Here is a 57,671-nt window from a genome sequence, read left to right as displayed (position 1 = left end):
GGTGCGTTCGCTTGGCATTAGGCCACTTAGTGGTGAGGTATTTGTCTTAATTGATGTCGACATCTTAATGTTCCCCTAAGCCTTTCTTACCGAAGAATAAAAATTGAACCAAAGTACAAGACGCGATGAGTGCAAACAGAAGCCATGAAATTGCTGACGCTGTGCCCATTTCTAACCATTCCCAACCCACTTTGTAGAGGTACATAGAGATAGTTAAACCAGATTGACCTGTACCACCTGTGCCACGCGTTAGAACGAACGGTTCTTCAAACATTTGCAGGTTACCGATGATGGTCATGGTGATTGCAAAGAAGATGAATGGACGAATCATTGGTAGTGAGATGTTCCAGAAGCGGCGGAAGGCATTAGCACCGTCCATACGCGCAGCTTCTAAAATGTCTTTAGGAATCGTCATTAAACCTGTGGTGTAAAGGACGATGTTAAAACCGGTGTATTTCCAGAAAACCATGATCGCGATAGACGGCTTCACCATAGTGGCATCGTCTAACCAGCGGATTGGTTGAAAATCGTTAACCCAAGCAAATGCCCAACCAAACAGTGTACTATCGGCCAGTGCCATCAGCGTTTGGTTAATGATTCCTGAGTTAGGAGAGTACATATTGAAGAAAATCAGTGACGCTGCGACCGTTGATGTGATGAACGGTAGAAAGTACGCCGATGTTAGCCAGTGACGCATACGGTCACCCATTGAAACCAACATGTAAGCCACTGGAATAGCAACTAAATGCTGAGCCACACCCGATGTGATTGCTAGCCACAATGTGTTCTTTAATGAACGCCAAAGCCACGGGTCAGTCAAGGCAATGTGATAGTTCTCAAAACCAACGAACTGCATTGCGTCCATGCCCTGTACTGGGTTCCATTCGTGGAACGACAGGTAAACAGAGAACAACAGCGGGAAGATCCCAAATACAGAAAAAATGATCAGAAACGGCAGAAGAAATCCATACGGTGTAAGCGCTTTCAAATTTAGACGAGAAAAAAAGCTTGGCTCCGAAGGTTCTACCGTTGTGCTCGCTGTATGATTCATAGTAACGACCTCTTAAAAAAGGAAGCGCGTTATCCACGCTTCCTCACTTACTCAAAGTAATAACAAATTAAAGATTACGCGTACGACGCTTGATTAGGCGCTCTGCCTCTTTAAGTGCTGTCTCGATGTCCTTGCCTTCATCAAGCACTTCCATCAATGCGTTCTCTAAGATGATAGAACGTGCAACGTGGTCGCCTTGAGCTGGAGATACTGGTTTGATGTTCTGTGCCACTTCAGCAAACAGTAGACGTGCTTTCTGTCCACCTAGGAATTCCATCTCTTCTTGGAACAACTCATCGTCATACGTGGTTACGTTCGCAGGGAAAGCTGCAATCGTTTCGAAGTGCTTAAGTTGAACGTCACGGTCTGTCGTCATGTATTCAATCAGCGCCCAAGCTTCATCTGGGTTGTCTGATTGAGTTGGAATAGATAGGAATGAACCACCCCAGCTGCCGTAGATACCATCAGGTAGGTTTTCTACTGCCCACTTACCTTTGGTTTCAGGAGCGATCCAGTTGTTTAGGTGACCAAGTAGCCAAGCGCCAGAAAGTTGAGTTGCAAATGTGCCGTTGCGGAAGCCTTCGTACCATTCGTTAGACCAAGCCAAAATGCGGCCGTCTAAGCCTTTGTCGCGAATCTCTTTTGCTACTTCAAAAGCGTGAACAAAACGCTCAGATGTCACAACAGGGTTGCCATCTTTATCAAAGTAAAGACCTTCACCTTCAGGAACCGTGGTGAAGATGATCGCTTGTGCCACGTCGGCTGCTGAAGCGATCAGCTGTACGTTTTGCTCTTTCAGTTTTTCACCCGCAGCGATGTATGAATCCCAATCTTTAATTGCGTCTTCTACATTGATGCCGGCTTTTTCAAACACGTCGGTGCGGTAGTACATAACACCTGGACCAAGGTCGACAGGGATGCCGTACATGTCGCCGTCAGCGCCTTTGCCTTGTGCCCATGCGTAAGGTGCGAATCGTTCTTCGTATTTATCTGCACCGTAGTTTTCAGACAAGTTAACTAGGCCGCCAGAGCCAACGAATGGACCGATTTTCTCTACGTCCACAACAATCACATCACCTGCACCTGAGCCAGTTGCTAGGTTAGTCGTTAGTTTTGTGTGATGGTCACCGTGGTTGTTCATAAGGTAATCAACTTTGATCCCTGTTTCCTTTTCGAAATCAGGCAGTAATACCTTCAGGCTGCTATCGAAATCAGGGAAACCGTCGAAACGAATCTCTTTGTCAGCCGCGTTCACCGCTGTTGTACCTAATCCTAAAGCAACCGCGCATGAAAGCGCCAAGGTCTTAAATTTCATGTTCTATCCTTAATATTTTTATAGGGTAACGAGTAAATCCGATACCGAGTTTCTAGTGACCAACGTCGGCAGCAATTTAAAGTTCACGTCATGTTTGATTTTTTTTAGCTTTTGTAGAGTGAGCTGCACTGCTTCGATGCTCATCTCTTCAATGGGGAAATTAATGGTGGTCAAACTAGGGGTCAGATAACGCGCGAAGATGGTGTTATCGAAGCCGACAAGAGAAACGTCTCTCGGAACAGACAGTCCCTCTTTATGCAAAACTTCGAATGCGCCAAATGCCATGTGATCGTTTGAAGCAAATACCGCCGTAAAGTGGCATTTTCTGTTGATCAACTTCTTCATGGCGCTGATGCCAGTCTCTTCAGTAAATCCCGCCTCAGAGACTAAGGCTTCATCGTATGGCACACCGGCTTCTTCCAGTGCCTTGCGATAACCCTGCAAACGCCCCCTAGCGTCCGCTTTATCTAAAGGCCCAGTAATACACGCGATATCTGTATGTCCCTTTTGCAAAAGATATTGAGTAGCGAGTAGCCCCCCGACTTCGTTATCAATATCAATGCAACTCATCGCCATTTCTGGGATGAAGCGGTTAATCAAAACCACAGGGGTCCCCTGTTCTTCCAATTCAATTAAATAGTCATCACTGAGCAGTTGAGTATGAAGAATCAAAGCATCGACACGACGCCCCAACAGAAACTCCACAGACTCGCGCTGCCCTTGTTCGGTGTTCGAACCCGCTGTAACCACAGCGTGGTAACCGAAGCGGCGTAGGTGTTCCTCTATGCAATGCAAGATGCCTGAATAGAAAGACCCGCCCAGTTCTGGAACAACAACACCCACACTTCCGGTACGACTTGAAGCCAAAGCCTGAGCGATAGAGTTCGGGCGATAACCCAATTCTTTGATCGCTTTTTCAACCTTTAACTTCTTGTCATGACTCACTCTACTGGTGCCATTGATAACCCTAGACACTGTCGCTTGAGACACACCTGCATGTTCTGATACGTGTTTAATTGTTGCCACTCGAACCTCGATACTTCATTAGCTTGTAACCGCTTACAAAACGATTATTAAGAAATTACGTTTTAGTTGAAGTGAGTGTCATCACACTAAACTTGGAGGTAAAAAGGCTGGATTTGGAAATCTTGAAAGCGCTTACAGATTCACTTCACGCCATGAAACTGTTTCATGAGATTCTTGCTCACCTTATCAAAACGGCGCTCGGTTACTTTCTCCCAGAGTGCTAATAAGCGTGCTCAAGTTCCGTTTATCAGAAAGCACAATTCGGAGATGAACCCGCAGCAGACGGTAATATACGGGGATAAATTGACCCTATTATTTCAGTGGCTATGCGAAATTGTATGGGAACATTTCATAGGTACTTCGAATTCGCTTTGTAGAACCCGAAACTTGAAACAACAACGCCCAGCAAAGGCTGGGCGTGGAAGAGCTTAGAGTCGCCTCTAAACCTTGTTTTCTGATTGCTCGGCGAGCTTAAACTCTTGAGTTAGTGAGAATTGCTGCTGCGACATAATTTCAAGCTGCTGCCCGTGGGAGAACAGAACTTGAGATCGTTGAGAGTTATCCTCTGCCAAGGTGTGTATCTGACTAATGTTTTGTGTAACTTGAGAGGCCACCACTTGGTGTTCCGTAGTTGCGGTCGCTATTTGATGGCTTCTTTGCTCGACCTCATTGAGCAGATCGGACACGCTTGAAATTGAGTGATTCACTTCGCCCGTTTGCTCAACACATTGAACCATCCCCACCACACATTGATTGATTTGCTCCACCGCCAGTTTAGAACTGGTTTGCAGCTGCTCAATCTTGTTGTGTATCTCTTGTGTCGAAGCATTGGTTTTCGCCGCTAACACGCGAACCTCATCGGCCACAACAGAGAAGCCACGCCCTTGTTTGCCCGCTCGCGCCGCTTCAATGGCTGCATTCAATGCCAACAAATTGGTTTGTTCAGAGATCCCAGATATCACATCCAAAATCGAGCCAATGCTGGCGCTTTCGCTTTCAAGCTGACCAATGGTCGCTGTTGATTCTGCCAACTTACGTTCTAAACTGCCCATCAACTCGACGCTTTTATCCATCGTCTTCTGGCCATCACTGGAACTCGATACCGCTTCGGTCACCAGCGTTAGCGTTTGATTAGCCGCTTGAGTTATTTCTGTCACCGAGCACTCGATCTGTTCCATGGCCGTGGCCACCATCACCGTCTGATTGGTTTGGTCTTGCATCGCCTCACTCAATGAACGGCTCGTGCTTTGGTTCTCTAGAGATGCTTCTTTTAGGCGTGTCGATGATTGACGCATGTTCTCAATCATTTGAGTCAGGTGGCTGATCACTAAGTTGACCTTGTCGCTCACTGAACCGAACTCATTATTGGCTTGATATTGCACCATCGCGCTCAAGTCTTTGTTCGCAACTTGGTCGAGTGCACTTTGCAGCAGCTTGCTTGGTTTACGGATCCCTTTGGCAATATTCAACCCGATCAACAGAGCAATAAGTACGGAAGTAAGTGCAATAACACCCTGCATCAAAAGGGCTTGCTGTGAAGAGTCCATCGACTCGTAATACAGGCGTGTGGCAGTATCTTCAGCGTACATTGAAAGCTCATCAAAGTGACTTAACTGAACATCAATCAACTGTTCAATTTCCTGCTTTTGGAGGGAGATAGACTCATCGAGTTTAACGGTTTCTTTATGGGTAGCGACTGAACCATTAGCCGAAAACGCATGTGAAGCGAGCAGCGATAAAGACTGTTTATTGCGGCGCAGCAAAGACGAATCTAAGTTATCTAAATCTGCTACCGCTTGTTCGAATCGCTCTTTACGACTTTGCAGGCGACGCTCTACCCCGCGAACCTCTGAAGATGTTTGCAGTGAAAACGCTTCGTTGGCTTCCGCCGCAATCAAACTCAATTGCACCAACAGAGCTTCGACTGCCTTTTGTGTCTGTTCTGAATCTGCACTCGCGAGTTGATTCACCAAGGTATTATTAAGCTGCCCTACCACAGATTGAAATTGCGCTTGTCCCATCGAACCGAGATCTTTGCTATCCAAATACTCAACGTAAAGTTCCAATACCCGCTCTATTTGATCGATAGTCGACACGCCAGTTTGAGTGATGTTGTTAAGCATGGCTTCCATTTGTGAACCAGTTGCGCCCTTGCCTTCGAACCAGCTCAATTGCTGCTGATATTGTTCAATGTTGTTTAATACGGTTTGTTTCAGTGGCTCAAGCTCATCAATGTAATTGGCGGATAAATAGGGAGTGGTACTGCGATTAATGTCGAGGAATCGAATAGTCAGCGCAGAGGATTGAAGCATTAATGGGGTGGCTTGCTGGGTGATGTTCTCAATTCGAGTGGTGATGTCTTTATTGCTACTGATACTTAACCATGCAGAACCCAGCATGATCACGATCAGTACGAAGAAACCTAAATATACTCGAGACACGATGGAAGAAAGTCTCATAGTGAATCCTTGATCTAGTGGCGAAAAAAAGGGCACAAAGAATGTGCCCAAGAATGGAGTTATATAACATGCCCTAATCAATCTGCCTTTAGGGCTAAAATGGACAGTATTACGTGCTCTTAACAAGCATGAATATTCGAAAGCATGGCTCCTTGAAAATATGCCGAATTCAAAGAACTGCACTTTCTATAGCTGTGATTACCACCAAGCTTCAAACATTGCGCCGAACGACAATGTATCAACATTCGTTGTCTTCACTGTGTTGCCTTTTGTTTCTACATCACCCACTGTTGTGTAGAAACGAAGCATTGGACGGCTCCAAGGTAAACCACCTAGAGAAACGTTTTGAGACAGCGTTACTTTCCACGCGTTCTCTTCACCGTCGTCATCGTAATCAACCATGCCGTAGCCAGCTTCTAACCATGTAGAGTGAACATCATTCCATTGGTACTGTGGACGAACGATACCAGCGTATTCCGTGTTCTCGCGGTCTAGATCTGAGCCAGAGTTGTCTTTGTACGACACTAAGTAATCGATGATGAATTGCTCAGATGCTGCGTAGCTACCTTCCAAACTTGCGTAGAAGGTTTGGTAATCACCTTTCAGCTCAAATACAGATGAGTCTGCACCGTCACCATACTTCATAACTAACTTGTTAGACTCGCCTAGACCTAAAGTTGCACCGATTAAGTATGCTGTTTCATCACTGACTTTTTGACCCGGTGTTACCACTGGTTCCATTTTGTCTGTAAGAGGGTTATATACATACTCAGTCGTAGTAGAAGTATCAGCTTCATCAGAAGCAAAACCGTAGTTTGCGTAAAGATCTAGGTTACCGATACCAGCGTTGATACTGTGCAGTTTTGCAGTCACGGCATATCGACCGTTGTCGTTCACTAGGCCGCCTTTCACTTGGCCAACAAAGCCCATGTCTAGCTTGGCACCACCGAAATCTAGGTTGTTAAAACCAGCGCCTTGACCATCATGCGTCATCCAGAAGTAATCGTTCAAACCTTGTTGCGGACGTTGATGGAAATCACGACCAGCCCACATGTACAGCTCAGGCTGGCTTTCAAATACATTGGTTACACCAGCGTACATTTTCTTCATGCTTAGGCCGCCGTCGTCAGCCCATGCGTCTGCTTCCCAGTGGTCAGCCATGAATACGATGTCCCAGATAGCGCCGTTGTCAGCTTGGAAAAGCTTAGCTAACTGAACTTCGCCACCATTGGCTTCGTTACCCAAACGACCAACAGAACGGCCTGTTGTACCGATGTCTACATAACGCTCATCACCACTTTTGTAGTGAGCGCCGTAACGAGCGTAACCAGAGAAGACGATACCGTCTGGTACATTCGTTTCTGCCGTTAGAACCGCTTGTTGTTGGTCATCAACATACTTGATGTCACCAACTTGAGATTCTAACTCTAGGATTCGTTGTTCTAGAGCAGCAAGATCCGTTTCTGCAGCAAAAGAAGATAGTGAAGCAAGCGAAGCCGCCACTGCGACCGTTATTGGCAAAAGCTTAAATTTTTGCATTGTAATTCCCTATTATTTTTTTGAGTTTTCATCGAACAGGGAAATATTAAGCAATGAAAGCGTTGAAAAGTTAGCCGCTGTTCACACTGATAAATTAGCTCGAGAGCCATGAAACTTTTAGAAAATTCACGACCAAAACTATTAATTTAAGATCAATTAGTTAGAGAGAGTGCTGCGTAAAATATCAGCTTGAAATCGCTTTCATTTCATCAATAATGGCGGGGTCTATCACGGAAAAGTGTGTGTGAAAATGAAGGAAATATGGTGCAGTTTTGATTAGTTTTCACATATATGAAAAGCCTCAAAATCTAAGGTCGATTTTGAGGCTTTTGGGTCTGAGTCAAACACCCAATTATCCAGAATCAAGCATTATCTAAAACGAATCTAGAGATTCAACGCCCATATTAAACAGCGTAAATGCATAGATATCTGCAGTAAGATCGATCGCTTTACTCAGCGGCATTCCCGCACCGTGACCCGCATTAACATCAATACGAATCATCACAGGCGCACCACCTTCATGCTTATCTTGCAGCTCTGCAATGAACTTATAAGAATGGGCAGGTACCACACGGTCGTCATGATCGGCGGTCGTGACAAAAGTTGCTGGGTAGTCGACACCGCGCACCACATTGTGAACCGGAGAATAACCAAGCAGGTATTCAAACATCTCTTTGTTTTGTGCGGATGTACCGTAGTCGTATGCCCAGCCTTCGCCAGACGTGAACGTGTGGTAACGCAGCATATCTAGTACCCCAACAGCAGGCAGAGCCACTTGGAAAAGCTCCGGCCTCTGTGTCATACAAGCGCCCACCAGCAAACCACCGTTAGAACCGCCGCGAATCGCTAGCTTGTCACTGCTGGTGTAGTTTTCTGCGATTAAGAACTCCGCTGCGGCAATGAAGTCATCAAACACATTCTGCTTTTGCTGCTGAGTACCCGCTTTGTGCCACGCCTTGCCATATTCGCCACCACCACGCAGGTTCGGCACCGCATACACACCACCGAGTTCCAACCAACTGCCCACCGTACCCGAGAAAGAAGGCGTTAGGCTAACGTTGAAGCCGCCGTAGGCGTACAACATGGTTGGGTTATTACTGTCCAGTTTTAGTCCCTTCTTATAAGAGATAAGCATCGGAACCTGAGTGCCATCTTTCGAGGTATAGAAAACTTGTTTAGATTCGAACTTGTCCGATTCAAACGGAGACTCTGAGCGCTGATAAACTTCTGAGCGGCCAGATTCAACATCAAAAGAAAAAATAGTGGGCGGCGTAACATAGTTGGTGAAGGTGTAATAAAGCTGAGTTTGCTCTTTCTTACCACCTAAACCACTGGCCGTTCCCAGACCGGGTAAATGGATCTCACGAACTCGGTTACCTTGGTAATCCAGCTGCTCAATTTTCGACACCACATCCACCATGTAGTGAGCAAACAAGTAACCACCACCGGTGCTGATGTCTAACGGCTGTGGCTTTTCAGGAATGATATCTCGCCACTGGTGAGTGCCAGTATCAAAGCTCACCACCTTACCGTTCGGCGCATCGAGATTGGTGTATAGAATGAAAGTTTCATCTTGGTTATCGATGAGATAAGTGTCGCTATCCACATGATCAATCAACGTATTCAGCGATTGTTCTGATGAGTTTAAATCTATATAAAACAGCCTGTTACCCGACGTTGATTCTTTGCCAAGAATAATTAGGTAACGATCGTCTTCGGTGCTGTAGCCGGACACATAGCGGTGCTGCTCGGCGTTGATCGCACCGAAGATCACCTTGTCGCTAGCTTGTTCTGTACCTAACTCATGGAAGTACAGCTTGTGTTGTTCAGTACGAGCCGAGAGTTCACTGCCGTCAGGTTTGTCGTAGCTAGAATAATAAAAGCCGCGATTGCCTAACCAAGAGATACCGGTAAATTTGGCGTCGGTGATTTCCGTTTCGAGCTGCTGTTTAGTCTCGGTATCAATCACGAAAATCTTGCGCCAGTCACTACCGCCCTCAGAAATACTATACGCCACCAAGCGGTAGTCTTTTGAGAACGAAACAGAGCCCAGTGATGTGGTGCCATCTTCCGAGAAGGTATTCGGATCCAGGAATACTTCAACCTGCTGACCCTCTTTTTGACGATAGAGAATGCTGTGATTTTGCAAACCATCATTCTTATAGAAATAGGTATAGTCACCCCGCACAAACGGCTGCGAGCTCTTTTTGTAGTCTTGCGCTTTTGCTAAACGCTCTCGCAGTTCCGCGCGATACGGGATTTGAGCAAGGTAATCGAACGTGACTTCATTTTGACTTGCCACCCACTGCGCGGTTTCGTCACTTCTGTCATCTTCTAACCAGCGATATGGGTCTTCGACTATTTGACCAAAATAGTCATCGCTGACGATCTGTTTGTTGGTGGTTGGATATTGATACTCTTTTAAATAGCTCATCGTGATCCTTATTAAAAATAATGTGAAATCGTCAGGTAACGCGTTCTAATGTGTTCAATCAATAACTTAATCTTGTTGGGCGGCTGGCGCGTAAAAGGGTACACCGCATAAATACCGAGCTTCTTGCCCACTAAGTCAGGGAAGATGTCCACCAGCTGACCGTTGCGAATATCGTGATAAACCAGACAGCGCGGTACATAAGCCACACCATGCCCACCTAATGCCGCTTTTCTTAGCGCGGTCGCGTTGTCGGTCGAGAAAGAACCCGAGACACGCACGATGTATTTGTCGTTGTCGGTACAGCCATCTTTACTGTGCAGAAACTGCCATTCGCTGGCACCCGTTGTTTGATAGGCGTATTGCAAGCAGTTGTGCTGCACCAAGTCTTTAGGCAGCATCGGCTTGCCGTTTTTAGCGATATAAGATGGCGATGCACACACCACCCATTGTGAATCCAATATATGACGAGCGATCAAGCTGGAATCTTCCAGATAACCGGTACGAATCACCAAATCCAAGCCATCTTCAACCAGATCGACAAAGCGATTGTTCAGAGACATATCGACCGTTAAACCTGGGTGCATATTACAAAACTCGGCAACAGCGTCTGCGAGTATCAAATCTCCGGAGATAGTAGGCACTGACATTTTGATATGACCGCTGACATTTTCACCAAAGCCTGAAACTGCGTCCATAGCCTCTTGAGTTGCCTGCTTCACATTTTTGGCTCCATGCAAAATTGCCTTCCCCGCCTCAGTCAGGGTCAATTTACGCGTTGTTCGATATAATAATTGCACGCCAATTTCTTCTTCCAATCGCGCAATTCTCTTACTAACTACCGAATTTGTAAGGTTATTTTGCTCGGCCACCTTACTAAAACTACCCAGTTCAACTACCTGTGAAAACAGGATCAAATCGTCTGCTCGCATCTGATTATGCCAATTTTGGAATTAATTATTTTCATTATTTCCCTATATCAATAAAAAATAAAGGGGTAAATTCACGCCAAATTAACAAAACAATTACAAAAACAGTCATTCCAATTACAAGAGTCGCCCAAATAAGGTGCCCGTTTAGAGGCCAAAGCGACTCAAATGACGACAAACCATAACGTGATCTTTACTTCAAACATGAACGTTTGAAAACAGTACGAGGAAGTACCCATGAGTGAAACTCTACTAGCTTTATTGGCCTTTTCGCCAATAGTTGTTGCAGCGATTCTACTGGTTGGCCTGAACTGGCCAGCGAAAAAAGCGATGCCAGTGGCATTCGCACTAACCGTTGCTATTGCCCTATTTGCTTGGGATATGTCTAGCACTCGCGTGTTGGCTTCTGTATTCCAAGGTTTCGGCATAACCGTGTCGGTTCTCTGGATTGTGTTCGGCGCCATCTTCTTATTAAACACTTTGAAGCACACCGGAGCTATCACCACTATTCGTAACGGCTTCACGGATATATCCGCTGACCGTCGCGTTCAGGCGATCATCATCGCTTGGTGTTTTGGTTCTTTCATTGAGGGCGCATCTGGTTTCGGTACACCGGCTGCTATTGCCGCTCCGCTACTGGTTGCTATCGGTTTCCCAGCGCTTGCTGCGGTACTGATGGGCATGATGATCCAATCTACGCCAGTATCATTCGGCGCGGTAGGTACACCTATCATCGTTGGTGTGAACAAAGGTTTGGACACGCACAACATCGGTGAAAGCCTGATTGCTCACGGTTCTACTTGGGACGCTTACCTGCAACAAATCACCTCAAGTGTGGCCCTGATTCACGCCTCTGTGGGTGTGATGATGCCAGTACTAATGGCGATGATGCTAACTCGTTTCTTCGGTAAGAACAAAAGCTGGACGGAAGGTTTAGATATCCTACCATTTGCATTATTCGCTGGTGCAGCTTTCACAATTCCTTACGCACTGACTGGTGTTTTCCTAGGTGCTGAGTTTCCATCACTGATTGGTGGTCTGGTTGGCCTAGCGATTGTGGTTACTGCAGCAAAACGTGGCTTCCTAGTACCTAAATCAAAATGGGATTTCGAAAGCGAAGACAAGTGGCCAGCTGAATGGCTAGGTTCTTTGAAAATTGACCTTGATGACAACAATCAAGGCCATAAGAAGATGAGCATGGCGATGGCATGGGCACCTTACGTTCTGCTCGCTGTCACTCTGGTTGCTAGCCGCGTGAGCCCTGAGTTCAAAGGTCTCTTGAAGAGCGTTAGCCTTTCATTCAGCAACATCCTTGGTGAGACTGGCGTAAGCACAGCGATTCAACCTCTGTATCTACCAGGCGGCATCTTAGTCTTCGTCGCGTTGGTTGCGGTTCTCATGCAATCTCGTAGTGCTACGCCACTGGCTAAAGCCTTTGGTGAATCAAGTAAAACGCTGATTGGTGCCGGCTTTGTGTTGGTGTTCACCATCCCGATGGTACGTATCTTCATTAATTCTGGCGTGAACGGTGCAGATTTAGCAAGTATGCCAGTAACTACTGCAAACTTCGCAGCTGACCTAGTTGGCAGCGCATTCCCAGCCTTAAGTGCAACAGTAGGTGCGTTAGGTGCCTTCATTGCAGGTTCGAACACAGTATCAAACATGATGTTCAGCCAATTCCAGTTCGAAGTAGCGCAGACTCTGACTATCTCTAGTGCGGTGGTTGTCGCTCTACAAGCTGTTGGTGCAGCAGCAGGTAACATGATTGCGATTCACAACGTGGTAGCCGCATCAGCAACCGTTGGCTTGCTAGGACGCGAAGGTGCAACCCTACGTAAGACAATCATTCCGACGTTCTATTACTTGGTAATGACAGGCATCATCGGCCTAGTGGTTATCTACGGATTCAAAATGACAGACGCACTTATGTAAGCCATAAGTCGTTCCAAAAGCACTTGGCGTTAATACTCAATTCCCCGACAGCGACACCGTCTAATAAGACAGTTGATGAGTTCCGGGATGGATACTAGAGCACATCAACACCCTCGGGTATTAACGCCATTTTCCCGCTTTGCAGTTACACAGCTTATTTGCTTCATAGATTCGTTGCTTCAAAGCTTAGTTGTTTCAAAGCTCAAGAAAAACAAAACACTGACTCTCAGAATTAAAGCAGCCCAAACCAAGCTCTCATAGAAGGGCAACATCCCAAGAATTTAGGACTGAAATTATGATCATATCCGCATCGACTGATTACCGCGCCGCAGCAAAAGCGAAATTACCACCGTTCCTTTTCCACTACATTGATGGCGGTTCTTACGGAGAACATACCCTACGCCGTAACACGGCTGATCTTGCTGAGATTGCGCTAAAGCAGCGTGTACTCAACGACATGTCGGATCTCAATTTGGAAACCGAACTGTTCGGCGAGAAGCTAGCGATGCCAATCGCACTGGCTCCTGTAGGTTTAACAGGCATGTACGCGCGACGTGGTGAAGTGCAAGCAGCCAAAGCCGCAGACAACAAAGGCATCCCTTTTACCATGTCGACGGTGTCAGTGTGCCCGATTGAAGAAGTCGCGCCTAAGATTGAGCGCCCAATGTGGTTCCAACTTTACGTGCTAAAAGATCGCGGCTTCATGAAGAACGTGCTTGAACGCGCAAAAGCAGCGGGCGTGACCACGTTGCTCTTCACCGTTGATATGCCCGTACCCGGCGCTCGCTACCGTGACATGCATTCCGGAATGAGTGGTCCAAACGCCGCTGTTCGTCGTGTATTCCAATCTATGCGTCACCCTAGTTGGGCGGTGGATGTTGGCTTGTTGGGTAAACCACATGACCTAGGCAACATCTCAACTTATCGTGGTTCTCCCACCAAACTGGAAGACTACATCGGTTGGCTGGGCGATAACTTCGACCCGTCAATTTCATGGAAAGACCTAGAGTGGATCCGTGATTTCTGGGATGGCCCAATGGTCATCAAAGGCATTCTTGATGAAGAAGATGCAAAAGATGCTGTGAGGTTTGGTGCAGACGGCATTGTGGTATCAAACCACGGCGGCCGCCAACTTGATGGTGTTCTATCAAGTGCTAAAGCATTACCTGCAATTGCAGACGCGGTAAAAGGCGACACCAAGATTCTTGTCGACTCTGGTATTCGTACTGGCTTGGATGTGGTTCGAATGATGGCATTGGGCGCAGATTGCACCTTACTCGGCCGCTCTTTCGTTTACGCATTAGCAGCGCAAGGACAAGCAGGCGTTGAGAATCTACTCGACCTTTACGACAAAGAGATGCGCGTTGCGATGACATTAACAGGCGCAAAGACAATCAAAGACTTAACTCGTGAATCTTTGGTGGGGCTAGATTAAATCTCCATGACTCAGATTCAGACTCATGCTTTGGTCTACTTAGACTGAAGTTCAATCGGTGTCACAGCAATTCCACTGCCGTTGTGACACCGTTTAAGCACTGGAAAATAAAATAAAAAGCAAAACAGTGCCAAATAGAAGCACAAGGAAGCAAAGATGGAGACAAACACATCCCATGAGCGAGTAGTAGATGCCAAAGCTTATCAGCAGCTTGAAACGATACTGGCTCAAAAAATAGAAACGGAACGTATTGTCACGCAAGAGGCAAAGCGATTGGCTTACGGCACCGATGCGAGTTTTTATCGCTTGGTGCCGAAAATGGTTCTAAGGCTTAAAGACTTAGACGAAGTGATATTCACGATTCAAAGCTGTCGCGAACTGGGCATTCATTTTACCTTTCGCGCAGCAGGTACCAGCCTTTCAGGGCAAGCAGTTTCCGACTCGGTACTCATCACTCTGACCGACGACTGGCGAGGCCATGAGATCGTCGATAACGGCAATCAAATCATCCTTCAACCCGGTGTGATTGGCGCGGATGCCAACAAATACCTTGCCCCTTTCCAACGTAAAATCGGCCCAGATCCAGCTTCAATCAACACCTGTAAAATCGGTGGTATTGCCGCGAACAACGCCAGTGGTATGTGTTGTGGTACTGCGCAGAACTCCTATCGCACTGTAGAAAGCATGAAAGTCGTGTTGAGCGATGGCACCCTACTCGATACCGCAGACAGTGCTAGCGTTGAGGCATTCAAACAATCACACAAAACACTGTTTGATGGCATTGTTGAACTGCACCGTCAAACCAGCTCGAATCAAGAACTCGCCGACAGAATCCGTCACAAGTACCGTCTTAAAAACACCACCGGCTACGCGCTCAATGCATTGGTCGATTACCACGATCCAATCGAAATCATCAAACACCTGATGATTGGCTCCGAAGGCACACTAGGCTTCATCGCTGAGATCACCTACAACACGGTAATTGAACACCCGAACAAAGCCTCAGCTCTGTTGGTGTTTGCTGACATCGAGCAAGCAAGTAAAGCCGTAACTACATTATCCAAAACTCCGGTTGCTGCTGTTGAGTTAATGGACGGCAGAGCGCTACGTTCTGTCGCGGATAAACCGGGTATGCCCGCATTTATGCCGAGCTTAGATCTAGAAGCGGCAGCTATTCTGGTGGAATCACACGCCAGCTCCCAGCAGGACTTAGATTTACAATGTAAATCAATTCTGGACGCATTAACTGAATACACGATTGTTGAATCTGTCCCTTTCACATCCGATCCCAAGACTGTCGCAACGCTTTGGGGCATCCGTAAAGGCATGTTCCCTGCGGTTGGTGCAGTGCGTGAAGTGGGTACGACTGTCATCATTGAAGATGTTGCCTTCCCAGTCGAGAACCTTGCGAACGGTATTCGAGAACTGCAAGAGCTGTTCGACAAATACGACTACAGCGAGGCGATCATTTTCGGCCACGCTTTAGAAGGCAACCTGCACTTTGTGTTTACTCAAGGCTTTGACAGCCAAGAAGAAATCGACCGTTACGGTGGTTTCATGGATGATGTTGCCGAGCTCGTCGCCGTGAAATATCAAGGTTCTCTAAAAGCGGAACACGGCACGGGCCGTAACATGGCACCTTACGTAGAGTTGGAATGGGGCAAAGATGGTTACGCCTTGATGCAACAAATCAAAGCGTTGTTCGATCCAGAAAGACTGCTCAACCCCGGCGTTATTATCAACGACAATCCAAACTCCCACATCACAGACTTAAAGCCAATGCCTGCTGCCGACGACCTTGTTGACCGCTGTATTGAGTGTGGATTCTGTGAGCCTGTTTGTCCGTCTCGCACACTGACCTTATCACCACGGCAACGTATTGTGCTGTACCGAGAACTACAACGCCGCCGAGAAGCAGGGGAAGAGATAGAAGCTAGCGAACTAGAGAAAACCTTCGAATACCAAGGCATCGATACCTGCGCGGCAACTGGCCTGTGTGCCGAGCGTTGTCCGGTAGGCATTAACACCGGCGACTTAGTGAAGAAGCTTCGTGTTGCCAAATATGAGAAGTTCACACCAATCGCCAAATGGACAGCGGATCATTTCTCGACCACCACCAAGCTGACCAAAGCCGGTCTCAAAACCAATCAAATAGCGAGTAAAGTTCTAGGCGCTAATACAGTCGGAAAACTCACCAATGGCTTGCGCTCTATGACCAAAGGCGCAACACCAGTTTGGATGCCTGAGATGCCGCAATCCAACAGCCACTCACTCACAGCTTCACCAATGACAGCCGAAACATCGAATAACACTAAGAAGGTGGTTTACCTCCCTTCGTGTGCCAGTCGAACCATGGGGCAACAAAGCGATGCGGGAGATCAACGCCCTCTCACTGAAGTGACCATGTCTCTGCTTAACAAGGCGGGCTTCGAGGTAATTCTGCCGAAGAAATTAGATGACCAATGTTGTGGTATGCCTTACGACAGCAAAGGCATGACCGACCTAGCCCAATCTAAAGCGCAACAGCTCGAAGAAGTCTTATGGCAAGCCAGTCGTCAGGGTGAATACCCAGTATTAATGGACACCAGCCCATGTGCAAAACGCAGTATTGAGCAGTTCACCAAGCCATTAGAAGTGCTAGAACCGACAGGGTTTGTGAATCAATACTTGCTAGAGCACCTGACGCTTGCACCACTTAAAGAGACCGTAATGCTGCATGTGACTTGTAGCTCTCGCCGAATGGGCTTAGAAGGTGCGATGTTAAACCTTGCTAAAGCCTGTACCGAAGAAGTGATTGTTCCTGAACATATTCAATGTTGTGGCTGGGCAGGTGACAAGGGCTTTACTACGCCAGAGTTGAATGAGGCAGCTGTGCATCCACTCAAGGAACAAGTACCGAGCAACTGTACTCGTGGTTTCAGTAACAGCCGTACCTGTGAGATCGGTTTGTCGCATCACAGTGGCATTCCGTATCAATCAATCTTGTACTTGGTGGACGAAGTGGCTCAGTAGCTCCATTCATACTGTGAGCAACGTGCTCTAGCTCAAAACGAAAAATGGCAGCCCAATTAGGCTGCCATTTGTTTGTTCGATTTGAAACATGTTATTGAGCTGACAGTTAGAGAGCTAAGCGCATCAACTCTTCTGGCGAGTAGTGTTCTGCCTCTGCGCCTTTGGCGATTAGGTCAAGCACTTGGAATTCGCTCATATCACCAAACTCTTTGGTCAAGTAATCACGAAACGCTTTTTCGTTCGGCCATTTTCCTCGCACGATATAACCCTCTTCTTTGTCAAAATCTTCCGTCTCAAAGAAAGAAAAGTCGGTCATACCAATATTGTGGCAATACAAAACGAGATACATGTTGAATCCTTTACACTTAACTAGGGTCTATTGAACTTTCGATCAGTTCTAAAAGCAGGCTTAAGGTTACATCATATTAAGCCAATCGAAAACTTAAGCCCCTTCCTGATTCTTTAGTCATCAAACATCATGTTGATGGCAGCACCCAATAGAATCAGCCCAATAATAGACCCCATCACAGCCAATGGCGCGCGCTCAATGTATGGCAAGTTCTCTGCAATCATCAAACCCCATTCCGGTGTTGGTGGTTTTGCACCTAAGCCGATGAAGCTCAGTGAGGTCAGGCTTAGCGTGATTACAGGCAACCTCAGCAATGCGTGTCTTAGCAACGGCGGTAACACATACGGAAGCAAGTAGAAGCGGAAGATTCTCAACTTACTGGTACCCCACAATGGCGCGAGGTGCGTATAAGGTTGAGCCTTGGCTTCCACAATTAAACTAGAGCAGTGCGCCGCTAATGGCGCCCAAGATACAAATACAATCGCAATTAATGCGCTGTTCGGATTCATCCCTGTTAAACCCGCAACCAAAAGGCCAGCAATGATGTAAGGGATACCCTTAGTAATCTCGATAAGGCCTTGGCTGAAGCGGGTATTGAAACCCATGATAATGCCCATCACCAAGCTCAAGAAGGTTGCCAGAATACCCGCTTGGAAGGTCGCGACCATACCAGAACCGATTCTCGCTAACAGGTCTCGCCCAATACCATCCGCACCCAAAGGCGCTTGCCAACTCGGTGATGCCAAACGTGCAAATTGGCTGGTGTATGGGTCTCGGAATGCTGCCCAAACCACAATAGCAATTAGGAATGAGAAGATCGCAAAAGCAGTGACACGCTTGGCGCGGCTCTGCGTAAAACGAAACGAAGAGTGGCTACTGATGAGCTTGCCGCTTTTCAGGCTGTGACCCAGAATCAACTGCTGAACAAACAGGCTGATGCTGCTTACTACAATCGAAAACAACAGTAACACCAGTAGGCCGCCTTGTAACATCGGCAGATCTTGCGCCTTCGCAGCACCAAGAATCATACGCCCGATACCCGGGATCGAGAAGATAAGCTCAACCGCGACTGCGCCACCAGTTAAACCAATCACGATCATCGCAATTTGTGGGATCAGGCTGCTCAACGCTCTTTTCAGCGCAAAGCGAATAATTTGATTGGAGTGAACGTTGGCACTGAGCCACGTGATCACCCAAGGTTCATTAAGAACTCGTTGTAAACTGTCTCTGAGCAGGCGACTAAACAGGCCGCTAGCGGGCAGTGCGAGTGCTAAACTCGGTAGCCAAATATCTTGCCAGCCTTGCCAACCATACGGTGGTAGCCAACCTAACCAAATTGAGAACATCAGTATTAATACCGAAGCCACCACGTACTCTGGCAAGGATATTAATACGGTACTTAAACTGCTGTAACTCTGCCCTAATTTACCCTTCTTCCAACTGCGCAAGGTAGCAAGCAAACCTGCACCGCACAGTACGAAAGTCATCACTAGTGCGCTAGACATCAAAAACAGAGATGTAGACGCTGTTTTTTGAATACCTAATGCAACCGAAGAACCGTCAATCCAGGATTTACCTAGATCACCGGAAAAGGCACTTCCTATCCAATCGATCAGGCGCTCACTCGCCGAACGGTCAAGCTGAAGATCAGCACGTACCGCCGCTAAAGCTTCAGGCGTAAGCAGGTGTTGTTGCCCCGCTCTCGCACGCAGAATGGATTGGCTTGGGTCGATGCCTGCAATGTCAGGCATCAAGCCAACAAGAATCACCACCACGATCAGTGAGGCGATTCTTGATAGCCAAGGCGTCAAGATAAATAAGGTTCGACGCAGAGTCTCAGCAGATAGCATTTATTTAGTTAACCTGTGTTGCCGCGTTAACTTGGGTCGTTTGATCAACCAAGCGACGTTCACTTGGGTCACGAACTACATTGCTTACACGCTCGCTTTCACCTTGAATCACACGTTCGTGAAGCAATGGAATAGCAGCGAAGTCGTTGAGGATTTTTTGCTCAGCTTCGATGATCGCTTGCTGACGCAGCGCACCTAATGGTTGCAGGTCAGCGTGAGTCAGTGCTTGGTCGACTTCTTGAGAACAGAATTGACCAAGGTTGAATGAGCCCTTACAGCCAAAATCACTCATCATGTATGCCACTGGGTCACCAGAATCTAGAACGGTTGCACGAGAAAGGATGAACGCGTCAAACTTACCTGACAGTGCATCGTTTTCAATCTGAGCGTATTCACGGATATCCAACTCAACTTTGAAACCAGCCGCTTCAAGTTGTTGTTTAAGTAGTGCTGCCACTTCTGGAAGCTCAGCACGGTCGGTAAAGGTACCGATAACAATGCTTTCACCATTTGCTTTTAGCGTTTTATCTACTGCTTGACCTTCAGGTCGAATCGGCTCAGCCCAAGCAAGTGCAGGACCTAGTAGGCCTTGCGCGATATCCGCGTGGTTTTCATAAACAGTATTCACGATTTGCTCACGGTCTACTGCAGCAGCCGCGACTTTACGTAGTTCAATATCGCTAAATACGCCTGACTTATTGTTCAGGTAAAGCGTGTTGGTACGAGGCATTGCTACTTCGTAAAGCAGGTTCGAATCAATGGTCGCGATCTGTGAAACTGGCACAGCTTCAACAATGTCAGCCGTACCGGTTCTTAAAGCTGCAGCACGAGCAAAACCGTTAGGAACGTATTCTGCGATTACAGATTCAACTTGCGCTTTTTCACCCCAGTAACCATCGAAACGTTTTAGTTTCGCGCTGGTTGTGCCGTTAATTTCAGTCAATTCAAACGGACCAGTACCTGCACCAATTGGGCTAACACGACCATCTTCTTGGTACGCACTTGCTGCTAGGATCGCTAATTGAGGGCTAGATAAACGGCTTGGTAGAAGAGGGTCATCAAAGCTGGTTTTGATCTCTACGCGGTAGTTGTCCATCGCTTTCACTTCTAGCTCTACACCATCTAGAATGCGTGGCTTAGGTGCCGCTTCTAGTGCTTTCTGTAGTGAGTTAACGACAGACTCTGCTGTTAATGTAGAACCATCGTGAAATTTAACACCTTGGCGAACCGTGAATTGCCAAGTCAGTGGATCAACGTGTTTCCAATCCGTTGCCAGCATTGGCTCAGCTTCTGAAGTCGGGCTCAGGTTAACTAGCGTTTCAGCCGTGCTCCAACGCGATAGTTTGAACGCGTCATCAGAAAGTGGCGATAGACCCGTTCTTGGTGGCTGCATCATCGCAACACGAATTTCAGATTTGACCGCAGCTTCGCTCGACTCTGGTTGAGAGTCAAAACAGCCCGTCAAAGGCAGAGCCAGCGCTAGAGCGCAAGCCAATTTGATTGAATTAAAACGCATAGTTATTTTTCTCTATAGCTGTATTTTATTAAATTAGTAAGGTCTTGTTTAACAAGTAGATTTCGAAAGAGGCTGAGATTCGATCAGCATCTGAGTCGCTGAATGAGCAGGTTCACTCATCACTTGAGGTGTCGGTCCATGCTCCACCATCTCGCCATGGTCAAGAACCAGAATTTCTTCGCAAAGCGCTTGTGCTGCGCCTAGGTCGTGTGTCACCAAAATAAGGCGCATATCGCGCTTCTTTTTCAATGAATTCAATAAGTCGAGTAGCCTCTGACGATTCACCGGGTCTAGGCTACTGGTTGGCTCATCGGCCACTAATACTGCGGGTCTAACGACAAGCGCCCGAGCAATTGCCACACGTTGAGCTTGGCCTGTAGAAAGCTGATTGGGTTTCAGTGATAGCAAAGTGGCAGGTAAGCCAACGTCCAACAACGTCTCTTCAATGATGCTTTCATGATTACCAGAAACATCTAGATTGCTTAGCGGTTCGGCTAAGATCTGTCGAACGGTGTAGTAAGGGTTGAGGCTAGTATGTGGTTCTTGTGGCACCAATTGGATCAAGCGACACACATCTGCTTGCGCTTTGCTATTGCGAATAGGCAGCGAATGACCAAACAAGCTGATGCTACCGAGAGTTGGCGCTTTCAAACCAAACAGCAGTTCAATCAGCGTAGATTTACCGGCACCAGAACGCCCAACAATAGCCAGGCTTTTTTCTTCAACATTGAAGTCGATGTTCTGTAGCGCTTTAAACGCCTTACCACCCAACCAACTTGGCACTGAGTAATAATGAACCCCGACATTCTCGAACTTAATCTCATTCGGTGTTGGTGTTTCTGAATCAATCACAGGCATTGACGGTGAGACTTCTGAATTTAGTGATAAGGTCGAGCTCATTCGATTAGGTCTCTCAATGAACAGCAGAATGCGTGAGAGCTCGATTCAAGCGCGTGTTTCGGTGCACCATAAGCCACCACACCGCCATCATCGATCACCAATAACTTGTCACAGGCTAAGGCGCTGTGCAGGTCATGGGTAATAAGCAAACCACCAATTTGGCGTTGCTTTACATTGTCTCGAATCAGCTTAAGTATTTCTTGCTCTGTCACCGGATCTAACGCGCTAGTCGGTTCATCTGCAATGATGATATCGGCGTTACTCAACAAGCCAATCGCAATACACACTCGTTGACGTTGTCCTCCTGAGATTTGGCTCGGATACAACGGCAAGATGTTTTCTGGATTTGGAAATCCTAACTGCACCAACAGTTCAGTGAGCTTGGTTTTGTCTTGTGATTTAAGCTTAGTGCGAGTCCCCGTCAATGCCAAACTGAGTTGGCCTTCAATAGAAACAAGAGGGTTTAACGCTTGAAGTGCATCTTGGAAGATAACCGCTGGCCTTTGTGCTGCCGTTCGTTGCAACATCGGCAAACCACACACAGCTTCACCAGACAGAGAGATATGACCTTCAGCCTCAATCGTTTCTGGCATAAAGCCCGCGATCGCACGTGAAAGCATCGACTTACCAATGCCTGAAGGACCCATGATCGCCAACAGTTCTCCTCGATACACATCGAAGTGGATATCTTGGAAAAGTGTTCTTGAAGAGGTTTTGATCGTTAGTCGGTCAACAGACAATAGTGGGGCGTTCACGCAGATACTCATAGATAGATGTTATAACATAACAACTTTATCATTTAGCTGGAGTGATGAAAAGAGAACATTGAACCGTATCGCATTTTATTTGTCGTTTAATTAACCTTTTTGAATAATTCATTAAGAACAAAAAAGCGCCCACTAAATTTATTGTTCATAAATAGTAAAGCGCTTTCGTAAAGTCTTAGAAATGGCGGTGGGCGTTCTAAATTAATGACACGCCGCTGAGGTATCTTCTGCTGGGAAACACTTTTGTTTAACCTGAGAGATAAACGGGTACAGGAATGCGATACGCCCAAGATAGAACAGAGTAAACGCTAGCCACAAACCATGATTGCCCCACGCTCCAACCGCAAACGCTTGAACAGCCAAGAACACCAACAAAGTAGCAATACTAGAATCTCGAACCGGACGTGTGGTTCCTGTTCCGGTAAAGATGCCGTAAACCGTCAAGCCAAAGCCTGCCACCAGCGGGAACACAATCAACCACGGAGCCATCTCTTGATACAAGGCAACCAGCGCTGGAATATCGGTAAACAAGAAAACAATCATGTCCTTAAACATCAAGGTTAAAAGCGTCAGCGCAGCAATGAAACCAGCTGTCCATTGGAAGTTAAGCCTTAACACACGATCCAACATCGACGCATTTTTCTGCCCCACTGCTTTACCCGCAAATACACTCGATGCGTTGGCAATACCATCAAACATGTAACTGACGATAAAGGTCACCTGCATCAGAATCGCGTTAGCGGCCAGAACATCGGTACCCAATTTAGAACCAGTACGCGCCATCATGTTGAAGAACACCAAGATGCAAATTGTACGTAACAGTAAGTCAGTATTCGAAGAGATGATTGTCGACAGGTCTTTCTTGGTCATCTTCGAGCCTTGCAGGAACTCAGAGACCGAGATGTTGCTCGTTTTCATAACCAGCGTCATACCAATCGCAAAGGTGGTGATTTGTGCAATCAAACTTGCGTATGCCACTCCCGCAACACCTAAGTCGAAATAGAGTACGAACACCGCATCCAAGACAATGTTCAACACATTGCCAAACACTTGTGTGTAAAGGACTTCTTTGGCCTTCGCCTGCCCCATCAACCAACCGATAATGGTGTAGTTGAGCAGTACAAAAGGCGCGCCATAAATCAAAATACTGAAGTAGATATGTGCTTGCTCAGCCACGTTCGCTTCAGGCTCTATCACCCACATCGCACCTTGCCAGATGAGGGGTTGTATCAAGATAAAGATCAAACCCACCAAACCAGACAGCACAAATGGGCGCATCAAGCTGCCCGCTAGCTCAGAGCGATTCCCTTTCCCCAATGCCATCGCACTTTGCCCTGTCGTGCTGACACGGAAAAAGCCAAACAACCAGTACATGGTGTTCATGATGATGGTGCCGATCGCCACACCACCGATCAGTTCAGCGATGCCAAGCTGACCAATCACGGCGGTATCCACCGCACCAAGCAGAGGCTGAGTCACCGTTGAGATGATGAAAGGGAAAGCGATTTTTAAATAATCTTTGTGGGTAATGGTCATATTCTAACGAGTGATATTAAGAACTATTTGCAATTAGAAATGGATGCTATCGCTTAATCCGTACGTTGTCATCATTTACTGGGGTAAATTATCAACAAAACACCTTTATCTTAGTCCACCTGCATAAAATCGTTGGCTGCTATTAGTCGTGCTAATTTGTCTCAACAAAAGATCAAAATCTGGTTCAACAAAACAGCACAACCATCGATTAATAAAAACTCACGGGAAGGTAGAAATCGAGCTCGAACACCTCATCGGTGTTAAGAAAGTGATTCTGATGATAATGCACATAAGCCGGAGTGGAACGCTGCTTAAAGCCAGACGTAGGTAGCCACTTTTCTAATACCATGCTGATCTGTGGGAGCAGTTCTCCATAACGACCATTCAGCCTAAACACCGCATGTAAGCCGCCCGGAATCACCATCTGATTAACCACACTACGATACTTAATCGGTTCATTAATCGCGATACACGCCACGTAGCGACACTGATCCATCTCAACCCAAGCAGGGTTCGAATGGTGCAAACCAAATTGGCTCGAGAAATCGCGTTGTTCGGAGTTCGCCCATGCTTTCAATATCAACCACGCATTACGAATGGAACGGTTATAACCCGTATGTCGAACATAGGCTGCCATGCGCTCAGGTACTTCAATGATCTTAGGTTCAGGCAATACTCGCTGCGCGACATTCAAATAGCCCGCTGCTACTTCTGGATCTTTCAAGTAGGGCTTTTCGGCGATCTGTAAATCGTGTTTACGCCACTCACCTGGCGACATGTTAAAGGTTGCTTTAAACGCGCGGCTAAACGAAGACACCGAACTAAATCCACACTTACTGGCGATTTCCACCACCGAGGACGTGGTATCGAACATCAATTGATTGGCAGCGTACTCCATTCGGGTGCGTCGAATGTATTGATGTAACGACTCTCCAACCACGCTTTTGAAGGTGCGATGAAAGTGCTGCTCGGAATAAGCTGCAATCTCAGAAAGCGCTTTTGCCGACAAAGGCTGGCTAATGTCTTGGTGAATATGGAACAGAACATCATTGATTCGAGATATGTGTTGACGCGACATCGTTTAAATAGCATAAATGGACATGTTTAAGAGCATAAACGGACACGCTTATTTTTACAATTGCCGTGTAATATCAAGCGATAGAATAAAAACGAAAAACGACGAGACACAACACATGGAAATCGCACAGTCATTACAACAGATTCAATCTTCATACATTCGAGAGATCCTCGCAGCCGCAAGCGATCCAAATGTCATTTCATTGGCCGGTGGCTTACCGGATGAGAAAACATTCCCTATCGATTTGATGAAACCAACGCTAGAAAACCTAGCGAACATGCCTGAAGTTTTCCAATACGGCTCGACTGCGGGTTACGGCCCGTTGCTTGAACACCTAACGCAAAGCTACCAACTGCCAGAGACTCATACAGCGATGATCTGTACTGGCTCACAGCAAGGTTTGGATTTGATTGCTCGTGCGTATGTTGACCCGAATGATGTGGTTGTAATGGAAGCGCCAAGCTACTTGGGTGCGATGCAAGTGTTTGGTTTGGTTCAAGCGAACATTGTGACTGTGTCTCAAACCGAATTTGGCCCGAACCTTGATGAACTAGAAACGTGTTTTGCGCAGCAATCGCCAAAGATGTTCTATGCCGTGCCAGATTTCCACAACCCAACGGGCGTTTGTTGGACAACGGAAACTCGTCAAAAAGTGGCTGAGCTATGTATCAAATACAGCGTGGCATTCATTGAAGATGCACCTTACCGTGAGCTGCGTTTCACAGGCACAGAGTTGCCGTTGGTTTCATCTTTCTGTCCAGACAACTCTATCGTTCTTCGTTCATTCTCTAAGATTGCATCGCCAGGCTTACGTATTGGTGCGGTGACAGGTAAACGCAGCTACCTTGATCCACTGATTAAAGTGAAGCAAGGCGCGGATTTACACTCAAGTGTACCTATGCAAGCTCTGCTTGTTGGTCTTCTAAAGCATGAAGATTTCAACCTGCATATGGAAAACATTCGCACACTGTACAAATCACGTTATGAAGTGTTGTTCTCAGAACTAGAGAAACAGCTGCCTGCAGACTGTGTATTAAAATCCGTTGATGGCGGGATGTTCATTTGGGTAGAAATCCCGGAGTGCGACACCTTTGAACTAGCGAAAACTCTACTTTCTAATGGTGTGGCGGTTGTACCAAGCCCAGTATTCTATCCAAAGGCTGATGAAGCAAAAGCTGCACTGCGCTTAAACTTCACTAACGCTAATCCAGAAGAATTGACCGAAGCGGTGAAACGCTTAGCGGAAGTACTTAACCAAGCGTAATCGCTGATTAGATAAGACAGATTAACACCAAGGCCCTGCTGTATTTTTACAGCAGGGCCTTTTTGTTTGGCGCCTTCACAGGTTAATCTTTCAATCTTTCAAATATGCATCTATCACGTTCAACATTGTCTATTTTTGAATGCTAAGAACCTGCATAAGATAAGCACATCAAACGACAACACCACTTATCACTGAAAGGTTATGACTATGAGTACACAACAACTGATTCTTGAGCTTACGTTAATCGGATCGATGTTTTTAATCACCGGCTTTTTCCTATTTCGCTCATATAACTCAAGTGACGCGCTGTCTCTGAAAGCACAAAAAATTCTGACTGGCTTGCTGGGCGCATTCCTGTTGATGGCAGGTACAGTAAAGTTCTTTGACCCGTTCACCACTATGTTTGCAAAGCAGATTGCGCTGAGCGAACTGCCCTTCCCAGCACTTTCTCGTTGGGCAGGTCAGTTAGGTGAAATGACGGCAGGTGTGTTGTTGTTAGTGGTTATGATTGGCGGACGCAAGCTGAACACCGAATTACGTAACAAGGCGATGCTCGCTTCAACACTGCTGACTACGGCTATCATGGTGGTTGCAGTATACGTCCACCTTTTACCAAGCGTGCCTGCAGAAGTGCTACCACTGCAATCGAAACCGCCGGTGATGACGTTGTTCATCCTTGGTTTAGCTTCGCTCAATGCTTATCTGTACCACAAGAACAAATAGCCGTTATCTAAATAGTTCAAACCTCAACGCCAGCTTAGTCTGGCGTTATTCGTTTCTATCTTCATTAATCGAAGCCAAAAACTCAGCAGAATTCTCAAACCTCTCAAAGATCATATCCCTAAACGCCACTACTCGGCTTGCTATTAGCTTTCTGTCTGCCCACAGCATAAAGGCTTTGCCTGTTGGGCATTCTACGTCTGGCAACACCTGAACCAATTTGTCTTGTGCCGCAAAGCGCTCAAATGACGATTTCGGCATCAAGCATATCCCAGCCCCCAACAAGGTCGCCTCAATATTGAGCCTTAAACTGCTGACCGAATACTTAGGTTGGTAAGGTACGCGAATGGTTTTACCTTGCTGCTTCAAATCCCAGTAAGGCATGTTATTTCCAGACAACAAGCGATGTGAAATCAGCTCTTCAGCACTGTTTGGCGTACCATTTTTCTCGATATAACTTGGAGAAGCCGCTAGCACCAATGGCGATTCAAACAGCTGGCGTTGGATAAGATGTGTGGCATGCGGAGGACTGGTCACCAAGGCTAAGTCGATCTGCTCATCAAAAAAGCGTTCTGTGCCAGCACTGAAATGAATCGAGATATTCACCTCTGGGTGTATCTCCATAAACTCAATCGCGAGCTTCTGTAGAAAGTAATCGGCAAATGGCTCTGGGCACGACACACGAATTTCGCCGGTTAATACGGGCTGGCTGTTGGATAGCTGAGTCCACTCATGATCAAGCTGAGAAAAAAGCGAAGCAAAGCGTTGATAATACTCATCACCCGCTGTCGTCAACTGGAACTGCTTAGCATTGCGATGCACCAGTTTTTCACCGAGTTTATCTTCAAGGTGAGCCACAGCTCTTGATAACGTTGGCGCAGACACATGAGTTTTCAAACTCGCAGCAGCAAAGCCACCACACTCAACAGACTGACAAAACAGGTATAGATTGGAGATATCTTTAGCTTTCATATATGCACGATTCAGATTCAAATCTGTCTATTTTTGATTGTTACTACCGAGATTAGAATAGTGCCATCAATGAGTCAATCGGAGCACATCATGAAAAAATTTCCACGTAAATTCCAATACCCACTAATGGTTTCTATGGTACTGCCAACCATGCTACTCAGCATGCCTGCCATCATGGTTGCTAAAAACCTCCCGCAAGGCGGCGTATTTTTTGATGCTTGGCTAACCGCTGTCGCTCAAATGCTTCCATCCGCATTATTGTTATTGGCTGTGGTTGCCCCAACGGTTCGACTGTTCGTGACTAAGATGTTGATAGAACCAGTGAGCAAGTAGCTACAAATTTCGTTGATAGTATCAACATTATTGACAACGAACCGTCCTTACGACTATTGTTGATACTATCAACGTATATTTCTATGGAGAGAACATGTCATCGGTTATGCAGATCAGAAGCGAGCTACGTTATCTCGTTCGCGAACTTGGATTATTGGATAAGAACTGCCTAAATTCAGGTTTATCACTCACGCAAGTTCACCTTCTAACTTACCTGCGCAAGAACGGACCAACTCCCTTTTCTGAGCTCAGCATTCAGCTAAGCGTGGAAAAGGCATCGCTAAGCAGAACGCTTAATTCTCTAGTCGAAAAGCTCTATATCGAGACCTCGTCCAGCGCAACGGATAAGCGCCAAAAGCTGTTTTCTCTAAGACAAGAAGGATTACAACGCCTAGAAGAAGCCGATGATTCTGCTAATCACGAGCTGTCTCAACTGCTCAACTTAATGAACCCAGAAGATACGCAAAATGTAATTGATGGGCTGCGAGCGTTGCGACTGAGTGCCTTTCGTAAAAACGCCACTCACAATAAAGCCAGAATACAGATCGAAGCTTGCACACCTGTGTATCGCGCAGAAATTGATTCACTGATTAATGACACCTTTGCGGATGAACAAAGTATTCCCGAGGATCTCATTCCTCTTTCTGCCGATATCAATCAAAAGTGGTGGCTCGCACGATCAGGTGAATACGTATTGGGTGCAGTCGCCGCTTGGGAGCAAGAAGGCGAATGGCACTGGGGACGTTTTGCGGTCGACAATCGATTCCGCGGCTTGGGTATCGGCAAAGCATTAGCGCGTTATTCGCTGGTTCAAACTCTAGAAGATACTAACCAAGTTCATATTGAAGCACGCGATACCACCGTCAACATCGTAAAAGCACTTGGCGGAGAGGTTATTGGTGACAGGTTCGATTTCTATGGGATGCCAGTCACACCTATGTGTTTAACCCTAAATCAGCTTGAGGAAGCGACGAAAGCGCAGGAATTCACCCTGCCCACTCACCTGTAGTCTCTTCTTTTATTGCGCATGTGACTCGCTATTAAACAATCACCTGCCTAGGACTTCACGTGGCAGGTGAGGTGAATCATCAAAACCTTATTTATTGAGGTGATAAATAGCCCTACATTTGGTTGGTTTTTGTCCTACATCGCCTTGGTTATACTGCGGCGGATTTTAATAAGCCATCATGACAAGCTAGGTTGAATTACCCAACTATGATCAGAATAGGCAACCGCTCTGGATTTACGTTCCAGCTCGCAGAAAGGAAAAACCATGTCTCAATATGTTGTATGTGCTCTGTATAAATTCGTAGCACTTGATGATTACCAAGAAATTCGCCAACCACTCACCGAATTGCTAGAAGCCAACCAAATCCGCGGTACTTTGTTACTTGCGAGTGAAGGCATCAACGGCACTGTTGCTGGTAAGCGCGAATCTATCGACGCCCTTCTTCAATGGTTCAAGCAAGACTCTCGCTTAGCTGATGTCGTTTACAAAGAATCGTTCAACGAAGAACAACCATTCAACCGTACCAAGGTTAAGCTTAAGAAAGAGATCGTAACCATGGGCGTTGAAGGTATCGACCCTCGTCACGTTGTCGGTACGTACGTTAAGCCAAACGAATGGAACGACCTTATCTCTGATCCAGATGTGATCTTGGTAGATACTCGTAACGATTACGAAGTCGATATCGGCACATTCAAAAATGCCGTCAATCCAAACACGGAAACCTTCCGTGAATTCCCTCAGTACGTAGAAGAAAACCTCGACCCTAAGAAACACAAAAAAGTCGCGATGTTCTGTACTGGCGGTATTCGTTGCGAAAAATCAACAGCCTACATGAAAGAGCAAGGCTTTGATGAGGTCTACCACCTTGAAGGCGGCATTCTTAAGTACTTAGAAGAAGTGCCAGAAGAAGAGAGCATGTGGGAAGGCGACTGCTACGTATTTGATGGACGTGTTGCGGTTAACCACCAGCTAGAAAAAAGCGGTTACGATGTGTGTAACGCTTGTCGTCTGCCAATCACTGATGAAGACAAAGCGTCTGAGCACTTCGAAAAAGGCGTAAGCTGCCCTAAGTGTATTGATAAGCACACCGACGAGCAAAAAGCGCGTTTCCGCGAGCGTGAGAAGCAAGTTCAACTATCAAATGCTCGTGGCGAAACCCACGTAGGTGGCGAAGCTGCTCACCTTATCGAACAACGTAAGAAAGAGAAGCTAGCACACAAAGAGCAGCAACGTTCTGGTAAAAAAGCGAAGTAAGCTTTCTGCTTTAGACCTATGGTTATAAACGGTTAACTTATAGCTATAAACATAAAAAGGGCGCAAGTTCGAAGACGATTCCTCGAGTTTGTGCCCTTTTTTGATCGCTTTACTGCTTTGTGTTTTGAACCACATTTCTTTCGATAAATTGCTTCTATACTATCAGGGCGTGTTGACCTTCCGCGATTAGATTTTGTTCGAGATAAAAACGGTTTAATCGAGGCGAGGGAGAAGTAGCCTAGTCATTCTAAGCAAATCTCCCTCAACAAAGAGTAAAACGCTTTTAGCCGAACCCTTCGGGCAGCATTTGCTGGTTATTTCTACTACGTTATCGGCCTCTCATGTAGGCTAGCTACACATCAAAGCCTCTACCTTGTAGAAATACCCAGCAATTCGCCGCAAAAACAAGCTCGAAAGATCAACACGCCCTAAAAATTCGACTAGAGAGGAAGTGCCAATGCTCAATGAAAACCATGCCTTTATCTTAGATTTCCCAGATCTTAAATTAGACATTGTTCAGCTCAACCACGACGACGAAAAATTCAAAGCAGACATGCAGAAATACCATCAACTCGACTACGACATTCGCCAACTAGAAATCTCTGGCAGCCCTATCGATGACGACAGCATGCACAACCTCAAAGTAGAACGCATGGAGCTAAAAGACTCACTTCACAAGCAGCTCACTCGACATCACGCGCTTAAGCTCGTTTAAACGAGTTCTACAAATATGACTTTTAGAGCCACGCACACCGCGTGGCTTTTTCGTTTAATCCGTCTATCAATCTATTATGGTATTGTTTACTTATACGAAGCTCAGAATAAGGACGTGGAAAGAGTGACAGTCAAGGATGACAAAATACAATTCCAACTCGTTGCAAACTCAGAATTTGAAGAACTGTTTGCTTGCGTCAAACAAGGTATTTTTGAACATGTTGATAAGGCCTTCGGTTGGGACGATGACTTTCAACGTAACCGCCTATTAAACGACTATCATCCCTCTTGGTTTCATTGGATATATCGCGAAAAGGAAAGAATCGGACTCGTCTGCTTTAAACCTTACGACAATGCATACCATATACACCTTCTGATCATTTACCCTCAATACCAAGGCAAGATGCTCGGTAAAGAAGCAATGTCACTCATCCACAACAAAGCCCTTCGAGAGCAACGAAATCAAGTCACCCTCTCTAGCTTTAGAAGTAACGCTCGCGCCATCAGCTTCTATCAGGCGCTTGGCTACCAGGTTGTTGATGATGGTGATAAGGATTTCTTGGGTATGGCTCTCTATCTAGACAACAACACACTTTCTTAATTAAAAGCTCTAGCAACTCGCCCTTCACTACTCAGTTCGTAATGACCAATGTAGGCTGGGATAAATACCGATTGCCCTTTAGTGAGTGTTAAGTGCTCACCATTTTGGCTCATCAGCGTTAAATCATCATCTATTGCCATTAAGATTTCAGCACCGCTTGTGATGACTTCCTCTTGCTGTGGGCAATGGAAGATATTGAAACTAAAATCGCTGACAGGAATAGCATAGCAATCACATTGCCCCTGCTTTGAGGGCGCTAACAACAAGCGGTTAAACGGAATTGGAGTAAACTCTGTGCAAGCTACCAACTCAGCAACATCAATGTGTTTCGGCGTTAAACCCGCGCGCAACACGTTGTCTGAATTTGCCATAATCTCGAGCCCAGTTCCCTTAATGTAAGCATGCGGAGTGTTCGCATTCAAATACATCGCTTCACCTGGCTTCAATGTGATCAAGTTAAGCAGCAGGACGCAAAACAGACCTATATCGTTCGGGTACTGATGGCTCAGCTCAGTAACCAAAGCAAACTCAGCTTGGTCTTGGTGAGCGTCTGCGTAAGTCAGAAGCTGCTCTAATGCTCGATGTTTACGCTGGTCATTCAGCGTTAATAGATCACGGAAAAACGCCTCTAAACCTAGAGAATCAAGGTGGTTGCCAAACTCTTCAACCAAATCAGCAAGCTCGCTAGAATTCAATTGTCTGAATAGGCCTAATATTTCATCGAACTCTCGAAAACCATTCATCGCTTGATATTCAGTGATCGCGTAAACCAATTCAGGCTTGTGGTTAGAATCTTTGTAATTACGGTGACCTGCAGTCAGAGGGATCTTCGCTTGCTCTTCTCTCGCAAAACCTAACTCAGCTTGTCGCTTGTTTGGGTGAACTTGTACAGACAGCGCTTTTTCTGCCGCCAAAATCTTAAATAGGAACGGTAGCTCACCAAACGACTGCGCAATATCAGTTGATAGGTAGGCCGGTTTATTCTTGTTAATCAGCTCAGATAGAGGCACTAAATGTTGGTCAAGCTTCACCATTGAGCAGCCTTTGGGATGTGCTCCCATCCAAACTTCCGCTTGTGGTTGTTGTGACTCATTTTTGAAGCCAAACAGTTCACGTATCGAGGAGGTACTTCCCCATGCATAATTTTGGATAGTGTTTTCCATTGGGAAAAATGAGTGTTCTGAGAAGTGACTGAGTGACATGGCTTTTTCCGTAGTGAGCCCTCTGAAGACAGTTCAAGAGAGCTAATTCTAATAACGTGAATAATTAGAAAGACTACAGAGAGCGGCTATAACCCACATGAGACGGGGTCTTAGACGCAATAGGAAAAATTCTTAGAAACAAATGAGAGAGAGATAAAACGTGAAAAGAGTCACATTTGAATACTACGTATAAAAAACGCTGAAGATAAGTTAGCTGCACAATAACCAGAGGACCATTAACAGCTACCTTATTGACGAAGAAACCCCTTACAAACCAGAGCGAGCTTCTGCACTTTTCTGAGGTGATTGAGCTTGTAAGAAAGGCAGTAGAAGTAGCCCGATAACGGCAGCACAGGTTGAGATGGTAATGAAGAACCCACTCCAACCGTAGATTTCTAGAACGAGCGCTAATGGATAACCAGAAAGTGCCGCGCCCATATAAGCAAATAAGCCGACAAAACCTGTAGCCGCCCCGGCAGAATCTTTATGCGAACATTCTGCGGCAGCCATACCGATAAGCATTTGAGGACCAAAAACAAAAAAGCCAACACAAAATAACCCAGCAGCTTGAAACACAAAGTTGGTTAATGGCATCAACCACAATGCAGAAACTGAAAGAAATATGCCGATGGCAAACAAAATATTCATCGGGCCACGGTTGCCACCAAATAGCCTATCCGATCCCCACCCAGCAACAAGTGAACCAACGAAACCGCCAATCTCGAACAGAGACAACGCAGCGTTGGCGTTTATAAGGCTGTAATCGTGCTCTTCGGTTAAGTATAAATTGCCCCAATCATTAACCGCGGTTCTTACGATGTAGACCAACACATAACTAAAGGCGAGCAACCAAATGTACTTGTTGCTGAATACGTAAGTTTTCAGGATTTCTCGATAGCTTAACCCTTGTCCATGGCTCTCTTGCGCCAACTCTAAATGGTCATTACGCCACTTCCCTATAGTCGGAAGTCCCATGGTGGTGGGCTTGTCACGTAAGCGCCAACAAACGATAAGACCAATAAAAACACCAATCACACCCGGCCAAATAAACCCTGCTCGCCAACTGAATTGAAGAGTTAGGTAGCCTACAAGAATAGGAATTAGTGCACCACCAACGTTGTGTGCTGTATTCCAGATAGCCCAGCGAAAACCTCTTTCAGAGCGGGAATACCAAGTCGTCAATAGCTTGGAACACGATGGCCATCCCCAACCTTGGAACCATGCATTGAGCACCCAAAGTGAGATGAAAGCCGCCAACGAACTTGAAAAGCCAAACGCGATATTGATCAAACCTGTCGCGATTAGGCCAAGTCCCATGAAATAACGAGGATTTGAACGGTCGGAGATCGTGCCTGAGATAAATTTCGATAAACCATAAGAAAGATAGAAGAGTGTGCCAATCAAGCCGATATCGCCTTTGTCCAATCCAAGATCAGTGATCATTGCTGGCGCGGCATAATTAAAGGTTTTACGAGTGAAGTAAAAACCTGCATAGCCAACATACATTCCTATCATGATGTGAAGACGCCAATAACGATAACTCTGATTGACCTCATCATCGCTTAGGGTATGACTTTTTGACGTTGTTGAGCGCAGAAATCCAAACATATTCGTTCTCACACTTTAGGTAATGTAACGCTGATATCGGAACCCGAAGATGATCCATTAGCGTTGATTGTCATCTTGCCGCCGAGCGCCTGAACACGCTCTTGCATACCACGAACACCCATTCCTTTGAGAAGATCCTGCGCTGTAAAACCAACACCGTTGTCTGTAATTCGAAGATAAGCTTGATCGTCTAAAATCAGTTCTATCCTAATTTCACTTGCTTCAGCATATTTGTGGGCATTATTTAAAGACTCTTGGCACAGTCGGAAGAGAGTAACCTTGAGCGTGTCACTCAAACATGAGTAGTCACCTTGCCAATTTAACTGAATATCAACACCGTGATCCGAGAACTCCATTTCACGTATGAGCTGTTCAACGGAGTCCTTCAGGTCAAGGTCATCCAACATTTTTGGTCTTAGCTTCGTTAGCAAACGCTTGGTGGTGTCATAAACATTCAACGACAATGATTCAATCGTACCAGCACAGCGAACGCTCATTTCAGCCGCATCGACACGTTTAATAATGCTCGCTTGAGTCCGAATTGCCGTGATGTTCTGGCCAATTTCATCATGTAACTCACGGGCAATATCACGACGAACCGATTCTTCAGCGGTGACTAACTGACGGGAAAGGTTTTGATTCCTAGAGAGCTCACTTCGTAATTTCGCGTTGAGATCTTTTTGTTTTTGAACCGCTAAACCAAGCAATATACCTGTGATGGTCTGAGCGGAAAGAGACAAGAGTAAGTCGGTAATTTCGAGTTTGGACGTGCCACTGTGGGCTGCAATCAACGCGACGCTATTTAGCAGAGTAGCGAGCAAGGCGCCTTGCCATCCATAACGAACGGCGAGCAAGATAATAGGGATAGCCATACAGAACGGGGCGAAGCGCCTTAGTTCATCTGGCAAGCTGGTTTGTATCAAAATACTGGCGACCAACAAGACGCTGTATAAAGCGATGTGGCGGATTTTGAACTCAACGACATTGTTGATTAAGTAAGAGCTCAGTGGCGCCCACTTGTTTTGGAATAGATAGTTCCAGACCAGATAACACATCGGCACCAGCATTAAGCCACCCGTGATACTCACCAACCACACCATGTAAACGGCTGGGACATGAGAGCCCACCACGGCTACATTAATCAGTGAAGTGACCATAATTAAGCTCGCCATCACTAACAGGTGACGGTTTTGGTCACCGTAATAATACCGTTTGGCAAATAGAGTGGCTGGAATGCTTAATCCGCTGGCGATTAAAATGGTTAACCATTGGGGTTCATCCAGTAATAGAGCCAAGGCGATCGCGAGCCCCCACTCTGCAACATAAATGGCAGGCCAATAGTGAGTGCGAGTGTGCAGCGTCATACCCAATCTTAACGAGAATGGGAAAAGCAGAATGGCTAACTCTGGGTCGTTAATAAAATAGAAGGCAATAACCCATAAACAAAACCATGCACAGCCAGCCATGAAGACGCCACATAAGGAAGTGGCCAGATAGGAACGCATTAGTATTGTTCTTGCGTGAACAGTTTCGCTAACTCAACGTTGTTTTTAACATTGAGTTTATCCATCGCATTAGCGCGGTGCACATGTACCGTTTTATGGCTGACACCCAATTCTACGGCGATAGATTTCACATCGAGCCCTGTTGCTAATAGCTGACAGACTTCACTTTCTCTTCGGGTGAGCTGATTTATAGAGGCTTTGTTCTTTATTGGTGTCGCGAGCTTGATAGCAATATCGGGTGTGAGATAACAGCCACCGTTCGCACTCGTGTGTACGGCTTGGATTAACTCATCAGGACTGCAGCGTTTGCTGAGGTAGCCTTTGGCGCCTAACTCTAATGACTTTTCAACCATCGCAGGAGAATCATGAACGCTCAACATGATGCTAGCAATGCCTGACGGTATCTCTTCTAACAAACTCAGGCCACTTTCACCCTGCATTGAAATATCCAAGATAACCACATCAGGATGACAACTTGGTAATCCGAGACGAGCTTCTGCCGCAGAGTTAAATTCACCTACTACCGTAATATCAGCTTCAAGGCTGAGTAATTGAGCAAACCCAGATCGAACAATAACGTGGTCATCAACAAGCGCAACATTAATCATGATAGTAACCAAAATTAAGAGTAAGAAAGAAAAATAGCCCCAATAGGAGCTATATAGAATTAAGTTTATTGATAGAGATGATACTGAATCGAATTAACGATTGGTATGATCTCACGTGCTTTAAACCAATAAATCACGTGAGACTATCTACCCGAAACTATGCTTTCGAGAACAAGTGCCCAGACAAGCTACGCGTTTTGAGCCGCTAAGTGCATTTTCTTCGCGTGACGAATCTTCTTCTCTTCGGCAACTGCAACGAACAATAGCAATATAATACAAATAGCTGCTGAGGTATCGAGTGCAGCGAACGTTCCTTTCCAGCCTGTTAAGCCGAAAATAGGTGTTCCGTCCGCAATCATACCTAAGCCAAGTTTTGCGAAACTGTCACCTATTAGGTAAGCAAACGTGCCTTTCACACCATCCGCAACGCTGATTGCTTTCTTAGGTACGAAACCTACCGCAGCAACACCAATCAGTAACTGAGGACCAAACACTAGGAAGCCCAGCACAAACAGTGATGCTAAGTACATGAACTCACTCGTTGCGTGTTGGTAGAACTCGAGAGAAACGATAATCAGACCAAGCGACACACAAGCAACCAAAGCACGACGTCCGTTCGCAAGATCAGATAGATAACCCCACATTAGCGTGCCGACCAGAGCACCAACCTCAAACAGCGTGAAACCTGAAATCGCGGTTTCTTTTGATAGACCTAGCTCTTGATACGCATAAACGGTAGACCATTGATCGATACCGATACGAACAATGTATAAGAAGATATTCGCGAAGCAGAGCAGCCAAATCACTTTGTTTTTAAGGATGTATTCAACAAAGATCTCTTTTTTCGTCATCTGATTTTCTTCAGCAGCCGTGTCTTCTTCGCTGACTTCTTCATCAAACAACTCTTCAACCGTACCTAGGCCGTATGCTTCTGGTGAGTCATTACCAAAGCGCATACCAATAAAACCAACCACAATCGCGATGATTGATGGGAATACGAACATACCGATCACGTTGCCATCAAATAGGTAGTTAGCACCAAACAAAGCAACACCAGCAGCACCTGCTCCACCCACATTGTGTGACATATTCCAAAGGCCTAAATAAGAACCACGCTTGTTACGAGGTGTCCATTTAGTGATGGTTGAGTAACTTGAAGGTCCACCCGTACTTTGGAAGAAACCACTCAACGCATAGAAAGCCACCATCAAGAATAAACTCGCGCTGCCGCCGCCCATACTGAAGCTGAAGCCCAACATGGCAATACCAGAAAGAACAAGCATGAATGGCAAGAACTGCTTGGTGTTTTTACCGTCGGCATAATAGGAAACAACCGTCTTACCGATACCGTAAGTAATTGAGAAACCCAAACCGATAAGACCAAGATCCGTCATCGATAAACCGTAAGTAGAAATCATGTCGTTTTGCGCGACATTGAAGTTCTTACGGATCAAATACATGGTTAGATAACCGATGAACACCACTAGGTAAGATTGTAGGAAGGGCTTGAACCACATTTTTCTTCTGGTTTCGACCGGAAGATCCAGTGTCGGTTTTCTAACCTGATCTAGGAACTTTAGCATTGTAAACTCTCTTATTATTGATGAGGTTTGCACGGCATATTGCAGACCATGCACTCTTTGCAATTTGATAATTGAAATAATAAGGAGTCTAAAAAGCGACCACATGAGAGAGGGTCTTAGAATAACTAGGAAAAATTCTTAGTTCAGAATAAGGCATCATGAAAACGTGAAGAGTATCACTTTGTTTAAAATGTGTTATATCGTGAGGAAGATTTGGATATAAGCCATCATTCAAGCCATGCTCGATCCCTTCTGAGCAACCAAAGACCTATTTCATAGAAATGTTTAGTAGAAGTCTAATGTGGCAAATGAAAGCCACATTAGACCCGCTTTCCAGTTTCAAAACCTAAGCCATTGAGGCTTCGATTTAGTTGTTCTTAGGAACATCCAGATGATTGAGCAACGAAGGATAACCCCAACCTTTCTCACCTTCGACCACTGCCTCTCCGGTTAAATATTCAAAAAGCGTCGGCGCTAACGAGCCATTGGCTTGGATTTTTAATGGTTGTGAGTTTTCACCAATTGGCGTACCCCAGAAACCGATGAATGCGTCTTTCTCTAGGTAGTCTTCACCAGCATGACGACCCGGTACCTTGGTGTTGTAACCAATTCCAGCTTTCGGGAACAGGTTAACCGTTCCAGCTCTATCTTCAAGGTAGATATTGGCTAGTTGATTGACAGAGTCTGGTCGAGGAGTCAGTTGGGTTAACTCTGTCCACTGCGCACTGCTACACCAGGTTGTGAGATCTTCCTTGATTGCGCGGTTTATGCACTTTTCCACTAACTTGGAATAATGAGAAAAGTCAGCCTTGCTTGGTGCCGCTAAATACGGATTGAGCGTTTGGGTGTTGAGTAAAATTGGAGGTCGATTGGCATCCAAAGATTCGTAGAAAAGCTTGTCACCTTCGCGTGTAATCAATTCATCAACTCGTTTTAAGTCGCGATTACCTATTACACGAACTGCGCAACTTTGCGGGTCACAAGCACTCTCTCTGACCACCATGTAATCGAGGCTTTCCGGCAAGCGCTGCGTTATCTGAGCTATCACATCAATACTCTCATCTTTCGGCGCTGCAAGTGGCGTCCATTGTTTGAGTTCTTGATAGATGGGCTGCGCCTGCCAGCCTTGGCTTGAGTTAAAGAAGTCCATCATAAAGTTGCCACCAGCAGTCGAGGCCACAACAACATCAATGTCCTTCGAGCTCGGATAGCTTAGAGCATTGGTAATTTTAGGCCCCTCACCTTCGTCTGATGATATTTTCTTAACTACTATTGGGTAATCCAGATCCGCTTGTAACCCTTCAAATACTTGCTTCTCAGGGTTAAGCGCGTAAAACACTGGCGTTAATCCATGATCACCTGCCATACCCCATAGAGTTTTATCGTAAACACCTGCGCTACGATAAGTCGCTTCAATTTGACGAATCCAATAATCTAATCGGTTTAGCTCGCCGGTCGGCATTAAGATCTCGTCACTAAAAGGCCCCGTGAAGTGTGCAAAGTGATCCGGCCATGGGTTATAAACCAAGGTGTAGTCCGGCATCCCTTTTCCATCGAGTTCAGCGTACTGAGTGATGGCCTGCTTCACCTGAACTTTCTTTGAATATTTGGTGAAGAAATCAAAGCCAGATATAGACTGATACGCTTCAATATCTTTAATCAAGGCTGCACGCTTTTCTCGTAGAGTCACTTCAACTTCAGAACGCTCTTTCAGTTCTTTAACGCAGCGTTTCTCACCATAATCACGTAACGACTCCCCCAAACCTAAATTCACTAGGCCGTCATAAGTCGTGTGCGCATTCCAGTCATATTGAGCGTTACAGTTCAGCGTTTTAAGATAATCAAGACGATCAAACATGGTTTGCACTTTGTTGTCTGCCATCAATACATCCAACTGTAACGCATCATTACCGAAGAAGTAATACGCTCGGTCAATCTCTCTATCAACAAAATGGAAGTTGGGAATGCCAGTACCACCTTGTCCCGACACCTTTGCGCCAGTCTTAATTATTGGCAGGTTACGTACGCTGATCGTCGGAGTTGAAGATATGCCGACTCGACTAATATTGTCACGATGCTCTTGATAGAGCTTTTTGAAGAAAGGTAGATAGTACGGATCGCGGTAAGTTTGTTCAGATAAAACTTCCATGAACCGCACCTGTTGTTGATGCTCAGGTTCAATCACCTCCTCAGCTTGAGGCTTGTACTGCGCTCGATTCTTATGATTCTGATAAGCGATCGAGATGAAAGGCGTACTCTCATCGACTAAACCTTCAATTAAACCTTGTTGTAGACCATCAACAGTCACTTGAACCGCAAAGCGCTTGTTCTGTTGAGAGTCTAAAAATTGAATGAGCTGCTCTGGCTTTTCACTAAATGCTTGTTGCATCCAATCATCGAGCGCTTCTGCTCGCTCTTCTTTAAACACAAATTGTCGGTAGGCTTTAAGTAAGTTTAAGCGCACGAAATCAATGAGTGTGATGGTAAGGGCTTGCGCTTTATTGTTCGGCTTATCAGCGTTTTCAGGCTTGCCATCTTCTGCGATCGCAAGCATTGCTGATTTGATATCACCTTCATCCATTCCGGATGCTGCTTTGCCTATTAGATCGACAATGATCGGTTGAATCTGAGCGATGATCACTAAATCTTCAGGGCTATTGGTTAAGTAGGTGTAACTCTCTGGGAGGGTCTCCATGTCTTGCCAAACACCAATTTCAAACAGCGCATCGTAGATAGCGACCATATTGGCAATGAAGTGTTCATCGATACGAATGCCTTCATGGTGACCAGTTGCTTTAGTCGAGGTATCTGGCTCTTTATGTTCTGATACTGGCTCGTCACCGACATAATAGAGGCTATGTTCAAAGCCTTTTAATACCTCATCATCATAGACTGTCGACAGGTACGCTTTGAATACATCTTCACTGCCCAAACCTGAATAACGGTCATAGTAACTATAGAGAAAATAGCCCAAAGGAATTGAGTAAGTTGGGTTAGATAATTGAGCAATCACTCGTGCTTTCGTTTTCGCATCTAAAGGCAGTGCTAGAATATACGCATCTAAGGTTACGCCGCCGATGGTAAACAGTGCCGCATCGCGAGTTAGTGTGGCCGAGTAGCTCAGGCTTGAAAGCACCTGATTTTTCAACACCTCGCTAGAACTGAATACGCCACCAATAACAGGCGTTGTCGAGATATCAGCGAAACTGGGCGCTGACACAACAGCCAGCGAAAGAGAACTGAGTAAACTGGCACAACCACGAGCTTGAGAATAGAAACTCATCAAATATCCTTTAGTTCAATGTGTTTTTATAAATATAAATTATTGTTCCAGTTTACTTTAATTACTAAAAATATGTGTAGTTATGCCTATAAAAGTATTTGAATTTTCATCGCAAGATATGACTCTTCTCGTAATGTTTGAAACACTTCGCAACAAATAAAACACTGTTCATAATTATCTCCTGACATTGCATTGATAAAGTCTGATGCTCTTTATTTGTACACATTTTAAGGCCAAACTTATGAACTCGTTTACTAAAGCTTCGCTGACTGCAGCTATCAGTCTTCCACTACTTGCTGGGTGTGTGACACCGGGCGAAGATGATCCAAATGCAAGTACCAAGCAGGGTGCTGTGGGTGGTGCATTACTTGGATTAACACTTGGCGCATTAACAGGTGAAGCGGATTTAGCGGTTCAAGGAGCGATGGTTGGCGGACTAGCCGGTGGTGTCGCAGGTGCGAGTAACGATATTCAGAACAATCGTGAAAACATCCGTCACGACAGCCGTAACGAGGCCATTGCACAAACGGGTGGCACGCAAGCAGTAAGCCCAGCGAGCACTGAAACAACTCAACAAAACTGGCAAGAGCTTAATAACTTCATTGGCGAGTGGAGCGTGACCATTCGTAACCATGTTGATACCAACAGCAATATCGACAGCCTTCAAGCAACGGGTAATCTAGCGAGTATCAGCCAAGCCAACATCAATATTAGAAATCAGCAGGGCGTTGAGCTATCTGCACAGTTTTCCTATACGGCAGAACAAGGTTACCAACTGGATGTCATGAACGACGCGACTGACGTAACGGTTAACTTCGCAGGTGAACATCAACCACAAGCGAATCGCTACAACTTCTACCCAACCAACATTCAGGACATCATTTACCAAGACGTGAACAGTGCTGATGTTCGCCTAGAACTAGCGATGGTGAGTGACAAGCTATGGATTATCGACAGTTACGCGTACATCGATGGATCTGAGAAGAAGCTACAATCTATCCGCTTCAATAAAGCGAGCTAATAGAGTGACATAACAAATCCAGCACAACCACTTCGCTCAACATTGCTATAAATATTGAGCAATGGTTTAGTGCTGGCTTTGAACATGGTGCCCTATTTTTGGCAGCAAAGGCTATATCACTTATTTTGTGTAGCTAGTGCTGCAAAGAATAGGGATAAAAAACCTTACAAACGCTTACCGCTGCCGTCTTCCCACATCACTTCACACTCTTCTTTGATAGCTGCTTTTAGCAACTCTACCAATGGAAATGCACGGCTACCAATATTCACTGGCGCTTCAACAACTTCATCTTCGTTATCGTCGTCTGCATCATTCTGATCTACTGGTTGCTTTTGTTCGATCTCAAGCGCAGAACGTAAATTATTTAGAGCTTGAGGCACCTCTGAAGCATCAATGGCTCCAGGGATAGTGCCACTATGTCCAAGCATTTGGATGAACTGAAGGCCGATCTCGCCAAACATGGTGACGCTAGCGTGAGCCTTGCAACTAAACGTAATTAACATAATAAGCCTCTATCAAATTCGATTGTCTACAAACTATGTTGAGTAAATCATTGGAAAGCAAGTACATAATCATCAAAGAACGGCTATCAAGCTAATCATTTGCGACAACTTCCTACAAGAAATCTGCACCGTCGGTGATATACATCACTATTAATAATGTCTTAATTAGTCTTTCATATGAAACCTTGATAGTAGTCACACTAAATAGGTATCTAAGTCTCTGCGTAGCTTGTTATTTAATCTACTATTAATACCATCATCAAAATTAGTGGCACAAATCACATGAACAGGCTGGTCGGTAGACACCTAGAAGAAATGGCGGACATTCGATCCACCCGAAAACAGAAAATTGTCTACTCCTTTTCACTGACTGCCGCGGCACTATTTATTTTCTACACGTGGGCTTATTTTCAGGGCCAGCATTACACACTGTCCGTTTTTGAACTGTGTTTTGCGATTATCGCTATCTCTAATGCCTTTTACGTCAGAAAGGTTATCAACCCTGACTACTCAGAACTGATTCTAAGTGGTGTACTGCTCGTTCAAGGCGTCATCCTATTCTTATATAGCCACGCCATTCCCGATCGAATCCTTTGGCTCTACCCTATTTTGGCGGCGGTGATTTTTATCAACGACTTCCGAATAGGCATTATCTTTAGCACCTCATTTTGTCTGTTTATCAGCACGCTGATTACTGCGTTGCCCAACAATTTCTCTCTGCCTTTTAATAGCACTCATCGCTTTGTTCTTAGCCTATTTACCATGAGTTTGGTGTGTCATACCTCGGCTTATTACTACACAAAAGCAGTGAGCTATATTCAACGTTTGTACAAAGAAGGCATTGAAGATTTAGCCTACCGAGACCAACTCACAGGGTTAGCAAACCGTTGGAGCTTTGAACGCTGGGCTGTAGAGAAACTTGCGACAGTCGATAGTAAGCGATCACTTACCGCACTGGTCTTTCTAGACATCGATGACTTTAAAGCCATTAACGATAGTTATGGGCACGATGTGGGCGACAGCGTCTTACAACATTTTGCCAATCGCTTGAGCAACAACATTCGAACCCGAGATAGAAAGAGTCACGAATACGATTATTCAATTGCACGCTTTGCCGGGGATGAGTTCGTTCTGATGCTCTACGATATTCCAACTCGAAAAGACCTCGACGGTATTCTCGATAGAATATGTGGGTTATTTGAGAGCGGTTGCCAAACAAACGAAAGAATAAAAGAACTGACACTCAGTGTTGGTGTGTCTTTGTACCCACAAGATGCGACAGAATTGCATGAGTTAACAAGATGTGCAGACAAAGCCATGTACGTGGCCAAGCATTCTGGGAAGAACCGGTATGCCTATTATCACGACAACCCAGTATCGACATTGATAGAAGAATTACCGACGAATCTGCCTTGTTCAGAATCGGGGTCTTCTGAACTTGAAGAGTGTCTTGAAACGAAAGTAGAAGGGAACAATGTAACGCTGTTAAAAACACGTCAACGTTAGCCTGCCATATACATGACCCAAAGGCTTACCAGCCCAATCACAATAATCCATACAACCTGTCGAGTACGGTCTGGGTTAATACGCTTGGTCCTAGCAACTGGCTTAAAGGCGACTTGTTTTGCCGAATGCATAAAAGCCGCTTCCACCTCACGCTTTTTTCCCCGTCGCTTAACGGCGTTATTCGCGACTTCAGTAAAACGCTGACCTTGCTCCGTTGTAAAATCATTATCAAAGCCCATTCGACCGTGCCTTTCGCCATGTTTTTGTTGTACTGCCATAGCGGCCTCCTTGGCGATCTCATCTATATTGAGTATAGACTTAATTTCATATTGTTACCTGTTCAAGATTTTCGAATAAGTCACTCAACGTTGTGCCATCTTCTTTTCAAATCAAATTCCATAAACTAGCCCTATTCAAGTTTACGAGGGTTTCAATATGTCGAATGTAAGAACCGTAGAGCATGTAATTTCAGCGCATGCCACCTCAGATGGTGATGGCGTCAAAATCCAAAGAGTCGCTGGTTTCAATAACGCGCGTTTCTCTCCATTTTTGATGATTGATGAACTCAAATCGGACGAAAGCAAAGACTATGTTGGCGGCTTTCCTCCTCATCCTCACCGTGGAATCGAGACGCTCACTTACATGCTCCAAGGTCACTTCCAGCACAAAGACCACATGGGAAATGTCGGAGAACTTCGCAGCGGCGGCGCACAATGGATGGCTGCAGGTCGTGGTGTCATTCACAGTGAGATGCCAATGATGGAAGAAGGTGCGCTACACGGTTTTCAGATTTGGATAAACCAGCCATCTGCACACAAAATGCAGCCTGCGCAGTACCATGACTTCCAAAGTGAAAGTATTACTGAACATCAAAGTGAAAAAGGCGGTTTGTTACGAGTGATTGCCGGTGGATTTGAGCTACATAACCAAGCTGACTCAGAAACTTCGCGAGCACAAGGTCCACTACAAAAGACAGGCGTGCCATTAAGCGTCGCGGACTGGCGAGCTCATTCAGGCCAAGAAGTTTCTTTGGAAACTGATGCGACTCACAATGCCATGACTTACGTGTACAGAGGCAGCATTCAGATCGATGGTAAAGTCATCAACCAAGGTCAACTTGCGTTACTGACCAAAGCTGAACTACTTTCTTTGAGTAGCATAGAAGATTCAGGTGTGTTGATTTTTGCTGGACAACCGATTGATGAGCCTGTTGTGCATTATGGTCCGTTTGTCATGAACTCGATGGAAGAGATTGAACAGACTATTCAGGACTACAACAACGGCGTTTTTGAGACTTATTAATGCTCGTGCTTTGAGCTTTGGTGAGCTTAGAAAAGAGTACTGAAGAGGCTTAACAACGAATTTTGGTCGTCCATTTGATGACTGTAAAAACAAGTGACACTATCCACTGCCGGTTACTATCACTTATTTAACCACGCTCCTAGAGCGTGGTTTTTTCTTATTGAGCAGAAGCTAATTTAAGGCTTCTTATAGGTACTCACACAAGTAAGCTGTTGCTTCTTTTACTTGCAGGTCGAAAGAAGAATCGCCCGCAACGTCAAAAGACTCACCAGATTGGTATGTTGTCCAATCGTCATCGCTAACACGCTTTACAATCAGAGCGCCTTTAACCACGGTCATCTTTTCAGGAGCAGCAGTACCGAATGTGTATTCACCCGCCGCCATCACACCAACACTCACATCAGCACCAGACTGGTTAAACGCTAATGACTTAACGCCACCTTCAAAGTATGTGTTTTCTTTAATCATTGTACTTCCTTGTTATCTTCAAATTGCAGTTATTGGGCTCAACGAATAAGCCTATGCGTAAATTTAGGTGATAATTGTTTTAACCAATTCACGGCTTTCCCACAAGAAATAAATACGCATAGCTTAAGCATTTCGACAATTGAGATGCATTGATTGAACAAATACCACTAGAGAAACTGAAAATTATCCAAAGCAACCCATTTATCTAGAACATTCGATCCTGCTTCTAACTCTTATAACAATCTTTGCAAACTAAGATTTTAATTTATAGACTTAAGAACGGTACATGTGAGGAAATGAAGAGATAATGGCAAAAAAGCCCACTAAAAGCAGAGATCTATTTGCCAACTCGCTACTTTACAGCTTCCTATTAGCTGGTTTTATGATTGCCCTCACCGCAGGCTATTTTGCTTATCAAGCCCACCAACAATCTGTCAGTCCAAGCAATGTCCATGGCACATGGATAGAAATTGGTGCTCCCCCTTACAAAACCGATATTCTGACTCTTTCAGACAATGGCGTGATGATGAACCATCGCTTCATCAGTACTTCGTTTGATTTTGATGGCAAGATCGTCACGATCAACACAGGTTCTGGACCAACGGTTTACACTATTAGTGGTACCTACGATTCACCTCGCTTAAAGCGATTGGTACCGAGTACACCCTCTCAGCAGTTCATCAAAGAAGGTTATGAAGATACCGCAACCGGTGACACTCACAGCATCATGCAGCAACGACGCGCTTCACTGGCAGAGCAATTCAAAAGATAGCCATCACCCTCTAATAGCTCTCGATACGCTTTAAGCACGTTCTCAACACCCTTTAAATACCTTACCTAACGTTCAATACTTTGTGATGCCGCTTCAAGGTTGCGATATTTTCATATGGTTTGTCGCACCTTTACATAACTTCATGTCGTGTAATTTCACTTATGAGATTTTCCTACTGAATGATGTTTTATTTTATAAAACATGGACTCAGCCTCTCACTCATTAAGCAACAAAATTGTAACAAGATACAATTTTTTAGTTGTCCATCGAAAACGGATTTATTTTCAGTTATGAAATTAAAACTCTCTCGAATACTGACGAGGAAGCTCCTTCAAAACTGACTGGAGCCGCTTATGGGGCCATTTGGTTCTCGTAACCTTCAAGGAATGAGAGAAATAGTATGATTCGTATAAATACCTGTGCTGCAAGCATTGCTCTAGCGCTATCTGGTACAGCGTTAGCTGCTCCGACAGCACCTAGCATCGACATGTACGGTTCCAACAACCTGCAATTTTCAAAAATCGAACTCGCGATGGAAACCACCTCTGGCTACAACCAGATGGTTAAATATCACGACAAAGCAAAAGTCGACGTTAAGTTCAACCAATGGAGCGGAACGTCAGGAAACACGTACAACATCTACTTTGATGGCGTTAAAGTCGCCACGGGCCCAATCACTGGCAGCCAAACCACGGCCTCATTCGAATACGGCCAAGGCGGCTTGTTCGATATGGAAATTGAAGCGTGTGACGAAACAGGTTGTAGCAAAAGCGCACCCACTAAAATCACGATTGCCGATACCGATGGCGCACACTTAGCGCCACTTGCGATGAATGTGGATCCGAACAACAAGTCATACAACACAGATCCAAACACGGTAGTAGGTACTTACTTTGTTGAATGGGGTATTTATGGTCGTGACTACACGGTAGATAACCTACCCGCTGACAACTTGACCCACATCCTTTACGGCTTCATCCCAATTTGTGGTCCTAACGAATCAGTAAAATCGGTAGGTGGAAACAGCTACAACGCCCTCATGACAGCTTGTCAGGGTGTGAATGATTACGAAGTAGTGATTCATGACCCATGGGCTGCTTTCCAGAAGAGTTTCCCTCAAGCAGGCCACGAATACAGCTCACCGATCAAGGGTAACTACGCAATGATGATGGCGCTAAAACAGCGTAATCCTGATTTGAAGATCATCCCATCGATTGGTGGTTGGACACTGTCTGACCCATTCTTCGATTTCACAACCAAAGCAAACCGTGACACCTTTGTCGCATCGGTTAAGAAATTCCTTAACACATGGAAATTCTACGACGGTGTGGATATCGACTGGGAATTCCCTGGCGGCGGCGGTGCTGCACCAGATCTAGGTGACCCAGTAAACGATGGCCCTGCTTACATTGCACTGATGGCAGAACTACGCGTGATGCTAGATGAGCTAGAAGCTGAAAATGGTCGTACTTACGAACTCACATCAGCGATCGGTGTTGGTCACGATAAAATTGAAGACGTGGACTACGGCGATGCTATCCAATACATGGATTACATCTTCGCAATGACTTACGACTTCTACGGCGGGTGGAACAACGTGTTGGGTCACCAAACAGCATTGAACTGCGGTAACTTCATGCGCCCTGGTCAATGTGATGGCACAGGACTTGATGAAAACGGCGAACCATACACAGGCCCTGCTTACACCACAGACAACGGCATTCAACTGCTTCTTGAGCAAGGTGTTCCAGCTAACAAACTTGTTGTTGGTACAGCGATGTACGGTCGTGGTTGGGAAGGCGTATTACCATCATCACTTTCAGATCCTAGCGACCCTATGACAGGGGTTGGTAACGGCAAACTGAAGGGTAGCTCTGCACAAGGCGTCTGGGAAGATGGCGTTATCGACTATAAAGGCATTAAGGCGAACATGCTTGGTGCGAACAACCAAGGTATTAATGGCTTCGAATACGGCTACGACGAAATGGCAGAAGCACCTTACGTTTGGAACCGCACTTCAGGTCAGCTGATCACATTTGATGATGACCGCTCTGTAAAAGCAAAAGGCGCGTACGTTCGTAGTCTTGGTCTTGCAGGTCTATTCTCTTGGGAAATTGATGCAGATAACGGTGATATCCTGAATGCAATGCATGAAGGCCTAGCAGGTGGCACCACCGATCCTGTAAACCGCAAACCAACTGCAGCAGCAGGTGCCGACCAATCCGTTGAAGGCCCAGCTTCTGTTTCTTTGGATGGCAGTGCTTCAAAAGACAGCGACGGCACAATCGCTAGTTACGCTTGGTCACAAGTGAGCGGTCCAGCCGTAACACTGGTTAATGCCAATGCAGCGGTTGCAAGCTTCGATGTTGTTGAAGTCGCACAGCAAGAGACTCTAACATTCAGCCTAACCGTAACAGACAACGAAGGCGCAACGTCAACAGACACGGTTGTTGTAACGGTAACCCCTAAAGACACAGGCCCAGTCAACACAGCTCCGGTAGCAGTGGTTACGGCTCCGGCTGAAGTCAATGCAGGTGACGTTGTTGTGGTTGATGCGTCAGCGTCTAGCGATGCGGATCAAGACACATTAACCTTCACGTGGGATGTACCAGCAGGTATCAACGCAACAGTCCAAGGCGCTTCGGTAAGCTTTGTCGCGGCTGAATACGCGCAAGACACGGTACTGAACTTCTCTGTAACAGTGAGTGATGGTACCGATACATCAGTCGCGGCTACTTCAGTGAAAGTTCTTAAGAAAACCACAGGTGGTGGCACGTGTACTAACGCTTGGGATTCAAGTGCAGTCTACACTGGTGGCGACCAAGTAACTCAAGGCGGTAAGGTTTGGGAAGCGAAATGGTGGACAACAGGTGAAGATCCAACAACGACAGGCCAATGGGGTGTGTGGAAAGAGATCGGCCCAGCAAACTGTGCTAACTAAGGACAAGGTTAGCTAAAGCCAACTAAAAGCAAAGGCCAACCAGAGAATATCTGGTTGGCCTTTTTAGTATTTGTTGTCTTAACCTGCGTTCGACTTGTTTGATTAGTTAAACCTAACCAATCAAGTTATCAAAGCTCTCGAATACTTGCGGGCACTTCATCACTCGACCGTGGCCTTGGCCTTGAGTAGCAATCAAGGTAACGCGTTCCATCTCATTGGCTGCACGCTGAGACACATCAAACTTAGTAAACTTGTCTTTCTCGTCATGAACAATGATTGTTTGAGACTCACGAAGCGCTAGCTTGCCATAAGGATCGACTGACTGAATTGGGTAGTTAAATTGCTCTTCCACTTCACCAACTACCGCCTCAAAAAGCTTCATTGAGTAACCAGAACGAGCCACGCTACCAAATAGGTTTTCGAGGTAATCCAGTACTGGAGCGATCAGCAACAACGGTTTATTTTCCAACTTAACATGCTTACATTCCAACGCAGAAGCCGTACCCATACTATGACCGACTAAACCTGCCACTTCGCCAACCGAATCTAGAACCGCTTCCAAGCCATTCACAAATGCAGGGATATGACCATGAACACCATCACTGCCACCATGAGCTGGATGATCATAAGCCAGAGCCGTAAAGCCTTTCGCTGCGATATGTTCCATCAAAGGAAAGAACTGACTCGCGGTGCCAGACCAACCATGAGTTAGCACCCAAACAGGACCAGTACCTAGAGAGTAAGTTTTTAGCACGCCATCACGGCCTTTGATTTCACTCTTGATCAGCCCTTGTGGATCGGCATTTTTTTGCTCGGTACGCATTGGGGTAAGCAATAACTTACGCGCTGTTTTCTTTGCATGGCTCGGCGCTAGAATGTAATGCAGGTTAGTTGTTGCACCAATCAGACTGCGCTTGAAGCTGAATTTGTTCGATGTATTAAAGTAAATTTTGTCACTCATGACCGTTCCTTGTATCGCCATCTTGATTGGCGGATCGAGCTCGGCCCTAAAAATCGAACGACCGTGCTATTTGTTGGTATAAAAAATGGAGCAAAGCTGTGTATCACTGCTTGCCGCCACTTCTTTTAAAATTATTAGACCTTACATCAGCAAAGCTCACATGCTTTGCGAGTTAAACCGCTTTCCAGCTGGCGATTAAGCGCTCTACACCGCTCCAAAAATGCGTGTGGCTCGCTTGTTGGCCTCGCAATGAATAGAACAAGTTTGCGCTCAGATAGAGACCGTATAACTCAAAAGTGGCCTGTTTCGGATCTAAGTCGGCTCTGAACTGCTTGCTCTCAACCGCTTTTGCTACCTGAATCGTTAAGTAGTCAATCCAAACCGAAATGGTTTTCTGCAGCGCTTTCTGAATTACAGACGTTTCACTGCCTGCATCTTTCCAAGCATCAATAAACATGCAGCTACCTTGGAACGAATGGTTCCAGCCCAGCCAATTGTCGAGCAGCTGTTTCAATTTCGCTTCGATATCACCATCTCCCAGCTCTCTTGCGGGAATAATGACTCTTTCGGTGAATATGGCGTTGGAATACTCGAGTACAGAGAGTTGTAGATTCTCTTTAGAGTTGAAGTGCGCAAACAAGCCACTCTTAGACATGCCACACTGCTTGGCTAACTCGCCAATGGTCAAACTCTCAAGTCCATTCTCACTCGCAAGCGCGAATGCATGGCTCAAAATATACTCTTTAGTTATCTTTCCCTTGCTCATTATTCACCAATAATAAATCTGATACGTTATTTTTAGCACGTTCGTTCTTTTTTTCAAGATTTTTTACGTAACCCTTGCTATTCATTTTGTCTTATCAAAGAACTGTGGAAAAATGCGACAGTATTCAAAGGAAATTGAAATCGACTAACAAAGGAAAAAGAATGAACACACTTTGGGAACAGTTTGCGTTTTCGGCGTCAGTAACAGGCCCTATCTGTTTAATGCTGTTTCTTGGTGTGATGCTCAAGCGAATTGGCTTAATCAATGACAACTTCATTGATGTCGCATCCAAGGTGGTGTTTCAAGTCACTCTACCCGCGATGTTGTTTCTCAGCATTGTCCAGTCTAACCACGATTTTGCCGCAAGTGGAAAGCTCGTCATCTTTGGCTTGTTAGCCAACCTAGCCTTCTTCGTGTTCACCACTGTCAGCACTAAAATGGCTTTTAAAAAGCCTCAAGACCAAGGTGTGATAGTGCAAGGTGGCTTTCGCGCCAACACTGCTATTATCGGGCTTGCTTATGTTGCCAATATATACGGTAACGATGGTGTCGCACTCGCTGCTCTTTATGTCGCCTCCTTGACGGTTCTTTATAATATTCAGGCTGTTATCGCGCTCACTCCAAAGGGACAAGAGTCGGGTGACAAAGCCATTCAAGTCATCGTTAAAACACTCACCAAAAACCCTTTGATTATCTCGATCGCCTTAGGTGTATTGTTCTACTTACTGTCGATTCCAGTACCGAAAATGGTGACCGATGCAGGGCAATATTTCGCTAATATGACATTACCGTTAGCCCTTTTGTGCACGGGAGGGTCGCTTGATATACGCTCTCTGAAAAAAGATAAGGGTCCAACTTGGTTCTCGACTGGATACAAACTGGTTTTGGCTCCGCTGCTGATCACGCTAGCTGCCCTGTTCTTCGGTTTTAGAGGATTAGATCTTGGTCTTATCTTCTTGATGAGCGCCGCACCGACCGCTGCGGCGAGCTATGTTATGGCACGTGCGATGGGCGGTAATTCAACATTGGCTGCTAATATTATCGCGCTCACCACTGTCGTTTCACTAATCACTTGTACGCTTGGTATTTTCGTACTTACTGCAATGGATTTAATATAGCTGCGACAGGCTTCAAAGAATCAATACAAGCCTTAAAACAAAGCTCGCAACCCTTGATTTAGCGCTAACTGGTTCAATAAAAAGGCTGTTAGATTCTACGAAAATTTTCTTAGAGATCTGATATGTCTTCCGTTCAACATACGCCTTCACAACGCATCGCCAGTATTGAGTTGGGTCGAGTGATTGCTATCTTGGCGATCATTGGCTTACATGGCCAAATGGCACTTACTTATTGGCAAATCGATGAAGTGCCTTGGATTGGCTATGTGCTTAACCAAACCGCTCGCTTCGCTGTGCCTCTTTTCTTCCTTATCTCAGGATATCTGATTCAACCTAAGCTGACCGCATCGCCTTGGACAACCGTGGTCAACTACTCTAAGCCACTACTCAAGGTTTGGTTGGTTTGGAGCATCATTTGTCTAGTAATGCCATTCAACCTCGCGAAGGTGGAAGAGTTCGGTTACTTAGGCGAACGCCAAGGCTATTGGGGCTTTTTAATGAACACTCCGCTCAACTCTTTCTTAGAGGGTGGATTGGTTCACTTGTGGTTTATTCCTGCGCTGGTATGTGCCGTTTTGATCATCGCTCTAATGGTCGAAATGAAACTCGACAAACTGCTATTACCAACAGCTATTGTACTTTACGTCTATGGTGTTTTAGCGGGCAGCTACGCGAGCTTAACCGACCTAAGCGCTCCATTTTTCACGCGTAACGGTCCGTTCTTTAGCACGTTAATGGTGACCTTAGGTTTCCTCATTCGTCAGAATCAATGGAAAGTGTCATCAACTAAAGTATTGGTATTATTAGCGTTAGGCATGTTGATTCACTTTACTGAGGCGGCATGGTTAACCACGTTCGACGTCGGATTCAATATGAATGATTTCTTGTTTGGTACGGCACTATGGGGAATGGGCGTGTTTATGTGGCTTTTGGCTAATCCAAACATCGGCGACTACGCGTGGGTCCGCGCGATCTCGAATCGTATGTTAGGCATCTACGTTTGCCATTTGCTGATCATTATCGTGCTGTTCAATGTCTGTGGAGTGTTGGGTATCACTGAGTTAGCAAAAGACGTGACCGTATTCTTTGGCACTGCATTGTTAAGCTTCGGGTTAGTTGTTGGGATCGAAAAAACACCATTAAGACACGTGCTACTTCGTTAGCACCAAAAAATGGCGCAAAGAACTTTCTCGGTTTAACTAGCAACAAAAAAGAAAGGCAAGATAACTTAATATCTTGCCTTTCTTTCATCATATTGGAGCTGAGATTATCTCACTCGTGAGGTGTTATAAGAACGCCATCGCGCCTTTACCTACCCCTTCATAAGCCACGATTTGTAATGACTGGTTTTCTGCCAAGCTTGGAGCTACTTGCTCCGCAATATAACCTGCCAGCAATTCCACCGTGGTATCGGTTGGTAAGATCTCCGTTTCACTTTTAGCAATCGCTAGCTCAAACTCACCTTGTGGCGCCGTGTAGCGGAAGCCATAGTGACTTTCATCATTAGCACTTTGCGCGTGTTCGCTCAGGTTAAGTGATGAAACCGAAACTTGGTCTTCTTTAGAACCTAAGTAGATATCTTCCCAGCGCTGAGCAAACGCCTGCTCGCGCTGTTCGTCACGTTGACCATCAACCAAAATTTCGACAGGAGAACGGTGACCATGCGCGATGCGCTGACAGTTGCCATCGTGCTTTTTCAAGCCATGTGTATAGTGGTAGAACGCGCCATTAATGTTTTCATGGCGAAGGGTAATCTCTAACCCTGTGACGTTACTTGGAAGGTTGTCGCGAAGAATGTCATAAACGTGCGCGGTCACACTCTCGATGGTGATCGCTTCAGCATCAATCAGGCAGTAGGCTTCATCAGGGCAGTGCAGATGCAGGCTCTTGTCACCACGCAGCACGTCTACCTTAGAGTAACCTACTTTGCTTGCTTGATGCACGATTGCAGCGTTTTTCATTGGCAGCAGTAAGCGGTGGTCAACATGTTGATCAACCAGCTGTTTGATCTGCTTTTTGACTCGGCTAAAGTCTAGCACCATGCTCATTTCGTTCAGTTCACCAGACATGGTGACATCTAAAATCCAACTATCTCCTACGACCCCTCTGTGTTCACAGATGTATGAAGAATCGATAACGGTAAGGTCTCTTACAAATAGGTTCAAGTGGAACTCCTTAGTGCTTTAATGAGATACGGGAGGCTGAATAATGTTCAGCAGGCACTTCGTCTCATTGATGTCTGATAAAATAGGACGGGCAGGATGTTACAACGAGCTTATAAAGTCCACCTTTTTACACCGTCATTCGAGAAATGAACAAACTACGCTCAATTTCCGCTAAAACATAGGCCAGTCTCACGCCAATAGCCATATTACAGGTAGGGTTGCCAGCGCTTTACGACACATTTTGCTTTAGCCATAAACGTGGCGACATTCCCGCGACATGCTGAAAAGCACGCGAGAATCCAGAATAACTGTTGTACCCCACTTCATCCGCCACCCAATTGATGGGTTTGTTTTGTAACAGCAAAGACTGAGCCACAGACACGCGCCACTTTTGGACATAATCACCCGGAGTTTCGCCCACCTCGCGCTTGAACGCCTCGATAAATTGAGTTCGAGACATCGCCGCCAATGAAGCCATTTGAGCTATCGAAAAATGTCGAGCAGGCATTAGGTGAATCGCAGTAACGACCGGAGCGAGCCGCGGATGAGCAAGCGCAGAAAATACGCCTTTATCGATTTGCTGTTGTTCAATGAGATGGCGGAAAATCAAAGCCATTAACGCGTCACTCAACTTATCCATTAGATATTGTTGGCCTGATGACTCTTGGTTCGATTCTCGAAACAGCACCTTAATCACCGGCATAAGGTTAGGCGCGTCTTCAAACGGAATCACAATCACGTCTGGAAGCGCAGACAACAACGGATTCATTTGCCCCGAGCGATATTCCACGCTCGCACACACAACTTCTGCACCCTCTCCAACCCCTTCAATCGCATGTGGCGTGCTATTGGGTAAATAGACGATACAAGGCTGGGAGAGCTTCCTGTGTCCTGTATTCGAACTCGATAGAGTCAACTCACCTGCACTCAATACATGAAGGTGCCCTTCTTTGCCTTGTTGCGCGTTAAATGACGATACCCCACACAAGTTTCCAGAATAAAAAACACCGGTGCGTATCGAGAAGTGTTCCATTAATTGTGACAGCAGATCCATGCATCCTCCGAACGATTCGCTTACTTTTTGGTTCTTTTGTCCCTCTATAGACCGGAGCAGTCGGCTAATTTATTTCATACAAGCTAACTAATACTGACAAGGAACTTGATATGTCACATTTTAAATCGACCAGTCAAAAAATCACTCTAATGGGCGCGTTACTAGGCGCGAGCTTTTCTATCATAGCAGCCGACCTTGACATGAGTGTCGACAGTAACGATCTCGCGATTAAAGGCTACGACCCAGTGGCTTACTTCGACAATAAAGGGCCAGTGAAAGGCACACCTGAATTCACAGCTACGTACAAAAACGCCATTTATCAGTTTGTGAGCAGTGAAAACCGAGACCAATTCCGCGAAGACCCACAATCTTATGCGCCTCAATATGGTGGTTACTGCGCCTTTGGGGTGGCGATGGGTAAGAAGTTTGAGACCGATCCTCTAGCTTGGAAAGTAGAAGATGGAAAGCTGTACCTAAACTTAGACAAGTCGGTTCAAAAGCGTTGGTTGGAGAACACACAAGAATTCATCCAAGACGCCAACAGCAACTGGACCACAATCAAAACTGTCGAAGCTTATAAGCTCTAAGTTCTAAGTTCTAAGTTCTAAGTTCTAAGTTCTAAGTTCTAAGTTCTAGCATTCAACGTATATCCATTGCCCACAAATAAAAACGGAAGCGACCGAGCGCTTCCGTTTTCATTGTGGATGTCCAAAAATAGTCAACGCCGAAGCTATTGGCAAGACGTACAAAATCTATTTATATTCTATACTTCTACAAGATAAGCTTTTCTTTTCATGGAAGAATAATGATATTACCTAGGATTTTGGCACTCGGACTCTACACGTTATCAACGAGCATTTATGCTGCCCCGTGGCAGTTCGTAAAAAGTGAAGACGGCATCGTCATCCATAAAAGACCACACAGTGAAGGCTTGGTAGAAATACGAGCCCAAATGCAAACGCCCACCACTTACTCAGGTTTTTTACTATTATTGGAAGACAGTGAGAACGTACCGAATTGGATAAATAATGTGTCGGAAAGTCGTGTGTTGATGCAGATATCTGATGCGGAAAACATCGTCTATACCCAATTCAAAGCGCCATGGCCTGCCCGAGATAGAGACATGGTGACCTACTCCAAATACCGCGTTGAAGATGGGCAGTTTGTATTAGAAATTAAGGATGCCTCCAACTATTTGGCGAAAGAGTCGGGATACATTCGAATCTACGATGTGGATGCACTTTGGACGCTGCAACCGCTCACTAATGGCAACAGTTACATCACCTATACCGCTTATGCGAACGCAGGTGGCA

At 45.6% G+C, this 57,671-nt stretch carries 48 protein-coding genes (2 of these 48 running past the window's edge); 19 read left to right on the top strand and 29 right to left on the bottom strand.

Annotated features, from left to right (window positions below; translation table 11 throughout):
* From L1D37_RS12920 to L1D37_RS12885, 8 genes are all read right to left on the bottom strand, one after another.
* On the bottom strand, positions 1-18 hold the 5' end (the start) of the coding sequence (locus tag L1D37_RS12920) for a carbohydrate ABC transporter permease (RefSeq protein WP_017061568.1). 831 nt of this gene lie to the left of the window's left edge; the window shows 18 of its 849 coding nt (coding positions 1-18); its start codon is at positions 16-18; its stop codon lies beyond the left edge, outside the window.
* 46 nt (positions 19-64) lie between these two features.
* The gene (locus L1D37_RS12915; protein WP_239848143.1) at positions 65-1,051 is read right to left on the bottom strand and encodes a sugar ABC transporter permease; all 987 of its coding nucleotides are present in this window, start codon (positions 1,049-1,051) and stop codon (positions 65-67) included.
* A 67-nt stretch (positions 1,052-1,118) separates the two neighbouring features.
* The gene (locus tag L1D37_RS12910; protein WP_017631102.1) at positions 1,119-2,366 is read right to left on the bottom strand and encodes an extracellular solute-binding protein; all 1,248 of its coding nucleotides are present in this window, start codon (positions 2,364-2,366) and stop codon (positions 1,119-1,121) included.
* 18 nt (positions 2,367-2,384) lie between these two features.
* Positions 2,385-3,392 carry a LacI family DNA-binding transcriptional regulator gene (locus tag L1D37_RS12905; protein WP_239848142.1) on the bottom strand — a complete coding sequence of 336 codons (1,008 nt, stop codon included), beginning with the start codon at positions 3,390-3,392 and terminating at the stop codon, positions 2,385-2,387.
* A gap of 440 nt (positions 3,393-3,832) precedes the next feature.
* Positions 3,833-5,851 carry a methyl-accepting chemotaxis protein gene (locus tag L1D37_RS12900; RefSeq protein ID WP_239848141.1) on the bottom strand — a complete coding sequence of 673 codons (2,019 nt, stop codon included), beginning with the start codon at positions 5,849-5,851 and terminating at the stop codon, positions 3,833-3,835.
* Positions 5,852-6,049: 198 nt separating this feature from the next.
* Positions 6,050-7,390: a carbohydrate porin gene (locus L1D37_RS12895; RefSeq protein WP_239848140.1), complete on the bottom strand. Its 1,341-nt coding sequence runs from the start codon at positions 7,388-7,390 to the stop codon at positions 6,050-6,052.
* A gap of 373 nt (positions 7,391-7,763) precedes the next feature.
* Entirely contained in the window at positions 7,764-9,824 is a 2,061-nt protein-coding gene (locus L1D37_RS12890) for a prolyl oligopeptidase family serine peptidase (RefSeq protein WP_239848139.1), read from the bottom strand.
* A gap of 11 nt (positions 9,825-9,835) precedes the next feature.
* Positions 9,836-10,753, bottom strand: a complete 918-nt coding sequence (locus tag L1D37_RS12885; RefSeq protein WP_239848138.1) for a LysR family transcriptional regulator — start codon at positions 10,751-10,753, stop codon at positions 9,836-9,838.
* 234 nt (positions 10,754-10,987) lie between these two features.
* Here L1D37_RS12885 and L1D37_RS12880 point away from each other — a divergent pair, with 234 nt between their 5' ends.
* From L1D37_RS12880 to L1D37_RS12870, 3 genes are all read left to right on the top strand, one after another.
* Positions 10,988-12,682 (top strand): L-lactate permease, encoded by a 1,695-nt coding sequence (locus L1D37_RS12880; RefSeq protein WP_239848137.1) that lies wholly within the window; start codon positions 10,988-10,990, stop codon positions 12,680-12,682.
* A gap of 295 nt (positions 12,683-12,977) precedes the next feature.
* Positions 12,978-14,117 carry an FMN-dependent L-lactate dehydrogenase LldD gene (lldD, locus tag L1D37_RS12875; RefSeq protein ID WP_239848136.1) on the top strand — a complete coding sequence of 380 codons (1,140 nt, stop codon included), beginning with the start codon at positions 12,978-12,980 and terminating at the stop codon, positions 14,115-14,117.
* Positions 14,118-14,273: 156 nt separating this feature from the next.
* Complete coding sequence (locus L1D37_RS12870; protein ID WP_239848135.1) at positions 14,274-17,129, top strand: FAD-binding and (Fe-S)-binding domain-containing protein; 2,856 nt, start codon at positions 14,274-14,276, stop codon at positions 17,127-17,129.
* A gap of 106 nt (positions 17,130-17,235) precedes the next feature.
* Here L1D37_RS12870 and L1D37_RS12865 read toward each other — a convergent pair whose 3' ends face one another.
* From L1D37_RS12865 to L1D37_RS12835, 7 genes are all read right to left on the bottom strand, one after another.
* Positions 17,236-17,478, bottom strand: coding sequence for a hypothetical protein (locus L1D37_RS12865; RefSeq protein ID WP_210448764.1), 243 nt, complete (start codon positions 17,476-17,478; stop codon positions 17,236-17,238).
* A gap of 113 nt (positions 17,479-17,591) precedes the next feature.
* On the bottom strand, positions 17,592-19,328 hold the full coding sequence (locus L1D37_RS12860) for an ABC transporter permease subunit (protein WP_239848134.1): 1,737 nt from the start codon (positions 19,326-19,328) through the stop codon (positions 17,592-17,594).
* Between the two features lie 4 nt (positions 19,329-19,332).
* Complete coding sequence (locus L1D37_RS12855) at positions 19,333-20,844, bottom strand: ABC transporter substrate-binding protein (RefSeq protein ID WP_239848133.1); 1,512 nt, start codon at positions 20,842-20,844, stop codon at positions 19,333-19,335.
* Positions 20,845-20,892: 48 nt separating this feature from the next.
* Complete coding sequence (locus tag L1D37_RS12850) at positions 20,893-21,744, bottom strand: ABC transporter ATP-binding protein (protein ID WP_239848132.1); 852 nt, start codon at positions 21,742-21,744, stop codon at positions 20,893-20,895.
* A complete protein-coding gene (locus L1D37_RS12845; RefSeq protein WP_239848131.1) occupies positions 21,741-22,499 on the bottom strand; it encodes an ATP-binding cassette domain-containing protein in 759 nt (252 codons plus the stop codon). The genes L1D37_RS12850 and L1D37_RS12845 overlap by 4 nt, the downstream gene beginning before the upstream one ends.
* Before the next feature lie 213 nt (positions 22,500-22,712).
* A complete protein-coding gene (locus L1D37_RS12840; RefSeq protein WP_239848130.1) occupies positions 22,713-24,047 on the bottom strand; it encodes an MATE family efflux transporter in 1,335 nt (444 codons plus the stop codon).
* A gap of 208 nt (positions 24,048-24,255) precedes the next feature.
* Entirely contained in the window at positions 24,256-25,125 is an 870-nt protein-coding gene (locus L1D37_RS12835) for a GyrI-like domain-containing protein (protein ID WP_019820145.1), read from the bottom strand.
* A 115-nt stretch (positions 25,126-25,240) separates the two neighbouring features.
* Between L1D37_RS12835 and L1D37_RS12830 the strand changes: the two genes are divergently transcribed.
* Together L1D37_RS12830 and L1D37_RS12825 are read left to right on the top strand one after the other, a co-directional pair.
* Positions 25,241-26,389 (top strand): PLP-dependent aminotransferase family protein, encoded by a 1,149-nt coding sequence (locus tag L1D37_RS12830; RefSeq protein ID WP_239848129.1) that lies wholly within the window; start codon positions 25,241-25,243, stop codon positions 26,387-26,389.
* 207 nt (positions 26,390-26,596) lie between these two features.
* Positions 26,597-27,112 carry a hypothetical protein gene (locus L1D37_RS12825; protein ID WP_239848128.1) on the top strand — a complete coding sequence of 172 codons (516 nt, stop codon included), beginning with the start codon at positions 26,597-26,599 and terminating at the stop codon, positions 27,110-27,112.
* 45 nt (positions 27,113-27,157) lie between these two features.
* On the opposite strand, the gene L1D37_RS12820 is transcribed toward L1D37_RS12825, so the two are convergent.
* Positions 27,158-28,081 carry a LysR family transcriptional regulator gene (locus L1D37_RS12820; RefSeq protein WP_239848127.1) on the bottom strand — a complete coding sequence of 308 codons (924 nt, stop codon included), beginning with the start codon at positions 28,079-28,081 and terminating at the stop codon, positions 27,158-27,160.
* Between the two features lie 90 nt (positions 28,082-28,171).
* Here L1D37_RS12820 and L1D37_RS12815 point away from each other — a divergent pair, with 90 nt between their 5' ends.
* The 5 genes from L1D37_RS12815 (at position 28,172) to L1D37_RS12795 (ending at position 31,992) form a co-directional block, all read left to right on the top strand.
* A complete protein-coding gene (locus L1D37_RS12815) occupies positions 28,172-28,414 on the top strand; it encodes a DUF2798 domain-containing protein (RefSeq protein ID WP_239848126.1) in 243 nt (80 codons plus the stop codon).
* 94 nt (positions 28,415-28,508) lie between these two features.
* The gene (locus L1D37_RS12810; RefSeq protein WP_239848125.1) at positions 28,509-29,423 is read left to right on the top strand and encodes a GNAT family N-acetyltransferase; all 915 of its coding nucleotides are present in this window, start codon (positions 28,509-28,511) and stop codon (positions 29,421-29,423) included.
* A gap of 264 nt (positions 29,424-29,687) precedes the next feature.
* A complete protein-coding gene (locus L1D37_RS12805) occupies positions 29,688-30,677 on the top strand; it encodes a rhodanese-related sulfurtransferase (RefSeq protein ID WP_239848124.1) in 990 nt (329 codons plus the stop codon).
* Positions 30,678-31,134: 457 nt separating this feature from the next.
* Positions 31,135-31,392 (top strand): YdcH family protein, encoded by a 258-nt coding sequence (locus tag L1D37_RS12800; protein ID WP_102277184.1) that lies wholly within the window; start codon positions 31,135-31,137, stop codon positions 31,390-31,392.
* A 123-nt stretch (positions 31,393-31,515) separates the two neighbouring features.
* Entirely contained in the window at positions 31,516-31,992 is a 477-nt protein-coding gene (locus L1D37_RS12795) for a GNAT family N-acetyltransferase (RefSeq protein WP_239848123.1), read from the top strand.
* Here the strand turns inward: L1D37_RS12795 and manA are convergent.
* From manA to L1D37_RS12765, 6 genes are all read right to left on the bottom strand, one after another.
* Positions 31,989-33,194, bottom strand: coding sequence for a mannose-6-phosphate isomerase, class I (gene manA / locus L1D37_RS12790; protein ID WP_239848122.1), 1,206 nt, complete (start codon positions 33,192-33,194; stop codon positions 31,989-31,991). The two genes, L1D37_RS12795 and manA, sit on opposite strands and share 4 nt — an antisense overlap.
* Positions 33,195-33,461: 267 nt before the next feature.
* Entirely contained in the window at positions 33,462-34,802 is a 1,341-nt protein-coding gene (locus L1D37_RS12785) for an MFS transporter (protein ID WP_239848121.1), read from the bottom strand.
* Positions 34,803-34,810: 8 nt separating this feature from the next.
* The gene (gene uhpB, locus L1D37_RS12780) at positions 34,811-36,307 is read right to left on the bottom strand and encodes a signal transduction histidine-protein kinase/phosphatase UhpB (RefSeq protein ID WP_275665509.1); all 1,497 of its coding nucleotides are present in this window, start codon (positions 36,305-36,307) and stop codon (positions 34,811-34,813) included.
* Positions 36,307-36,915, bottom strand: a complete 609-nt coding sequence (gene uhpA / locus L1D37_RS12775; RefSeq protein ID WP_176678983.1) for a transcriptional regulator UhpA — start codon at positions 36,913-36,915, stop codon at positions 36,307-36,309. Before uhpA ends, uhpB begins: the two co-directional genes overlap by 1 nt.
* 188 nt (positions 36,916-37,103) lie before the next feature.
* Entirely contained in the window at positions 37,104-38,498 is a 1,395-nt protein-coding gene (gene uhpT, locus L1D37_RS12770; protein ID WP_239848120.1) for a hexose-6-phosphate:phosphate antiporter, read from the bottom strand.
* Between the two features lie 367 nt (positions 38,499-38,865).
* Positions 38,866-41,781 carry an alkaline phosphatase family protein gene (locus L1D37_RS12765; protein WP_239848119.1) on the bottom strand — a complete coding sequence of 972 codons (2,916 nt, stop codon included), beginning with the start codon at positions 41,779-41,781 and terminating at the stop codon, positions 38,866-38,868.
* A 241-nt stretch (positions 41,782-42,022) separates the two neighbouring features.
* Here L1D37_RS12765 and L1D37_RS12760 point away from each other — a divergent pair, with 241 nt between their 5' ends.
* Positions 42,023-42,802 carry a hypothetical protein gene (locus L1D37_RS12760; RefSeq protein WP_239848118.1) on the top strand — a complete coding sequence of 260 codons (780 nt, stop codon included), beginning with the start codon at positions 42,023-42,025 and terminating at the stop codon, positions 42,800-42,802.
* Between the two features lie 164 nt (positions 42,803-42,966).
* Here L1D37_RS12760 and L1D37_RS12755 read toward each other — a convergent pair whose 3' ends face one another.
* Positions 42,967-43,305, bottom strand: coding sequence for a DUF1840 domain-containing protein (locus L1D37_RS12755; RefSeq protein WP_239848117.1), 339 nt, complete (start codon positions 43,303-43,305; stop codon positions 42,967-42,969).
* A gap of 315 nt (positions 43,306-43,620) precedes the next feature.
* Here L1D37_RS12755 and L1D37_RS12750 point away from each other — a divergent pair, with 315 nt between their 5' ends.
* On the top strand, positions 43,621-44,811 hold the full coding sequence (locus L1D37_RS12750) for a GGDEF domain-containing protein (RefSeq protein ID WP_239848159.1): 1,191 nt from the start codon (positions 43,621-43,623) through the stop codon (positions 44,809-44,811).
* On the opposite strand, the gene L1D37_RS12745 is transcribed toward L1D37_RS12750, so the two are convergent.
* Positions 44,808-45,089 (bottom strand): hypothetical protein, encoded by a 282-nt coding sequence (locus L1D37_RS12745; RefSeq protein WP_239848116.1) that lies wholly within the window; start codon positions 45,087-45,089, stop codon positions 44,808-44,810. The two genes, L1D37_RS12750 and L1D37_RS12745, sit on opposite strands and share 4 nt — an antisense overlap.
* Positions 45,090-45,246: 157 nt before the next feature.
* On the opposite strand from L1D37_RS12745, the gene L1D37_RS12740 reads away from it, so the two are divergent.
* Positions 45,247-46,113, top strand: coding sequence for a pirin family protein (locus L1D37_RS12740; protein ID WP_239848115.1), 867 nt, complete (start codon positions 45,247-45,249; stop codon positions 46,111-46,113).
* Positions 46,114-46,299: 186 nt separating this feature from the next.
* On the opposite strand, the gene L1D37_RS12735 is transcribed toward L1D37_RS12740, so the two are convergent.
* The gene (locus L1D37_RS12735; protein WP_239848114.1) at positions 46,300-46,581 is read right to left on the bottom strand and encodes a pyrimidine/purine nucleoside phosphorylase; all 282 of its coding nucleotides are present in this window, start codon (positions 46,579-46,581) and stop codon (positions 46,300-46,302) included.
* Positions 46,582-46,888: 307 nt separating this feature from the next.
* Here L1D37_RS12735 and L1D37_RS12730 point away from each other — a divergent pair, with 307 nt between their 5' ends.
* A complete protein-coding gene (locus tag L1D37_RS12730; protein ID WP_176678989.1) occupies positions 46,889-47,353 on the top strand; it encodes a DUF2850 domain-containing protein in 465 nt (154 codons plus the stop codon).
* 400 nt (positions 47,354-47,753) lie between these two features.
* Positions 47,754-50,294, top strand: a complete 2,541-nt coding sequence (locus tag L1D37_RS12725; RefSeq protein WP_239848113.1) for a glycosyl hydrolase family 18 protein — start codon at positions 47,754-47,756, stop codon at positions 50,292-50,294.
* 112 nt (positions 50,295-50,406) lie between these two features.
* Here the strand turns inward: L1D37_RS12725 and L1D37_RS12720 are convergent, their stop codons facing one another.
* Positions 50,407-51,255 carry an alpha/beta hydrolase gene (locus tag L1D37_RS12720; protein ID WP_239848112.1) on the bottom strand — a complete coding sequence of 283 codons (849 nt, stop codon included), beginning with the start codon at positions 51,253-51,255 and terminating at the stop codon, positions 50,407-50,409.
* 172 nt (positions 51,256-51,427) lie between these two features.
* Positions 51,428-52,021: a TetR/AcrR family transcriptional regulator gene (locus L1D37_RS12715; RefSeq protein ID WP_008216752.1), complete on the bottom strand. Its 594-nt coding sequence runs from the start codon at positions 52,019-52,021 to the stop codon at positions 51,428-51,430.
* 161 nt (positions 52,022-52,182) lie between these two features.
* Between L1D37_RS12715 and L1D37_RS12710 the strand changes: the two genes are divergently transcribed.
* Positions 52,183-53,139, top strand: coding sequence for an AEC family transporter (locus tag L1D37_RS12710; RefSeq protein WP_239848111.1), 957 nt, complete (start codon positions 52,183-52,185; stop codon positions 53,137-53,139).
* A gap of 122 nt (positions 53,140-53,261) precedes the next feature.
* On the top strand, positions 53,262-54,302 hold the full coding sequence (locus L1D37_RS12705) for an acyltransferase family protein (protein ID WP_239848110.1): 1,041 nt from the start codon (positions 53,262-53,264) through the stop codon (positions 54,300-54,302).
* Between the two features lie 123 nt (positions 54,303-54,425).
* Here the strand turns inward: L1D37_RS12705 and L1D37_RS12700 are convergent, their stop codons facing one another.
* Positions 54,426-55,304 (bottom strand): 6-carboxytetrahydropterin synthase, encoded by an 879-nt coding sequence (locus tag L1D37_RS12700; RefSeq protein ID WP_239848109.1) that lies wholly within the window; start codon positions 55,302-55,304, stop codon positions 54,426-54,428.
* Between the two features lie 229 nt (positions 55,305-55,533).
* Positions 55,534-56,358 carry an AraC family transcriptional regulator gene (locus tag L1D37_RS12695; RefSeq protein WP_239848108.1) on the bottom strand — a complete coding sequence of 275 codons (825 nt, stop codon included), beginning with the start codon at positions 56,356-56,358 and terminating at the stop codon, positions 55,534-55,536.
* A 110-nt stretch (positions 56,359-56,468) separates the two neighbouring features.
* Between L1D37_RS12695 and L1D37_RS12690 the strand changes: the two genes are divergently transcribed.
* Both L1D37_RS12690 and L1D37_RS12685 read left to right on the top strand, forming a co-directional pair.
* The gene (locus L1D37_RS12690) at positions 56,469-56,945 is read left to right on the top strand and encodes a YHS domain-containing (seleno)protein (protein ID WP_239848107.1); all 477 of its coding nucleotides are present in this window, start codon (positions 56,469-56,471) and stop codon (positions 56,943-56,945) included.
* A 218-nt stretch (positions 56,946-57,163) separates the two neighbouring features.
* A protein-coding gene (locus L1D37_RS12685; RefSeq protein ID WP_239848106.1) for an START domain-containing protein crosses the window boundary here: on the top strand, positions 57,164-57,671 show its 5' portion. It continues 128 nt past the right edge of the window; only the first 508 of its 636 coding nucleotides appear in the window; the start codon lies at positions 57,164-57,166; the stop codon falls past the right edge of the window.

Origin of the sequence: Vibrio sp. Isolate33, assembly GCF_022397895.1 — a bacterium.
Taxonomy (GTDB): domain Bacteria; phylum Pseudomonadota; class Gammaproteobacteria; order Enterobacterales; family Vibrionaceae; genus Vibrio; species Vibrio pomeroyi.
This window is presented reverse-complemented; position numbering and strand designations above follow the sequence as displayed.

Excerpts from the sequence above, each read along its gene's own strand:
- L1D37_RS12880 (WP_239848137.1), top strand. The coding sequence starts at position 10,988 with ATGAGTGAAACTCTACTAGCTTTATTGGCCTTTTCGCCAATAGTTGTT.
- L1D37_RS12745 (WP_239848116.1), bottom strand. The coding sequence starts at position 45,089 with ATGGCAGTACAACAAAAACATGGCGAAAGGCACGGTCGAATGGGCTTT.
- uhpB (WP_275665509.1), bottom strand. The coding sequence starts at position 36,307 with ATGCGTTCCTATCTGGCCACTTCCTTATGTGGCGTCTTCATGGCTGGC.
- L1D37_RS12855 (WP_239848133.1), bottom strand. The coding sequence starts at position 20,844 with ATGCGTTTTAATTCAATCAAATTGGCTTGCGCTCTAGCGCTGGCTCTG.
- L1D37_RS12740 (WP_239848115.1), top strand. The coding sequence starts at position 45,247 with ATGTCGAATGTAAGAACCGTAGAGCATGTAATTTCAGCGCATGCCACC.
- L1D37_RS12695 (WP_239848108.1), bottom strand. The coding sequence starts at position 56,358 with ATGGATCTGCTGTCACAATTAATGGAACACTTCTCGATACGCACCGGT.
- L1D37_RS12690 (WP_239848107.1), top strand. The coding sequence starts at position 56,469 with ATGTCACATTTTAAATCGACCAGTCAAAAAATCACTCTAATGGGCGCG.
- L1D37_RS12860 (WP_239848134.1), bottom strand. The coding sequence starts at position 19,328 with ATGCTATCTGCTGAGACTCTGCGTCGAACCTTATTTATCTTGACGCCT.
- L1D37_RS12870 (WP_239848135.1), top strand. The coding sequence starts at position 14,274 with ATGGAGACAAACACATCCCATGAGCGAGTAGTAGATGCCAAAGCTTAT.
- L1D37_RS12900 (WP_239848141.1), bottom strand. The coding sequence starts at position 5,851 with ATGAGACTTTCTTCCATCGTGTCTCGAGTATATTTAGGTTTCTTCGTA.
- L1D37_RS12815 (WP_239848126.1), top strand. The coding sequence starts at position 28,172 with ATGAAAAAATTTCCACGTAAATTCCAATACCCACTAATGGTTTCTATG.
- uhpT (WP_239848120.1), bottom strand. The coding sequence starts at position 38,498 with ATGCTAAAGTTCCTAGATCAGGTTAGAAAACCGACACTGGATCTTCCG.
- L1D37_RS12840 (WP_239848130.1), bottom strand. The coding sequence starts at position 24,047 with ATGACCATTACCCACAAAGATTATTTAAAAATCGCTTTCCCTTTCATC.
- lldD (WP_239848136.1), top strand. The coding sequence starts at position 12,978 with ATGATCATATCCGCATCGACTGATTACCGCGCCGCAGCAAAAGCGAAA.
- L1D37_RS12890 (WP_239848139.1), bottom strand. The coding sequence starts at position 9,824 with ATGAGCTATTTAAAAGAGTATCAATATCCAACCACCAACAAACAGATC.
- L1D37_RS12810 (WP_239848125.1), top strand. The coding sequence starts at position 28,509 with ATGTCATCGGTTATGCAGATCAGAAGCGAGCTACGTTATCTCGTTCGC.
- L1D37_RS12850 (WP_239848132.1), bottom strand. The coding sequence starts at position 21,744 with ATGAGCTCGACCTTATCACTAAATTCAGAAGTCTCACCGTCAATGCCT.
- L1D37_RS12895 (WP_239848140.1), bottom strand. The coding sequence starts at position 7,390 with ATGCAAAAATTTAAGCTTTTGCCAATAACGGTCGCAGTGGCGGCTTCG.
- L1D37_RS12785 (WP_239848121.1), bottom strand. The coding sequence starts at position 34,802 with ATGTTTGGATTTCTGCGCTCAACAACGTCAAAAAGTCATACCCTAAGC.
- manA (WP_239848122.1), bottom strand. The coding sequence starts at position 33,194 with ATGTCACTCAGTCACTTCTCAGAACACTCATTTTTCCCAATGGAAAAC.
- L1D37_RS12885 (WP_239848138.1), bottom strand. The coding sequence starts at position 10,753 with ATGCGAGCAGACGATTTGATCCTGTTTTCACAGGTAGTTGAACTGGGT.
- L1D37_RS12910 (WP_017631102.1), bottom strand. The coding sequence starts at position 2,366 with ATGAAATTTAAGACCTTGGCGCTTTCATGCGCGGTTGCTTTAGGATTA.
- L1D37_RS12805 (WP_239848124.1), top strand. The coding sequence starts at position 29,688 with ATGTCTCAATATGTTGTATGTGCTCTGTATAAATTCGTAGCACTTGAT.
- L1D37_RS12735 (WP_239848114.1), bottom strand. The coding sequence starts at position 46,581 with ATGATTAAAGAAAACACATACTTTGAAGGTGGCGTTAAGTCATTAGCG.
- L1D37_RS12830 (WP_239848129.1), top strand. The coding sequence starts at position 25,241 with ATGGAAATCGCACAGTCATTACAACAGATTCAATCTTCATACATTCGA.
- L1D37_RS12865 (WP_210448764.1), bottom strand. The coding sequence starts at position 17,478 with ATGTATCTCGTTTTGTATTGCCACAATATTGGTATGACCGACTTTTCT.
- L1D37_RS12820 (WP_239848127.1), bottom strand. The coding sequence starts at position 28,081 with ATGAAAGCTAAAGATATCTCCAATCTATACCTGTTTTGTCAGTCTGTT.
- L1D37_RS12765 (WP_239848119.1), bottom strand. The coding sequence starts at position 41,781 with ATGAGTTTCTATTCTCAAGCTCGTGGTTGTGCCAGTTTACTCAGTTCT.
- L1D37_RS12750 (WP_239848159.1), top strand. The coding sequence starts at position 43,621 with ATGGCGGACATTCGATCCACCCGAAAACAGAAAATTGTCTACTCCTTT.
- L1D37_RS12915 (WP_239848143.1), bottom strand. The coding sequence starts at position 1,051 with ATGAATCATACAGCGAGCACAACGGTAGAACCTTCGGAGCCAAGCTTT.
- L1D37_RS12730 (WP_176678989.1), top strand. The coding sequence starts at position 46,889 with ATGGCAAAAAAGCCCACTAAAAGCAGAGATCTATTTGCCAACTCGCTA.
- uhpA (WP_176678983.1), bottom strand. The coding sequence starts at position 36,915 with ATGATTAATGTTGCGCTTGTTGATGACCACGTTATTGTTCGATCTGGG.
- L1D37_RS12720 (WP_239848112.1), bottom strand. The coding sequence starts at position 51,255 with ATGAGTGACAAAATTTACTTTAATACATCGAACAAATTCAGCTTCAAG.
- L1D37_RS12800 (WP_102277184.1), top strand. The coding sequence starts at position 31,135 with ATGCTCAATGAAAACCATGCCTTTATCTTAGATTTCCCAGATCTTAAA.
- L1D37_RS12760 (WP_239848118.1), top strand. The coding sequence starts at position 42,023 with ATGAACTCGTTTACTAAAGCTTCGCTGACTGCAGCTATCAGTCTTCCA.
- L1D37_RS12715 (WP_008216752.1), bottom strand. The coding sequence starts at position 52,021 with ATGAGCAAGGGAAAGATAACTAAAGAGTATATTTTGAGCCATGCATTC.
- L1D37_RS12825 (WP_239848128.1), top strand. The coding sequence starts at position 26,597 with ATGAGTACACAACAACTGATTCTTGAGCTTACGTTAATCGGATCGATG.
- L1D37_RS12705 (WP_239848110.1), top strand. The coding sequence starts at position 53,262 with ATGTCTTCCGTTCAACATACGCCTTCACAACGCATCGCCAGTATTGAG.
- L1D37_RS12710 (WP_239848111.1), top strand. The coding sequence starts at position 52,183 with ATGAACACACTTTGGGAACAGTTTGCGTTTTCGGCGTCAGTAACAGGC.
- L1D37_RS12835 (WP_019820145.1), bottom strand. The coding sequence starts at position 25,125 with ATGTCGCGTCAACACATATCTCGAATCAATGATGTTCTGTTCCATATT.
- L1D37_RS12755 (WP_239848117.1), bottom strand. The coding sequence starts at position 43,305 with ATGTTAATTACGTTTAGTTGCAAGGCTCACGCTAGCGTCACCATGTTT.
- L1D37_RS12725 (WP_239848113.1), top strand. The coding sequence starts at position 47,754 with ATGATTCGTATAAATACCTGTGCTGCAAGCATTGCTCTAGCGCTATCT.